Annotated in this window: 48 protein-coding genes and 3 tRNA genes (1 of these 51 running past the window's edge); 43 read left to right on the top strand and 8 right to left on the bottom strand. The window is 43.8% G+C overall.

The annotated features are described in order from the left end of the window. On the bottom strand, window positions 1-44 hold the 5' end (the start) of the coding sequence (locus tag ACPK8D_RS08180; RefSeq protein ID WP_424717364.1) for an HAD family hydrolase. The gene continues 619 nt to the left of window position 1, outside the view; only the first 44 of its 663 coding nucleotides appear in the window; it begins with the start codon at window positions 42-44; the stop codon falls past the left edge of the window. Between the two features lie 1,166 nt (window positions 45-1,210). Here ACPK8D_RS08180 and ftsZ point away from each other — a divergent pair. The 3 genes from ftsZ to ACPK8D_RS08165 all read left to right on the top strand — a co-directional run bounded on the left by ftsZ (window position 1,211) and on the right by ACPK8D_RS08165 (window position 4,494). Continuing rightward, on the top strand, window positions 1,211-2,392 hold the full coding sequence (ftsZ, locus tag ACPK8D_RS08175; RefSeq protein ID WP_424717363.1) for a cell division protein FtsZ: 1,182 nt from the start codon (window positions 1,211-1,213) through the stop codon (window positions 2,390-2,392). A gap of 125 nt (window positions 2,393-2,517) precedes the next feature. Continuing rightward, a complete protein-coding gene (locus tag ACPK8D_RS08170; RefSeq protein ID WP_424717362.1) occupies window positions 2,518-3,999 on the top strand; it encodes a dihydropteroate synthase-like protein in 1,482 nt (493 codons plus the stop codon). A gap of 36 nt (window positions 4,000-4,035) precedes the next feature. Then, window positions 4,036-4,494: a hypothetical protein gene (locus ACPK8D_RS08165; RefSeq protein WP_424717361.1), complete on the top strand. Its 459-nt coding sequence runs from the start codon at window positions 4,036-4,038 to the stop codon at window positions 4,492-4,494. Between the two features lie 371 nt (window positions 4,495-4,865). Here the strand turns inward: ACPK8D_RS08165 and ACPK8D_RS08160 are convergent, their stop codons facing one another. Continuing rightward, window positions 4,866-6,899, bottom strand: coding sequence for a sodium-translocating pyrophosphatase (locus ACPK8D_RS08160; protein WP_424717360.1), 2,034 nt, complete (start codon window positions 6,897-6,899; stop codon window positions 4,866-4,868). Window positions 6,900-8,274: 1,375 nt separating this feature from the next. On the opposite strand from ACPK8D_RS08160, the gene ACPK8D_RS08155 reads away from it, so the two are divergent. The 9 genes from ACPK8D_RS08155 to cobT all read left to right on the top strand — a co-directional run bounded on the left by ACPK8D_RS08155 (window position 8,275) and on the right by cobT (window position 22,251). Then, entirely contained in the window at window positions 8,275-10,755 is a 2,481-nt protein-coding gene (locus ACPK8D_RS08155; RefSeq protein WP_424717359.1) for a sodium-translocating pyrophosphatase, read from the top strand. A gap of 583 nt (window positions 10,756-11,338) precedes the next feature. Continuing rightward, on the top strand, window positions 11,339-13,354 hold the full coding sequence (locus tag ACPK8D_RS08150; protein ID WP_424717358.1) for a sodium-translocating pyrophosphatase: 2,016 nt from the start codon (window positions 11,339-11,341) through the stop codon (window positions 13,352-13,354). 775 nt (window positions 13,355-14,129) lie between these two features. Further along, window positions 14,130-15,248, top strand: coding sequence for an MFS transporter (locus ACPK8D_RS08145; RefSeq protein ID WP_424717357.1), 1,119 nt, complete (start codon window positions 14,130-14,132; stop codon window positions 15,246-15,248). A gap of 311 nt (window positions 15,249-15,559) precedes the next feature. Next, on the top strand, window positions 15,560-16,714 hold the full coding sequence (locus tag ACPK8D_RS08140; RefSeq protein WP_424717356.1) for an MFS transporter: 1,155 nt from the start codon (window positions 15,560-15,562) through the stop codon (window positions 16,712-16,714). Between the two features lie 202 nt (window positions 16,715-16,916). Beyond that, a complete protein-coding gene (locus ACPK8D_RS08135; RefSeq protein ID WP_424717355.1) occupies window positions 16,917-17,402 on the top strand; it encodes an RNA-binding protein in 486 nt (161 codons plus the stop codon). A 177-nt stretch (window positions 17,403-17,579) separates the two neighbouring features. Further along, complete coding sequence (locus ACPK8D_RS08130; RefSeq protein ID WP_424717354.1) at window positions 17,580-17,960, top strand: cell division protein SepF; 381 nt, start codon at window positions 17,580-17,582, stop codon at window positions 17,958-17,960. Continuing rightward, complete coding sequence (locus ACPK8D_RS08125; RefSeq protein ID WP_424717353.1) at window positions 17,957-18,601, top strand: ZPR1 zinc finger domain-containing protein; 645 nt, start codon at window positions 17,957-17,959, stop codon at window positions 18,599-18,601. The genes ACPK8D_RS08130 and ACPK8D_RS08125 overlap by 4 nt, the downstream gene beginning before the upstream one ends. A 537-nt stretch (window positions 18,602-19,138) precedes the next feature. Next, window positions 19,139-20,581 (top strand): proline--tRNA ligase, encoded by a 1,443-nt coding sequence (gene proS, locus ACPK8D_RS08120; RefSeq protein ID WP_424717352.1) that lies wholly within the window; start codon window positions 19,139-19,141, stop codon window positions 20,579-20,581. A 620-nt stretch (window positions 20,582-21,201) separates the two neighbouring features. After that, entirely contained in the window at window positions 21,202-22,251 is a 1,050-nt protein-coding gene (gene cobT / locus ACPK8D_RS08115) for a nicotinate mononucleotide-dependent phosphoribosyltransferase CobT (protein WP_424717351.1), read from the top strand. 383 nt (window positions 22,252-22,634) lie between these two features. Here the strand turns inward: cobT and ACPK8D_RS08110 are convergent, their stop codons facing one another. Beyond that, window positions 22,635-22,856, bottom strand: a complete 222-nt coding sequence (locus ACPK8D_RS08110; protein ID WP_424717350.1) for a hypothetical protein — start codon at window positions 22,854-22,856, stop codon at window positions 22,635-22,637. Window positions 22,857-23,827: 971 nt separating this feature from the next. Here ACPK8D_RS08110 and ACPK8D_RS08105 point away from each other — a divergent pair. The 7 genes from ACPK8D_RS08105 to ACPK8D_RS08075 all read left to right on the top strand — a co-directional run bounded on the left by ACPK8D_RS08105 (window position 23,828) and on the right by ACPK8D_RS08075 (window position 28,905). Further along, window positions 23,828-23,900, top strand: a tRNA-Asn gene (locus tag ACPK8D_RS08105). A 111-nt stretch (window positions 23,901-24,011) separates the two neighbouring features. Then, window positions 24,012-24,086: transfer RNA gene (locus tag ACPK8D_RS08100), tRNA-Ile, on the top strand. A gap of 75 nt (window positions 24,087-24,161) precedes the next feature. Beyond that, a tRNA-Asn gene (locus ACPK8D_RS08095) sits at window positions 24,162-24,234 on the top strand. 442 nt (window positions 24,235-24,676) lie between these two features. Continuing rightward, window positions 24,677-25,600, top strand: a complete 924-nt coding sequence (locus ACPK8D_RS08090) for an aldolase (protein ID WP_424717349.1) — start codon at window positions 24,677-24,679, stop codon at window positions 25,598-25,600. Between the two features lie 76 nt (window positions 25,601-25,676). Continuing rightward, window positions 25,677-27,110, top strand: coding sequence for a pyruvate kinase (gene pyk, locus ACPK8D_RS08085; RefSeq protein WP_424717348.1), 1,434 nt, complete (start codon window positions 25,677-25,679; stop codon window positions 27,108-27,110). Window positions 27,111-27,356: 246 nt separating this feature from the next. Further along, entirely contained in the window at window positions 27,357-28,262 is a 906-nt protein-coding gene (locus ACPK8D_RS08080) for a hypothetical protein (RefSeq protein ID WP_424717347.1), read from the top strand. Window positions 28,263-28,539: 277 nt separating this feature from the next. Continuing rightward, complete coding sequence (locus tag ACPK8D_RS08075; protein ID WP_424717346.1) at window positions 28,540-28,905, top strand: tetratricopeptide repeat protein; 366 nt, start codon at window positions 28,540-28,542, stop codon at window positions 28,903-28,905. 130 nt (window positions 28,906-29,035) lie between these two features. Here the strand turns inward: ACPK8D_RS08075 and ACPK8D_RS08070 are convergent, their stop codons facing one another. After that, on the bottom strand, window positions 29,036-30,226 hold the full coding sequence (locus ACPK8D_RS08070) for a geranylgeranyl reductase family protein (RefSeq protein ID WP_424717345.1): 1,191 nt from the start codon (window positions 30,224-30,226) through the stop codon (window positions 29,036-29,038). 201 nt (window positions 30,227-30,427) lie between these two features. Here ACPK8D_RS08070 and nifH point away from each other — a divergent pair, with 201 nt between their 5' ends. The 10 genes from nifH to ACPK8D_RS08020 all read left to right on the top strand — a co-directional run bounded on the left by nifH (window position 30,428) and on the right by ACPK8D_RS08020 (window position 41,064). After that, a complete protein-coding gene (nifH, locus tag ACPK8D_RS08065; RefSeq protein WP_424717344.1) occupies window positions 30,428-31,249 on the top strand; it encodes a nitrogenase iron protein in 822 nt (273 codons plus the stop codon). A gap of 28 nt (window positions 31,250-31,277) precedes the next feature. Next, on the top strand, window positions 31,278-31,595 hold the full coding sequence (locus tag ACPK8D_RS08060; protein ID WP_424717343.1) for a P-II family nitrogen regulator: 318 nt from the start codon (window positions 31,278-31,280) through the stop codon (window positions 31,593-31,595). A 25-nt stretch (window positions 31,596-31,620) separates the two neighbouring features. Continuing rightward, entirely contained in the window at window positions 31,621-32,001 is a 381-nt protein-coding gene (locus ACPK8D_RS08055) for a P-II family nitrogen regulator (RefSeq protein ID WP_424717342.1), read from the top strand. Further along, window positions 32,002-33,600 carry a nitrogenase molybdenum-iron protein alpha chain gene (nifD, locus tag ACPK8D_RS08050; RefSeq protein ID WP_424717341.1) on the top strand — a complete coding sequence of 533 codons (1,599 nt, stop codon included), beginning with the start codon at window positions 32,002-32,004 and terminating at the stop codon, window positions 33,598-33,600. Between the two features lie 13 nt (window positions 33,601-33,613). Continuing rightward, the gene (nifK, locus tag ACPK8D_RS08045; RefSeq protein WP_424717340.1) at window positions 33,614-34,984 is read left to right on the top strand and encodes a nitrogenase molybdenum-iron protein subunit beta; all 1,371 of its coding nucleotides are present in this window, start codon (window positions 33,614-33,616) and stop codon (window positions 34,982-34,984) included. A gap of 184 nt (window positions 34,985-35,168) precedes the next feature. After that, entirely contained in the window at window positions 35,169-36,749 is a 1,581-nt protein-coding gene (gene nifE / locus ACPK8D_RS08040; RefSeq protein WP_424717339.1) for a nitrogenase iron-molybdenum cofactor biosynthesis protein NifE, read from the top strand. Window positions 36,750-36,765: 16 nt separating this feature from the next. Continuing rightward, window positions 36,766-38,313, top strand: coding sequence for a nitrogenase component 1 (locus ACPK8D_RS08035; RefSeq protein WP_424717338.1), 1,548 nt, complete (start codon window positions 36,766-36,768; stop codon window positions 38,311-38,313). After that, the gene (modA, locus tag ACPK8D_RS08030) at window positions 38,313-39,104 is read left to right on the top strand and encodes a molybdate ABC transporter substrate-binding protein (RefSeq protein WP_424717337.1); all 792 of its coding nucleotides are present in this window, start codon (window positions 38,313-38,315) and stop codon (window positions 39,102-39,104) included. The genes ACPK8D_RS08035 and modA overlap by 1 nt, the downstream gene beginning before the upstream one ends. Window positions 39,105-39,239: 135 nt before the next feature. Beyond that, complete coding sequence (gene modB / locus ACPK8D_RS08025; protein ID WP_424717336.1) at window positions 39,240-39,905, top strand: molybdate ABC transporter permease subunit; 666 nt, start codon at window positions 39,240-39,242, stop codon at window positions 39,903-39,905. Window positions 39,906-39,933: 28 nt separating this feature from the next. Then, a complete protein-coding gene (locus ACPK8D_RS08020) occupies window positions 39,934-41,064 on the top strand; it encodes an ABC transporter ATP-binding protein (protein ID WP_424717335.1) in 1,131 nt (376 codons plus the stop codon). Window positions 41,065-41,170: 106 nt separating this feature from the next. Here ACPK8D_RS08020 and ACPK8D_RS08015 read toward each other — a convergent pair whose 3' ends face one another. Beyond that, window positions 41,171-42,130: a class I SAM-dependent methyltransferase gene (locus ACPK8D_RS08015; protein WP_424717334.1), complete on the bottom strand. Its 960-nt coding sequence runs from the start codon at window positions 42,128-42,130 to the stop codon at window positions 41,171-41,173. Between the two features lie 189 nt (window positions 42,131-42,319). On the opposite strand from ACPK8D_RS08015, the gene ACPK8D_RS08010 reads away from it, so the two are divergent. The 3 genes from ACPK8D_RS08010 (at window position 42,320) to ACPK8D_RS08000 (ending at window position 45,613) form a co-directional block, all read left to right on the top strand. Further along, a complete protein-coding gene (locus tag ACPK8D_RS08010; RefSeq protein WP_424717333.1) occupies window positions 42,320-42,664 on the top strand; it encodes a P-II family nitrogen regulator in 345 nt (114 codons plus the stop codon). Window positions 42,665-42,674: 10 nt separating this feature from the next. Further along, a complete protein-coding gene (locus ACPK8D_RS08005; RefSeq protein WP_424717332.1) occupies window positions 42,675-43,871 on the top strand; it encodes an ammonium transporter in 1,197 nt (398 codons plus the stop codon). A gap of 527 nt (window positions 43,872-44,398) precedes the next feature. After that, window positions 44,399-45,613, top strand: coding sequence for an ammonium transporter (locus ACPK8D_RS08000; protein ID WP_424717331.1), 1,215 nt, complete (start codon window positions 44,399-44,401; stop codon window positions 45,611-45,613). 101 nt (window positions 45,614-45,714) lie between these two features. Here ACPK8D_RS08000 and ACPK8D_RS07995 read toward each other — a convergent pair whose 3' ends face one another. Both ACPK8D_RS07995 and ACPK8D_RS07990 read right to left on the bottom strand, forming a co-directional pair. Then, window positions 45,715-46,044: a YnfA family protein gene (locus tag ACPK8D_RS07995; protein WP_424717330.1), complete on the bottom strand. Its 330-nt coding sequence runs from the start codon at window positions 46,042-46,044 to the stop codon at window positions 45,715-45,717. Next, window positions 46,041-46,418, bottom strand: coding sequence for a YnfA family protein (locus tag ACPK8D_RS07990; protein ID WP_424717329.1), 378 nt, complete (start codon window positions 46,416-46,418; stop codon window positions 46,041-46,043). Before ACPK8D_RS07990 ends, ACPK8D_RS07995 begins: the two co-directional genes overlap by 4 nt. A 289-nt stretch (window positions 46,419-46,707) precedes the next feature. Here ACPK8D_RS07990 and ACPK8D_RS07985 point away from each other — a divergent pair, with 289 nt between their 5' ends. The 3 genes from ACPK8D_RS07985 to ACPK8D_RS07975 all read left to right on the top strand — a co-directional run bounded on the left by ACPK8D_RS07985 (window position 46,708) and on the right by ACPK8D_RS07975 (window position 48,562). Then, window positions 46,708-47,760: a permease gene (locus ACPK8D_RS07985; RefSeq protein WP_424717328.1), complete on the top strand. Its 1,053-nt coding sequence runs from the start codon at window positions 46,708-46,710 to the stop codon at window positions 47,758-47,760. 115 nt (window positions 47,761-47,875) lie between these two features. Next, the gene (locus ACPK8D_RS07980) at window positions 47,876-48,109 is read left to right on the top strand and encodes a thioredoxin family protein (protein WP_424717327.1); all 234 of its coding nucleotides are present in this window, start codon (window positions 47,876-47,878) and stop codon (window positions 48,107-48,109) included. A gap of 69 nt (window positions 48,110-48,178) precedes the next feature. Further along, entirely contained in the window at window positions 48,179-48,562 is a 384-nt protein-coding gene (locus tag ACPK8D_RS07975) for a putative zinc-binding protein (protein ID WP_424717326.1), read from the top strand. 285 nt (window positions 48,563-48,847) lie between these two features. Here the strand turns inward: ACPK8D_RS07975 and ACPK8D_RS07970 are convergent, their stop codons facing one another. After that, complete coding sequence (locus ACPK8D_RS07970; protein WP_424717325.1) at window positions 48,848-49,006, bottom strand: hypothetical protein; 159 nt, start codon at window positions 49,004-49,006, stop codon at window positions 48,848-48,850. Window positions 49,007-49,432: 426 nt separating this feature from the next. On the opposite strand from ACPK8D_RS07970, the gene ACPK8D_RS07965 reads away from it, so the two are divergent. The 8 genes from ACPK8D_RS07965 (at window position 49,433) to ACPK8D_RS07930 (ending at window position 57,317) form a co-directional block, all read left to right on the top strand. Beyond that, window positions 49,433-50,287, top strand: coding sequence for a universal stress protein (locus ACPK8D_RS07965; RefSeq protein WP_424717324.1), 855 nt, complete (start codon window positions 49,433-49,435; stop codon window positions 50,285-50,287). A 21-nt stretch (window positions 50,288-50,308) separates the two neighbouring features. Beyond that, window positions 50,309-51,379, top strand: coding sequence for an ACR3 family arsenite efflux transporter (arsB, locus tag ACPK8D_RS07960; RefSeq protein ID WP_424717323.1), 1,071 nt, complete (start codon window positions 50,309-50,311; stop codon window positions 51,377-51,379). Window positions 51,380-52,228: 849 nt separating this feature from the next. Beyond that, window positions 52,229-54,142 (top strand): NADH-quinone oxidoreductase subunit L, encoded by a 1,914-nt coding sequence (locus ACPK8D_RS07955; protein WP_424717322.1) that lies wholly within the window; start codon window positions 52,229-52,231, stop codon window positions 54,140-54,142. Further along, window positions 54,139-55,008, top strand: coding sequence for a respiratory chain complex I subunit 1 family protein (locus ACPK8D_RS07950; protein WP_424717321.1), 870 nt, complete (start codon window positions 54,139-54,141; stop codon window positions 55,006-55,008). The genes ACPK8D_RS07955 and ACPK8D_RS07950 overlap by 4 nt, the downstream gene beginning before the upstream one ends. Before the next feature lie 14 nt (window positions 55,009-55,022). After that, entirely contained in the window at window positions 55,023-55,493 is a 471-nt protein-coding gene (locus tag ACPK8D_RS07945) for an NADH-quinone oxidoreductase subunit B family protein (protein WP_424717320.1), read from the top strand. Next, complete coding sequence (locus tag ACPK8D_RS07940) at window positions 55,486-55,836, top strand: NADH-quinone oxidoreductase subunit C (protein WP_424717319.1); 351 nt, start codon at window positions 55,486-55,488, stop codon at window positions 55,834-55,836. The genes ACPK8D_RS07945 and ACPK8D_RS07940 overlap by 8 nt, the downstream gene beginning before the upstream one ends. 22 nt (window positions 55,837-55,858) lie before the next feature. After that, window positions 55,859-56,935 (top strand): nickel-dependent hydrogenase large subunit, encoded by a 1,077-nt coding sequence (locus tag ACPK8D_RS07935; RefSeq protein WP_424717318.1) that lies wholly within the window; start codon window positions 55,859-55,861, stop codon window positions 56,933-56,935. A 16-nt stretch (window positions 56,936-56,951) separates the two neighbouring features. After that, window positions 56,952-57,317, top strand: coding sequence for a 4Fe-4S binding protein (locus tag ACPK8D_RS07930; RefSeq protein WP_424717317.1), 366 nt, complete (start codon window positions 56,952-56,954; stop codon window positions 57,315-57,317). Window positions 57,318-57,671: the final 354 nt, after the last annotated feature.

The raw sequence follows: 57,671 nt of genomic DNA, 5'->3' as shown, positions 1-57,671 counted from the left end.
TCCACGAGAACGCCATCCATATCGAAAATTAATGCCTTTAACACGGTTCTGACTCCAAAATTAAAAACTTAGTATTTTGAATTAAAATTCATAAAATTAAGATAACTCAGATTCCTGAGGATTAAGGGAATTGGGGTTCCTGGGAATTAAGGTAACTAAGATTCCTGAGGATTAAAGTAAAAAATGGCTTTGAAGCCTTAAAGCTTTCCCGCAAAATCCCGGGTAGAATTATAGCTTTAACATCTCCTTATGAATTTAATGCACTTTTTATTCGGTTATACACAACCAGGATTTAACAGGTTTACTATGAATTTGATTCGTTTTTTGTAGCTTAAAGCGCCTTTTACGGCTGTATCATACTTTTTATGGGGGATAACACATATTTCAGGATTTAAATGACCTTTAAGGGTTTAACAAATTTCTATTAATTTAGTAATATTTTCCAGGTTTTAGCATGTTATTCATTACACATGTGCGTTCAAGGCAAGTACACTGAAGAAATTAATTCTAAGATTTCTGAGCAAATAAAGTTTAGGAGACTTCCTGGAGTTTACTGCCTGTAATTCACAAATATAGAAACACTTATATTAATTTAGAAGACATTACTCAAAAAAATCAAACAAGCGCCTCGAAATCTTGGAATAATACCGAAACAGTTTTTAAGAGGAGAATTCTACTTAAAAGTAATAATATAAACAGTCTCATTAAATTGAAAGAATTCCGGGTCGAAAGTTATATCAAAAACAAATTAAAGGCTTGCAGTGTTAGCCCCTGAAGTCAGGCATGGCATCAAAAGAATAGAGAAAATGAGATATGAAAATTGCCCTGACTTGCATAATCAGGAGAGCTTTGCTGAGGAAATCAGAACTTTCGATAAAAAATTAAGTTAATATATATAAACATTTTGGCAGTCCCTCACCCTTCATCTTTGAGAATCAAATGTTAAACGAAGTAAAAGAGTGAATATATGAGATTTATGGGTGACATATTTAAACTTGATAAACAATTTAAGAATGTTGTTTAAATATGTACGAAATAGTTAAGTTCGGCAGAGTGCCAACTTATTAAAGATAACGGATGAAAATCTTTAGTAGGTTTTGAAAGTTATCTCATAACTCCACTCAGAGTATTGAAAGGTATGTGACCCCCGATGTAAAGGGTGGGGAGTCAAACGTAACTATTAGACATAGATCCAGTCGAGGGGATAGAATTGCAATCTATAGTACAGGAAGCAATGAAATTCAGCGAAAAAGAGAAGGAATATCGGAAGAATTCCTCCTCTGATGACGACTTCGAAGAATTCGGGCAACCGCGAATCATGATTGTCGGATGCGGGGGGGCCGGGAATAACACAGTAAACCGTCTTTATAACATAGGAATCGAAGGCGCAGAAACGGTCTGTATCAATACCGACAAGCAGCACCTTGACAATGTGAGAGCTGACAAGAAGATCCTCGTGGGAAAAACTCTCACGCGGGGACTTGGAGCAGGCGGTTACCCCGAGACAGGAAAGAAGGCTGCGGAACTTGCAAGGGGTACCCTTGAAGAAGTGTTAAAGGACGTTGACCTTGTCTTCATTACTGCAGGTTTAGGCGGAGGTACCGGGACAGGGGTTGCCCCTGTAGTTGCCGAAGTGGCAAAGGAGCAGGGAGCAATCGTCGTAGGAATGGTTTCCAGCCCCTTCAGAGTTGAGAGAGCCAGGATTTTCAAAGCCGAAGAAGGCCTTGAAGACCTGCGCAGGGCAGCCGACACCGTAATTGTCCTGGACAATAACAGGCTGCTTAATTACGTGCCGAATCTTCCTATCGACCAGGCTTTTTCCGTAATGGACCAGCTGATTGCCGAGACCGTAAAAGGGATTACGGAGACGATCACAGTACCCTCCCTGATAAACCTTGACTACGCCGACATCAGGACTATTATGAGCTGCGGCGGGGTTGCAGTTATGCTCGTAGGTGAGTCGAAAAACCAGGACAAGAGCACTGAAGTAGTGCGGACCGCCTTAAACCACCCCCTGCTTGATGTTGACTACAAGGGTGCAACCGGAAGCCTCGTGCATGTAACCGGCGGGCCTGACCTGAGCCTCAAGGAAGCCGAGGAGATTGCATCCATGCTTACCTACGAACTCTCCCCAAGCGCAAACGTCATCTGGGGTGCGAGGATCAGGGAGGATTATGAAGGTAAGGTCAGGGTAATGGCCATCATGACAGGTGTGCAGTCTGCCCAGATTCTGGGCCCTCAGGCAGGAGCCGGAATTCTGGAATCAAGAGCCGAAACTGACCCCATGCAGGAGAGAAGGTTCGGAAAAATGACGCCTGCAGACCGATTAAGGACTGGGACAGGGGCCCTTAGAAAGAAACATGATGAGTCAATAATTGACTTTATAAATTAAATCAGGCTCAGGTAAAAGCCCGGGTTCTCAAAGCTGAAAATTTCGGGCTTTTCATTTCCTGATAATTTTTAACCGATGCGTTTCAAACAGATACTCTTTTTTATTAGCGCTTCTATCTAAAAAACATGAAGATTTTGATTGCAACAGGGCGGCTTGCGGAAAATACCGTCAGGAAAGCAATCGGGGAAAAAGCCGACATCCTCGTAGCCGATATTGATATTGCCGCCTTTATTACCCCTAAAAAACTGATTAAAACATTTCAGGAAGCCGGTTTTTCGAAATATTATGACCTTATTCTGCTTCCAGGGCTTGTAGCAGGAGATTTTTCAAAAGCTTCTGAAGAACTGGGGTGTAAAATCCGGCTTGGACCAAAGCATGCCTATGATCTTGGTTTTGTACTCCCGTTTGCCGGAAAAATCGAGTTTTCCAAAAAAATCCCTGCCTGTGAACTTCTTGCTGATGTTCGGAAGGAGATGGCCCTCGAGTTAATAAGTAAAACCGAAGAAGAAGCCTCCTCACCCCTTACACTCAGAGGTGTAAAAATCGGGGGAAAGGCTCGTATGAAGGTTATGGGAGAAATTGTAGGAGCCCTGGAAATGGATGCTCCGATACTCCAGGTAAAAATCGAAGCTTTTATCGCCCGGGGAGCAGATATAATCGATCTAGGGGCTACCCTGAATACCCTCCCGGAGCATGCTAAAAGGGCTGTATCCCTTGCAAAAGCCTTTACAGAAGCTCCGATAAGCATAGATACCCTTGACCCTGAACTGATAAAAGAAGGAGTAGAAGCAGGAGCTGACCTTGTCCTGAGCCTCAATAGCACGAATCTTGAGACTGCAGGCCCTACAATTGCCAGGGCAGGGATTGCTGCCGTTATAATCCCGGATGAGGAAAGAAGCCTGGAGAGCCTTATCAGGAACGTCAAAGCTGCCCGCAGGCTTGGAATTGAAAAAATTATAGCTGATCCTGTTCTTGATCCTGTGGGACACGACATTACCGAATCCATCGTACGCTACCATCAGTTTCACAGGATGTACCCCGAGATTCCAGTATTCCTCGGAGCTGGCAATGTCACTGAACTTATGGATGTGGATACCATAGGAGTCAATGCCACACTCTGTGGAATCGGAGCAGAAGCCGGAGCAAGCATCCTTTTCACCCCCGAGTTCAGTGACAAGGCACAGGGTTCTATCAGGGAGCTTAAAAGGGCTTCCGAGATGATGATGCTTTCCAGCATAAGGGAAAGTTCTCCAAAAGACCTGGGGCTTGACCTTCTCTGCATTAAAGAAAAACGCAGGCGGCCTGATTTTCCGCTCCCGGAAAATGCGATTCAGGCCAGACCTTCGAAAGGCTGGCGTGTAGACCCTGCAGGCCCAATCCGCATCCGTACAGTACCGGACCGCATAAGTGGAAATGGCGGATTGATTGTTGCCGAACACGAGAAAGCCTCAATTGTGGGAAAAAGTGCCAGGGAGGTTATGGACACACTGCTTGAACTGGAACTGGTCTCCCGCCTGGATCATGCCGCATATCTGGGAAGGGAACTGGAAAAAGCCGAACTTGCCCTGCAGTTTAATAGAAGCTATGCCCAGGACGATGTGTTCTGAGCATAAGAAACGCAGACAAAATAAAGACGTGGAAAAATGAGACTCGAAAATGAAGATAAGCAGGCTATCTTTGAGATAGTGGCAGCCCGTTATTTCACAACGCAGAGCTGGAAATGGATAAACTTGAGGAAGGATATTAACAAAATCCTCAAAGCTCACGATGAACTGAATGAACAGTATGCGTCCTACTCTTACGTGAGCAGGGACTGGTACGTGGAAAACATGGGATCCAAGAACATTCACATGTGCAGTACCTGGGAAGAACTTAAAAATCTGGTTGCGTTCCTGAATACTCACGGAAGTGTATTTAATTTCCTTGTCAACACAGGAAACCGGAAATCATTCTGCATCGTAAGCGACTCAAGGGATTTGACCGAAGCTCAGGCAAGTGCGATTAAAGAAGTCCAGAAACTCGGGTACAACACATTTATATTCCTGGCTACAGTCCCGGACGAAATCGAGTTCCAGCTACTGCAGGTAAGGGGAGTTAACTAATCTCTCCTGACCTGTTCAAGCTTTAACCTGTGATCTCCCGCTTTGATCGGAAAGCACAGACAGTAATCTTTGACCTTTTAATTCATCCATTCTTGCTGTTTTCCCCTTAAACAGATCTGAGCATCCGCTTCGGACCGCTGCAAAACGAAAAGTTTTTAATTGATTTCCCTCAAATAGGAAAGCGTGTTCCTTTCAGAGATCAGTAGATTAAAACTCTTATCTGTGAAAACTACAGTAAATAATTTATCGCAGTTATAAACAGGAGGTTTATTTAAGGACTGGAGTGCCTGCTGCAGAGATTAAACAATGATTATAGAAAATATAGGAACACCGGCACCATTATAAAAAATAAAAAAAGGAAAAGACGGATATCAGACGATAAACAGAGGTGCAAACACAACCGCTACAATACTCATAAGCTTTATGAGAATGTTGATTGCCGGACCTGCTGTATCCTTGAAAGGATCTCCCACAGTATCGCCAGTCACACCTGCTTTATGTGCGTCCGAACCTTTTCCGCCGAAATTTCCGGCTTCAATAAATTTCTTCGCATTGTCCCACGACCCGCCTGCGTTAGACATTGTAATTGCGAGCATAAAACCCGAAACTACAGAGCCTGCGAGCAGTCCTCCAAGTGCGCCAGGCCCGAGTATAAGCCCGACGGCAAGGGGCGAAACAACTGCGAGTACACCGGGTCCGATCATCTCTTTCAGGGCAGAGTGCGTTGAGATTGCAATACACTTGCCGTAGTCAGGATCAGCTTTGCCTTCCATGAGGCCTTTTATCTCTTTAAACTGTCTCCTCACTTCCATAACGACTTCACCTGCGGCTTTTCCGACGGCCAGGATGGTCATTGATGAGAAGAGGAAAGGCAGCATTGCACCGATGATAAGCCCTATGAACACGTTAGGGTTCATAACATCGATAGCAGTGAGATTTACTGCAATGCCATATGAAGAGAAGAGGGCAAGTGCGGTGAGCGCTGCCGAACCGATTGCAAAACCTTTACCCATAGCAGCAGTCGTGTTTCCTACCGCATCAAGAGTATCGGTAATCTCACGTACCTCTTTCTTCTGGTGAGACATTTCTGCAATGCCGCCTGCATTGTCAGCTACAGGACCATATGCATCGACAGACAGTGATATCCCCAGCGTTGCAAGCATTCCCACGGCTGCAATAGCAATGCCGTAGAGGCCGGAAAGCAGGTAGGAAATATAGATTGTAGCGCTGATGATAATAACCGGCCAGAGGGTGGATTCCATTCCCTTTGCAAAACCTGTGATAATATTTGTAGCCGAACCGGTTAAGCACGAATCTGCAACTGTACGGGTCGGTTTTCTATCATACGATGTGTAGTACTCTGTGATCTGTCCTATAAGGAAACCGGAGATAAGCCCCGCAACACTTGCAAAGAAGACCTTCAATCCATATTCTCCGAGAAGCTGAGATGTAATGAAATATGAGGCAATGACTGTAAGAACGATTGCAGCAATCAACCCCAGATTAAAAGCCATATGGATTGCCGAGGCCTCGGTCTTCTTTGTACGGACAAAAAATGTACCTGCAACGGATGCAAGAATTCCAACCGCTGAAATCAGCAGTGGAACCAGAATAGCGTTCTCAACTGAAATGCCAGGAAAGGTCATTGCTGCTGTTGATGCTGCAAGAAGCATTGTAGCGACGATAGAACCGACATAAGATTCGTAGAGATCGGCTCCCATGCCTGCAATATCTCCGACGTTATCACCTACATTGTCGGCAATTACAGCAGGATTTCTCGGGTCGTCTTCAGGAATCCCGGCTTCTACCTTGCCTACAAGGTCAGCCCCGACATCTGCAGCTTTTGTGAAAATTCCGCCACCTACTCTGGCAAAAAGAGCAATAGACGAGGCTCCAAGTGAAAAGCCTGCAACGATATTCATAACTGTAGTAAAATCGAGACTTGTATAATAATTTGTAATAATTATAAATGAAGCCGATAAACCAAGCAGACCGAGACCTACAACGCTCATCCCCATAACCGTGCCTGACGCAAACGAAACCCTGAATGCAGGGCCAATCCCCCTGGTGGCAGCATTTGTTGTTCTGCCGTTTGCAATGGTAGCTGTGAGCATCCCTGCATACCCGGCTGTTGCGGAGAACACTGCGCCGAAGACAAAGCATAATGCCGTAAGAATCCCATTTGGAAGGATTGATGCGATTATAATTGAAAATAAAATTACGAAAACAGCGATTGCACGGTATTGCCTGTTAAGGTAAACCATGGCGCCATGGTGAATTGATGCAGTAATTTTTTTGATAACGTCATTACCTTCGCCTTCTTTTTGGACATTTTTATAGGATATACCTGCAAAAATCAGACCAATAAGGGCACATATTGGTGCAAGGTAGATTAACACATCCATAAATTTAACCGTCCTCCGGAAAATATCACACAAGTTATTTTGATGCTGAGTACTGGAAGTATTCATTATAATAAATTCGTTTATAATAATTTAATTTACAATAACTTAATTTTAATAGTTTAATGTATAATAGTTTAATTTATAATAATCCACTTTATGATAATTAATTTATAGTAATTTAGTGTTTCTAAACTGATAAAGATATTTTAAGTTGGAGTCTACAGAAACTGCCCAATTCAATTTCTGAATGAACCTGTTTTTCAATAGGAGCATACACGTAGTATGGCTATCTTATATAAATCTACTTTCACCGTATTATGCAGCTAGTTTTATAAATAACGTTTCTTTAGCCTTTTTTTACCAACATGCTCTTTGAAAATTTATTATTATGGAATCTGAATAAAAAACTTCGTTTTCTTACATTCCCGTTTAGGAAGCCGGAAACTTATTACCTTATTGATTTAGTATATAAATAACTGAAAAATACAAATTACAAATAGAATTACTTTTTTCCATCAGAATTTTACCGATATCTTTATAATTTATAGCAATTTAATTGAAAAAACCTAGAACGAACCCGTTAAAAGATAGAATGTCCGGGGTTTGCCTCTCAGCAAACTTTTTATTACAGTTCTTTCTTTTTATATTGCCTGATCAGCAGATCATAATTGTGGCTGTAGTTTGGGTTCTTCGATAGGAAAACAGATACTATTAGTAGAAAGAGAGGAATTATCGTAAAAATAACTTAGAGGTTGTCGATCAGACAAAGGTGCAAAAAAGCTTATATAAAAAATAACTGTTTACGCCTTGTCGAAAATGACACTTTAACGGCTCAAATTTAGTTACATTAAAATATATTTCGACGAAACCGCATCCAGACTAAAAATAGATTCGAGACTCATGAACATCGAGAAGTTAGCTATAGAGCTGACTCTGCTGATCGTGACCAATTATCACTACTAATAACACTAATCAACGTGACGTACACTGTAACAAAATAGATATATTACTCTTAGAGTGCAACAGGGACTACGTCACAAATAGCCTCATGCTACCCTTTCCGTTAGGGGAATCCTGTTATAAGGCGCATAATTACTAATGCAGATATCTAAGCTCATAAACAAAATGGGAAAAACCTGAAAGTCTAATTTGGGTTATCTTCCAGGATAAAAATATATTTTAAATTTGAAGTTTGCTGGGGAAGGGCAATTATAGAGGCTCGATCCTACTCAAAAGACCCTAATTCCCCGCAAACTGCACAAAAACATAAAAATAATTGCTTACATTTCGTCGAAAAGTGTCTTTAATAATAGAGAATCCCAATTTATCTTTCAAAAATGTGATGAGAGAAGTGATCGGCTAAATGGAGATCGTAATGAAAAATAGGGTGGTCAAGGCAACGCTCGAAGGCCTGTTTAGCCTGGCCATACTGTCGTTAACACCGGCAATAGCAGCTGCCAGTGAAGCGAATCTTAAAATTCCGAATTTAAGCCAGGGGCAAAATAACTTGCTGCTCTGGGGTATCGTGGTCTGTGTATTAGGCATGCTGTTCGGTTATTACCAGTTTACGAGGGTGAGAAGAATCAGGGCCCATCAGTCCATGCTGGATGTGGCCAACATAATTTACGAGACCTGTAAAACCTATCTTATCCAGCAGGGTAAGCTGCTGTGCATATTATTTGTTTTTATCGGCTTCTGTATAGCCTTTTACTTTGGCTTCCTTCAGAAAATGCCTCTTAGCGGGGTATTGCTCATCCTGGCCTGGACTATATTAGGGATACTGGGTTCTTACAGCGTCGCGTGGTATGGAATTCGTATGAATACCCTGGCTAACAGCAGGACAGCATTCGCATCCCTGGAAAAGAAACCCCTGAAACTGTTAAATATCGCTCTCGATGCGGGGATGAGCATAGGCGTGCTTCTGGTCTGCGTTGAGTTAATAATGATGTTAATTATATTGCTGTTTGTTCCCAGAGAATTGGCCGGAGCAAGCTTTATAGGCTTTGCAATAGGAGAATCCCTTGGAGCCAGCGCCTTACGTATTGCAGGCGGGATATTCACCAAGATCGCCGATATAGGCTCCGATCTGATGAAAATCGTTTTTGGAATAAAAGAAGACGACCCGAGAAATCCAGGTGTTATTGCCGACTGCACCGGAGATAATGCAGGTGACAGTGTAGGACCGACCGCAGACGGATTTGAAACCTATGGTGTAACCGGAGTCGCCCTCGTCTCCTTTATAGTTCTGGCTGTGCAGCCTGCCCTGACCGGAACCCTGCTTACCTGGATCTTTGTCATGCGTGTACTCATGATCATTACCTCCGTAACATCTTTCTATATCAACAGGGCACTCAGCCAGGCAAGATTCGGCAGCAAAGATGATTTTGATTTTGAGCAGCCTCTTACCAGCCTGGTATGGATCACTTCCATTCTCTCCATTGCAGTAACTTTTGCCGTAAGCTATTACCTGCTGGGCCCGGGTTCCGCCGACGTACCTGCCCAGTTGCAGAAGCTCTGGCTGGTGCTTTCAGTGATAATCAGCTGTGGAACCCTGGGAGCGGCTTTAATTCCCGAATTTACCAAGGTATTTACCAGCCCGAATTCCCTGCATGTAGCCGAGGTCGTCAAAGCTTCCCGCGAAGGAGGCCCATCTCTTAACATCCTGTCCGGACTGGTTGCAGGTAACTTCAGCGCGTTCTGGATCGGTATGGTATTCTTCGCACTCATGTTCGTTGCCTATTATGCCAGCGGGTATGGTTTGAGCGAGATAATGATATATCCCTCCATATTTGCATTCGGCCTTGTGGCCTTCGGGATGCTGGGCATGGGCCCTGTTACCATAGCAGTTGACAGTTACGGACCGGTAACGGATAATGCCCAATCCATTTACGAACTGTCGCTTATAGAAACCATTCCGAAAATAAAGGAGGAGATCCAGAGAGAATTCAATTTCAAACCGGATTTCGATAAAGCCAAACACTATCTGGAAGCAAACGACGGAGCAGGAAATACTTTTAAGGCCACAGCCAAACCGGTCTTAATAGGCACAGCTGTAGTTGGCGCCACAACCATGATCTTCTCTTTGATTCTAGTCATTAAGGACGTTCTCGGAGTACAACCGGAAGAAATTTTGACCCTGCTCAATCCCTATACTATCTTCGGGTTTTTAGCAGGCGGTTCTGTAATTTACTGGTTTACCGGGGCATCAACCCAGGCCGTAACTACCGGAGCCTACCGGGCAGTTGAATATATCAAGATGAACATACAGCTTGATGAAAAAGCCAGCCAGAAAGCAGCCACTGAAAAGTCAAAAGAAGTGGTAAAAATCTGCACTCAGTATGCGCAACAGGGCATGTTCAATATATTTATCGCCATATTCTCCTTTACTCTGGCGTTTTCCTGCCTCTCTGCTCCCACAGCCGGGAAAGACTCCGTGGCGTTCTTTGTCTCCTATCTGATCTCCATTGCAGTATTCGGACTGTTCCAGGCCGTGTTCATGGCAAATGCCGGTGGTTGCTGGGACAATGCCAAAAAGGTAGTGGAAGTAGACCTTCAGGAAAAAGGCACAGCTTTACACGAAGCAACAGTGGTAGGTGATACCGTAGGGGATCCATTTAAAGATACTTCATCAGTTGCCCTGAATCCGATCATCAAATTCACTACCCTGTTTGGCCTCTTAGCCATGGAAATAGCTATCTCCGAGTCATTCCGAAATATAGCTCCGTATGTAGGCGGCATATTCCTTTTGATTGCGCTATTCTTTGTCTGGCGTTCATTCTACGGAATGAGAATCCCTCTACGAAATGAGAATCCCAGCAGAGAAGTAATGAAGGAATCGGCTGCTGATCAAGAATAATATGAGATCAAGCCTTACAACACCAGATGTTGTAAGGCTTCCTCTACTAAAGGATACAGATTTAGAACTCGTTTTTCGGTCTTCCGGATATTTTTTTATTTTAATATCCGGAAATTTTTTAGATCTTTTTTTATTTTATTTTATTTTATTTTATTTTAGATGTATAACTCATTTTATCATTCTATTCTACTGTTCATCCCTACTTTTACCCCTACTTTTACCCCTACTGTCCATCCCTATCTTCCGCGAATTTATTTAGAATCTTCTGGCAAAGAAAAGTGTATTCTGCGATAAAAAGTTGGAGTTTCTCGTAAAAACAATTAAAGAAACAACGTAACAGGTAGAAGAGTTCAAAAGTTTATATAAAAAATAATTATCTGCACTTTCGTAGAATCGAGGCTTAAAAACTCAGAATAATACTTCAGAACAACACCAAGTTATTGCGTACACATCATTATAATATCAAATAAATATAAATTATACTGGAGAAACGAGAGGAAAGTTAAGCTAAAGGACAGGGATTATTTGAAGAATGAAAAAATAAAAATCTGAGTGGATATCAGAACCAGAGGACAGGAAATTTATGGAAGGTTTAATATTCGTCGCCCCTTTAGCAGGCATCATAAGTCTGGCCTTCGCTGCGTTTTTTGCAAACAGTGTCCTCAAAGAAGAGACCGGAAACGAAAGGATGCAGGAAATTGCCGGCGCAATTCAGGAGGGGGCGAGGGCTTACTTAAACCGTCAATACAGAACGATCACAATAGTTTCGATCATTCTTGCGCTCTTAATTTTCTTTTTGCTTGATGACGGACTTAAAATTGCAGCAGGTTTTCTGGCAGGAGCTATCAGTTCTGCCGCTGCCGGCTATATTGGGATGAGTGTTTCAGTTCGAGCAAATGTCAGGACTGCTCACGCGGCCTCAAGCGGACTTGAAAAAGCCTTAGCGGTTGCATTTCAAGGGGGAGCGGTCACAGGGCTTGCCGTAGTAGGGCTTGCACTGCTCGGGACAAGCGGATTTTATATTCTCTATAAGGATGTGAATCTGGTTGTAGGGTTCGGTTTTGGCGCCAGCCTGATAAGCCTTTTTGCCAGAGTAGGCGGAGGAATTTTCACAAAGGCTGCGGATGTTGGCGCGGATCTTGTAGGTAAGATCGAGGCAGGAATTCCTGAAGACGACCCGAGAAATCCTGCCGTAATCGCCGACAACGTAGGCGATAACGTCGGAGACTGCGCAGGTATGGGAGCCGACCTTTTCGAAACCTATGTTGTAACTTCTCTGGCTGCAATGCTGCTCGGCTCCCTTATAACCGGCATTTACGAAAACGCAATCCTTTATCCCCTAATACTGGGTTCAGCCGCGATCTTTGCATCCATCATATCCATATTTTTTGTTAAATTAGGAAAAGAAGGAAGCATTATACGGGCTCTTTATAAGGGTGTAGCCGGTTCGGCGACAATCAGCCTGGTTGCATTTTACTTTATTACCGATGCCCTGATGGGGAGCCTGAGATTTTATTATGCGACACTCATAGGCATTATTATCATGGTGCTCATGGTTATTATCACCGAGTACTATACTTCTACAAAATACAGGCCTGTGAAAAACATTGCATCCTCCTCCGAAACCGGGGCTGCAACCAATATCATCTCAGGGCTGTCTATAGGTTTTGAAAGTACGCTTATGCCTACCGTAGTAATCGTAGTCGGAATTCTTGCATCGTATTATGTAGTGGGCGGAGCAGCCGATCCCGAAACCGGTCTCTATGGGATTGCTATTGCCGCCGTTGCAATGCTCTCAACTACAGGCATGATAGTTGCTCTGGATTCTTACGGCCCGATTACCGACAACGCCGGAGGAATCGCCCAGATGGCAAAACTTCCAGCCGAGGTCAGGAAAGTTACGGATGCCCTGGATGCTGTGGGGAACACTACAAAAGCCGTTACCAAAGGATATGCCATAAGCTCGGCTGCTCTTGGTGCACTTGCTCTTTTTGCGGACTACCGGAATAAGGTAAACCTTGGAGACCAGGCCCTGAACCTTGATGATCCGGTGGTGCTTGCAGGACTGCTGCTTGGAGCACTGCTGCCTTTTGTATTCAGCGCAGTAACCATGAGCGCAGTGGGAAAGGCTGCGTTCGAAATCGTAAATGAGGTCCGAAGGCAGTTCAGAGAAATCCCCGGAATCATGGAAGGGACTGCAAAGCCGGAATACGGGCGCTGTGTTGACATAGTCACAAAAGCTGCACTTCATGAAATGGCAATGCCAGGTTTTCTTGCCATACTTGTGCCTTTGCTGGTAGGCTTCCTCCTGGGGCCGAAGGCACTTGCAGGACTCCTGATAGGCCTCATAGTGGTAGGGTTTATGGTTGCCCTCCTGATGGATAACGGCGGAGGGGCATGGGATAATGCAAAAAAACTGATTGAAGACGGAGCGCACGGAGGAAAAGGCTCTGAAGCTCATAAAGCTGCAATAATCGGGGATACCGTAGGTGATCCTTTCAAGGACACTGCCGGACCTGCCCTTAACGCCCTGATTAAAGTGGTAAATATGGTAGCAATCCTCTTCTCTTCCCTTATGATAGGCAGAGGCCTCTTCTGATAAAAGGGAAATCCAAAAATCTCATGAGGAGCCCTGAGCCTTTCTCAAATTTCATCTAATTTTCTATTTTTAAATCATTACTTTTTAAATTGTCACTCCGAACTCAAAACAGCGTGAGCTGGTTAGTTTTCTCTGGATGAAGGAGAGTTTCTGTGAAAGTAAGTTCCTGTAAAAAAGGATCTTCGTCAAAACAAGCTCTTCTTGATCTTTTTGCTTCATCTCTTCTTTCTTCATCAGCAGTGAAGTAAAAAGGGAGTTGAGAGTCTAAAAAGTGAACTAAAAGTCTAAAAAAATCGAGCGAATCTCTAAAGAAATAAAAAGAAAATTATAAAGAAACAGCGAGCTAAGAGCCTAAAAAAGTAAAAAAACGAATTCGATTGTTAAATATTAGATTGTTAAGTAGAAGTAGTGTGAGCGGGTTGGGGAGTGGGGGGTCATATGGGGAGTGGGGGGTATGGTATGTGAAAAAAGTTTCCCGCTCACATTACTCACATTACCCCTATTCAAACTAATTATATAAATAGCTATGCATTCTATCCGATTTATTATAATAAAAGCGTCATGATATAGTAAGAATCCAGGCATGGCAGCCAGATTCAATTTTCTTAGTACGCATTATATAACTGTGCAATAGATAAAAATCCTGCGAACGGCTGAAGAAGCCTTTAAAGGTTCGTTTCAGGCATTTTAGCCTTCCGAAGGCGAGTTTCAGAATGCTGCTGCGACAAGAAATGGCGACAAGAAACTATATACTTAATTAAGGGTTTTTAGTGCTATGAACCTTCACAGGCTTTTGATTTACGGAGCAGCTTTTACGATAATGGGGCTCTCTAACGCTGTTATCCCTATCCTTCCGGAGCTTGCGAGCCTGAGTAACAGCTCTTCTGGAGGATTTGCCTCAAGCCTGCTCTTTTCAGCCTATTTCCTCGGAGCCCTGGGAACAATGCTCCCCTTTGGGATTCTCGCGGACAGGTTCGGAAATTTGAAGTTCATAGGGCTGGGTATCGTTCTGACGGCCATTTCAGGGTTGACTATCCTGTTCTTCGAAAACCTCTGGATTCTTTTGATTGCGAGGTTTATAGAAGGTTCTGCCTGTGGAGCTTTTTTCCCGGCTGCCTTTACCATATTATCAAAACTCAGTAATCCAGGGCGCTATATAGGGGAATTTACTTTTCTTTTCAATGCCGGCCTGGCAGCAGGAGCCTTTCTCTCAGGGTTGCTGGCAGACACCTACCTGAAAGGAGCAATCCTTATCTTTACAGTCATCGCTTTCCTTTTGACCGTGTACCTGCTTTCCAGGTACAGAGGACTGGTTCATCCTGAGTGCGAAGGAAGACCGGGTTCATTAAAAGGCTCTGGCCTTTTCAGAAAGCCTTACAGAGAAATTAAAGAGCTCCTGAGCGGTGACAACTCAGGGCTCTGGCTCAGTTCTTTCCTGCTTAACGGAGCCATTGGAGTGCTTGTAGCCTACTATCCTGACTACAGCCTGGGCACTATAACAAAAGCCCAGCTTGGAATCTCGATTTCCAGCCTTTATGTCTGTGCAATGGTTACCTCTCTGCTTGCAGGGCACTTCAAAGTAAAGGAGAAAACCTTAATTCGAATAGGGATAGGATTTTCGGTCCTTGGTGCCCTCTCTGCAATAAAATATCCTTTGTTGGGATTCTCAAGCCTTGGTGGAGGGTCCGGGGTCGCAACTGTAGGTTTTGCCCTGGCTGTTGCCAGAATGAATGCTGACAGGGGTCTTGTAATGGGGCTTTTTAACACGACTATCTATGCAGGGCTTTCTCTTGCCCCGATTATTGCAGGGATTTTTACAGATTTTATGGATTTTGAAAAACTGTTTATAGCAAATGGCTGTATCCTAGCAGGTGCCCTTATACTGAGAGAGTGAAAGACCCTTCAAAAAGGTACTTAGCCAGGTTTTATGCCAGTAAGTTCCCTTCAACTGGATAGCACGGGATATTGCGTAAGATATTTATTCCACGAAATTTCCTGATATTCAGGAAGAATTTTTAGAAATAAGAATAAGTTTTAAAAATCGGAGTGTTCTTAGAAGTAAGAGCAAAGCTTAGAAGTAAGAGCAAAGAGCAGTTTTCAGAAATAGAGTAATTTTTTGAAATAAGAGTAGTTTCCAGAATCCAGGGAAAATAAGCACTGAGTACAAAATCCGTATAGGGCTGAACACATAAAATCGAAAAGCCTATGAACCTCAAAAAACTAGCACTCTATTCGTCAGTTTTTGCGCTCCAGGGCCTCTCAAACGCAATAATCCCTGTTCTTCCAGAACTTGCTGGAGGAGACAGCGGAGGTTCTGCGATTTCAGCCCTTCTATTTTCCGGATATTTTATAGGAGCCCTGCTTGCCCTCGTGCCCCTCGGAATCCTGGCAGACAGGATCGGAAACCTGAAGGTGATAAGATTCGGAATGCTACTGACTGTCTTTTCAGGTTTATTTATCGCATTTTCGGACAGCCCGTGGATTCTTGGAATTTCCAGGTTTCTAGAAGGAGTGGGATGCGGTGCTTTTTTTCCTGCAGCTTTCTCTGTAATTGCAGAATGGGAGGACAGCCAGCAAAGTCTTGGGGAATTTAACTTTTTGCTAAATGCCGGGCTGGCTGCAGGTGTGTTCTTCTCTGGAATGCTTGCCGAGTTTGGGATTAAAACCGCAATAATCAGCTTTACATTTCTGGCAGGCCTTTCCTGCATTCTCCTTCTATCGGAAGCCGGAGAATTGCTTTCTCCGAACAGAAGAGAGAAGAAGCTTACGCTTCCAGAGAGTGAAAAGCCTGTAAGAAATCAGCAGGACACCTCTTTACTTCCCGAACTGAAAAATTACATGGGAAAAGCCAGGGAAATCCTGTTTAAAACCGATTTCGGGAAGATCTGGGGAATTACAGCGCTTCTTTATGGAGCCACAGGCCTGTTAACTGCAAACTACACTGATTACAGTGCTGGCTTCCTGACAAAACCCGAAATCGGACTGGCAATTTCAGCTTCCTATCTGGCTGCAATGCTGAGTTCCCTGATTGCAGGCAGGGCAAACATCAATTCTAAAAAGATAATAAGGACAGGAGTAATTCTCGCAGCAGCAGGGATCTTTCTCTCGGTAAAGTTGCCCTTACTGGCTTTCTTCCTGATAGGGGCAGGAGGAGGAACCGCAGTCATAGGACTAATTACAGCCGTTTCCAGGATCAGCTCCAGCGGCTTTGCGATGGGGCTTTTTAATACTGGAATTTATGCGGGGCTTGGGCTGGGCCCGATTTTTGGAAGCTTCTTCCTGGAGCCCTTCGGTTATGAGGCCGTATTTTTTGGAAGTGCCCTTGTGTTACTTGCAGTGCTCTTTGTAGAACTTGAGTAAAATACCTGAGTAAAAATACCCAAGTTACTCATCCCAGGTAAATACTCCGAACAAATACCCGAGCAAAACCCTGAGTAAAATGCGAAAATAAAGCAGAAAAGAGAAATCTGTTTCAGGAAACCCCATATCCCCACATAAGCTTTAAAAGGCACAAAAACCCTATGCTATAAACAACACATAACATTTGAAATCCGGTGATTAATTGAAAGTAAAGTCAAGAGTTCAGCTGAGAAAGAATATCAGGAATAAAATGTTGAAAGACCTTGTGTCCACTTTCGGCGAAGAGATGTCAGCGCTGGAAAATAAAACTCTGGAAAAAATCACCCTTGAGGAATACTCCGTTATCCTTGTGGATGGCAAGCCTTTGCTTTTCGAAATCGAAGGACATCTTTTCCCTACCGTCCGCGGAGCTCTTGAGATGGGACTTCAAAAGCGTGTTGTAACCGTTGATAAAGGAGCTATCCGTTTTGTTTCAAACGGCGCGGACATAATGGCTCCGGGAGTCGTGGCTGCAGACTCCGAAATAAAAGAAGGGGACCTTGTAATCATAGTGGAAGAGACTCATCAAAAACCTCTTGCAATCGGGAAAGCCCTTATGGGAGGGACGGAGATGGTCGAAGCTACTTCAGGTAAAGCCATAAAGTCAATAACCCATGTAGGGGATAAACTCTGGAACACGGAATTCTGAAAACTCCATGAAGTAAAATATATTTTCATTAAACGAAACCTGCAGGCAGGGAATGAAAACTTTCTGAAACCGAAAGCAAATCAGGATCAGCTATATAATAGCAAAATTAATTAATATAGATTTCAATATAGGACAGTGCTATTCGAATTTGAAAAAAATATAAAAGGTGTGCACAAAATGGCAAAACTCATAGACAAGCTCCTTGGCAGCAACGTAAAAAGTCCAACTAGCCCCGAGGATTATACTGAAATTGATCTCAGCAAATATGAGGAAGTTCTCGAGGACGAGCCTGCAGAAACTTATGTAAAGATCGCAGAAGTCTCGAACATCAACCAAGTATCCCAGCTTAAGCAGGAGATTTATAACGGAAATATCCTGATGATAGACATTTCGAATATCAGGGGCGATGACCTGCTAAGAGACAGGGTTTTAAAAGAGCTGAAAGACGTTATTATCGATGTTCATGGGGATATCGCAGGTGTCAAAGGAAATACTGTGGTCGTAACCCCAACAGGCATTAAAATTGATAGATCCAAAATAACTGGTGGAAAATATTGAATCCGGATTTTTTTAAACAGGAAAGGTTTGAAACAAGAATCTGCTGTCCTCTGTGCCAGAGAGATCTGGTGATGAACTGGCAGAGAGATAACATTCCCTACTTTGGGGAGATCATGTACATCAGTGCAAGATGCGAATGCAGTTTCCGTTTTGCAGATACCATGATCCTCTCGAGTAAAGAACCCATGCGCTATGAGATGCCAGTCGAAACCCTGGAAGACCTGGATGCGAGAGTTATCCGTTCAACCTCAGGAACAATCCGCATCCCGGAAATGGGGATTACTATCGAGCCCGGATCGGTTTCGGAATCGTACGTGACAAATATCGAAGGTGTACTGCATCGGGTCCGGGATGTCCTTATGACCGCGAGCAGGTGGGTACAGGGGGATGAAGAGAAATCCTCCCGCAGCCAGGAACTCCTGTCCATGCTCGAAGAAGTAATCCAGGGCAAGAGAAAAATTACAATCATAATCGAAGATCCCCTTGGAAACAGCGCGATCATTTCAAAGAAAGCCAAAGCTGTCGAACTCTCCAAAGAAGAAACCGAGAAGCTAAATACCGGCATGATCGTTTTCGATGTTGACAAATCCGAACTTGTACATGATGTCTCAGACAATGTTAAGCCCCTCGGAGGAGATTAATTCTTTTTTCCGATTTTTCACAGCCTGAGAATTCCAGGGGCATACTTCCAATATAGTTATTAACTTTTATTCCAATAAAGGCAGACATATTGCAGGTTATTCGGGCAATTTCACTTCAGGATGCCATATACCTCAGGAGCCGTATATTTCAAGATATGACAGCCCGGAAAACCTTTTTATAGAATCTCCGGAGAAAAAGAGCGGTTTCAGGATAACGTGCCTGTCTGAGAGCAAGCCCTTAATTACCCCGTGAACTGTGCGTTTAATCAGGAAGATTAAAATCAGGACTCAGGTGTGATGCCGGAATAAGTTCCCCTAAAAACTCGGTTAATTTAAGATTTATTTAACTATTTCAGGAATTCAGTTCACTAATTTAAGAATTCATTAAATTAATTTAAGAATTTATGAACTTAATAATTTATTAGATAAGTTTAAGATTTATTTGATAAATTTAATATTTATTTGATAAATTTAATATTTATTTGACCAATTAAGCTATTTAAGAGTTATTTCAGATTGCGATAATACGGTGAAGGTATGGCAGAAAGCGAAAAAGAAGCAGCACTCCCTCCAAAAGAGGAATTCAGCGAATGGTACAACGACCTCCTGTGGATGGCCGAAATAATGGATGTCCGTTATCCTGTGAAAGGACTCTATGTCTGGTACCCTTTCGGCTTTTCGATCCGCAGGAGTACTTACAATATTATAAGGGAAATCCTTGACAATAGCGGGCACCAGGAAACTCTCTTTCCGCTGCTTATCCCGGAAAATGAGTTTATGAAAGAAGCCGAACATATCAAAGGCTTTGAGAACGAGGTTTACTGGGTAACCCACGGAGGAAGAGATCCGCTTGATATCCCTCTGGCCCTTCGCCCAACAAGTGAGACTGCCATTTACCCGATGTACAAAATGTGGGTCAGGTCCCATGCGGATTTCCCTGTCAAACTCTATCAGATAGTCAACACTTTCCGTTACGAGACAAAACATACGCGTCCTCTGATAAGGCTCAGAGAGATTACTTCCTTTAAAGAAGCCCATACCGTGCACGCTACCTGGGAAGATGCAGAGGCTCAGGTTAAGGAAGCTGTCAGGCTCTATACCGAGATATACCGCAGGCTTGCAGTCCCTGTGCTCAGGTCAAGAAGACCTGACTGGGATAAATTCCCGGGCGCAGATTACACCGATGCTATTGATGCTATTATGCCTGACGGAAAGACCCTTCAGATAGGTACGGCCCACCATCTGGGGGATAATTTTGCAAAGACTTTTGACATTAAGTATGAAGCCCCTGATGGAGAACAGCGTTATGCCCACCAGACCTGCTACGGGATTTCAGAGAGATCGATTGCAGCTACAATTTCCATCCACGGAGACGACAAAGGGCTGGTTTTGCCTCCGGAGATCGCACCTGTACAGGTTGTAATTATCCCGATTATCTTTAAGAAAGGAGCAGAAGAGGTGCTTACAGCCTGCAGGGATGTGCAGGAACGCCTGAAGAAAGCCGGCATCAGAGTCGAAATAGATGCAAGTGATCTCCGCCCCGGAGCAAAGTATTACAAATGGGAAATGAAAGGCGTACCCCTGAGGCTTGAAATCGGGCCCAGAGACCTGCAAAATAATGTTGCTGTGGCTGTCAGAAGAGATAACGGAGAAAAAGAACAGATCCCGCTCCCTGAGATCGAGACCGGCGTGAGCTCAAGGTTTGAAGCAATCCATGAGAACCTCTATCAAAAAGCGAAAACCGAACTTGAAAACCACATATTTGAATGCATGGAACTTGAAGAGGTAAAGGAAAAAATCCAGGAAGGTGTTGCGACAATCCCCTGGTGCGGAAACAAGGAATGCGGACTTGCTATGGAAGAGGTAATAGGTGCAGGAATCCTTGGAATTCCTCTGGAGCAGAAAAAGGACAGGAAAGAAAAATGCCCGATCTGCGGCGGAGAAACCGAAACTCGCGTCTACGTGGCAAGAACATATTAAAACTAAAAACTACTCAGCACAAACCGGAAAGCCGATTACTCCAAACCTGCTCCGGCTTTCATTCTTTTCTTTTTTATCCTATGCAGGTCACTATACAGTCCCTTACAGCCTGAACGAACCTGAAAACAAAATTATCAGGAATTTAGTTGGGATGCAGTTGGAGACAGTTGGATGCAGATATATCCAAGCGTTGCTCAACTGATCTTTATTAAAAGCTCATTCACAGTTGTGCGGCTGAGTCCGAAAAGGAGCATAAATAAAGTAAAGTTAACTTGATTAATGTTAAATTATATTTGTTTGTGGATAAATATTAAATAGTAAGTTGAAGAATTCTCATTGGATTTCAGAAAGAATTCTATTCATTTATTACAAGCCTTTTCAAAAAAGGCTTGATCGCAAACCTTTTCAAAAAAGGCTTGATCGCAAACCTTTTCAAAAAAGGTTTGATCGAAAACGGCGTGACGGCGTGATCAACCGGTGCAACGCAAACTTTTTGCGAAAAGGTTTGATCGAAAACGGCGAACGCCTGTAATTGAGAAATGCTTATAATCCCCAACCCTAACGGCGTGATCAACCGGCGAAACGGTTGCGGCTCAACGCTTGCATGAAGGAGATACGATATGGCCTGGATCGAACCGGAAGTAACCAGAAAACCCAGAAGACCAATGTTTTTATGCGTGCTTTCCAATACCAAAACCGCACATATCCCGAAACTTTCAGCCGCAGGAAAAACGGCTGAACTTACGGACTATACGCCTGCAGGAGATGCGGAACTTATGGAGACAGGAAATATTATCAGCGTGCCCGTTCTCCCCATGACACCTCCATATGACACTCCAACTCCTGCAATTATGACCCGTTCGGCACTGAAGCTCACGGACGCTCCCTATCACTTCATTAATTCCGGCCTTATCGTAACTCCGGAAGTCCCGTGCATCGACCTGAAGGCCAGGCCCGGAGAAGATATCAGGGAACCGATTGCAGTCAGGGATGTACAGGGAATCTACGAACGGGCGAAGTTTCTCGCCAGAAGGCTCAGGAACCATGTAGACCACGTGGTTATCGGAGAGAGTATTCCAGGCGGCACAACAACCGCGATGGGGGTTTTAATGGCCCTTGGATATAACGGAAATGTTAGCAGTAGTGCCGATGAAAATCCCCTTGAACTGAAGAAACAGGTTGTCGAAGAAGGCATGAAAGCCTCAGGCCTGACCTTTGGCTGCCTGAAGGATGACCCTATGAAGGCTATTGCCTGCATGGGAGACCCGATGATGCCTGCTGTTGTAGGCCTTGTTGCAGGCTTCCAGGATACCGATGTCAATGTCGTGCTTGCAGGCGGAACCCAGATGGCAGCAGTGTATGCCCTGATCAAACACCTGGGTTTCGATACGGAAAAGCTGGCAATTGCCACTACCCGGTATGTTGTGGAAGATAAGTCCGCAAACTTTACCGAACTTACCAGAGCGCTTGGTGTACCTGTGGTTTATGTTGCAGATCCCGGATTTGGAAAGTCCGAGCTCAAAGGGCTTCACAGGTACGAAACAGGCACAATCAAGGAAGGCGCAGGAGCTGGCGGCGCCATGTACCTTGCAGGCCTTTATGGCATCACCCAGGACAATTTCAGGGCAGAAGTAGAAAATGTATGCAAACTGCTCAAAGCAGGGCACTGAAAAAGCTGCTTTCCGAATGGTCTTGCAGGAATTATACACAGAAACTATATTTATTTAGCAAAACCGGTTTATTCTTACCTTTCCTTTTTCAAATAAAGGGTTTTTTAAACATACTTTTTATCTCTTTTTTAGCTGAGAAAGTCACATGCAGCATATAGAATTTTTAATCAACAAAAAAGGTAGCTATTCTACATAAGTAAACAGAATGAAAATAGAATAAAACATAACAAACAGACAACCATATCATAAAAATAAAAACATAATAAGTAAATAAAAAAGTATTAAAAATTAAAAACCGAATTAATGAGCCATTGTCGCTCTTTAAAAAGCTAATTTTTCCTACTTTTCTAACACTAGACTCCTTTTTCCAGGTCAGGTCTCAATTAAAGCGATTCGGGCGTATTCATAAGGCTTAAAGCCGAAGGTGCCCTGTTTACAGATGTCGGTTTCTGGGATTGGAGGACGTCTACCCCCCCTGATAAATATGCTTCCGAACTCACACATCCACAGTTCCGGCAGTAGTAGAAAACATTAGAACCCAGGACCTGGCGTTTCAACTTTGTCTGGCATACACTGCAAAACATAGAAATACTTGCATTCCCCATTCAGAATCCTCATCCGTAAATCATGATCGAATCGAGTCTTGCAGTACCCACTTTTGTCCAGTACTTGCAAATGCTGCAGTACTGGGTCTCTCCATCTGAGCTCACTTTCAGTTTAGCATGGCATTTTGGACATATTTTTAGCCGTTTCGTAAATAAACCCCCTTGGTTTCCATTTTTAAACTGCAAGATTCAGGCGGTCAAACCCCATGGACCGAAAAGATACCCTGACAATATACAAAGAATCTTAAAGGATACCCATCAGTACGGGAAAGAACTGACCCTAACCTTGAAGTTACATTTAAAAGCCGTTTTTGACCTTTAACTGGTAATATACTAATTCCCCCGGACAGGGCCTCAGATAAAGGCATTTTAAGCTAAACGAGCGTACTGCTTAAAAATCAGACCTGTCCGACCTCGCTGCATAATGTTACAACAAGCTAATCAAATATATTATTCCTGAAAGGATATAAGTTTTGGCTCGAAAAGAATTATTTTTTATATGAGTAAGAGGCAAAAGGCTACCTTCTGGTGGAACAGGGACGCCTCACAGTGAGATACTTTAAAAAAGCAGTAGAAGTAGTTGGCAGTTTAATCAGTATCGAGATAATTAGTGTCGACAATCAGTTTAATTAATATCGATATAATCAATGTCAACATAATATATATTAAGTTAATTATATTAATTCAATAGAAACTGAAGAATATTAGTCGAATAAATAACAAATTGAATAGGAATCAAATAAAGATATTTGTTGAATGGACTATAAGTGAGTGAAAAATAAAATGAGCAAGCTGGAAGAAACCGACGCTGGCCATGCCGGTATTGTCCCTGATTAAAGACCCTCACGTTATCAGATTCTTCAGCGCATATATGGTTGTGAAAACCGTTCCAAGCGAAATATATAAATAACATTATCGCTTTAGGAGTGTTCGCGATAGGGTGGGCAAAACGGGCACATCCGATAACGTAAGCCGCTTTAACTCAGTTGGTAGAGTGTCTGGCTGTTAACCAGAATGTCGTAGGTTCGAGCCCTGCAAGCGGCGTAAAAATTTTGCATTTTTTTACTACTCTTTCCGGAATAGAAAAATACATGTGCAAAAACTTTATTATTAAAGCCATACTAAAAGCTATTAATAGCTTTATAAAATCAATAAGGGCCTGTAGCTCAGTCAGGTTAGAGCGCTCGGCTCATAACCGAGCGGTCACCGGTTCAAATCCGGTCAGGCCCATAAACTTTATATCCAAAGAATCTCTTGTATAAGAAGATTCGAGGGTAAGACCAAGAACCGCTTTCCCGTCAGAGAGCCGCTTTAACTCAGTTGGTAGAGTGTCTGGCTGTTAACCAGAATGTCGTAGGTTCGAGCCCTGCAAGCGGCGTAAATTCTTCTATTTTGTGATTCTCTACACCAATCATATTATTTTCGGGCTGTTTTTGCTTTCTGCCCCCTGGAAAAGGAATTTTAGAGCTTATTTGACTGAACCTGCTTCAGGTTCTATTTAACCTGTCCGCTTCAGGTTTATTTGGCCTGAACTTGTTTTTATGTTGATTTTACCGTAACCTGCCTATTGATTAAATTTTTAAGTTTTCGGAACATACCAGTTTTTAATTGTATAGTTTTTATAAACATACAAGGGGAGTCAGAAGTTTCAGGAGAGTATTAAAAAATGCGATTCCTGAACAAACCTGTCAATACTGGGTGGAAAAATTATAAATGTTCAGAGAAGGATAAGGTAGTAAGAAGGATTATAGATAAATACAGTTTCACAGTATTACTACCATCCAACTAATTGCCATCGAATAAAACTGAGGTTTATACATATGGTTTCAATTAATAAAGAGGACGTGATTGTACCTCTAGATGTCCCGAAAACAATGCGTGAGACGTATGTGAATAATTATATGGAAATTACCCGCGGAACCGGCAGGCTAATGCTCTTTGCAGGCGACCAGAAGGTAGAGCATCTCAATGACGATTTTTACGGAGAAGGAGTGCCTGAAGACGATGCTGATCCCGAACACCTTTTCAGGATAGCGGCCCAGGCAAAAATCGGAGTTTTTGCAACTCAGCTCGGGCTTATTGCACGCTACGGCATGGACTATAGGGATGTGCCCTACCTTGTAAAGGTAAACTCCAAAACAAACCTTGTTGAGACAGAACAGGCTGATCCTTTCAGCAACCTCTGGTACGATGTTGACCAGGTCGTTGAATTTAAAGAAAATAGCGGGCTTAAGATTCTTGGGGTAGGATATACAATCTATCTTGGCAGTGAGTTCGAAGCCGAAATGCTTGTGCAGGCCGCTCAAATAATTTACGATGCTCACCAGCACGGCATGTTGTCCGTACTCTGGATCTATCCACGTGGTAAAGCTGTAAAAGATGAAAAGGACCCGCACCTTATTGCAGGAGCAACAGGAGTCGGAGCCTGCCTTGGCACGGATTTTGTAAAGGTCAATTACCCGAAGAAGGAAGGGGCAAAATCTGCCGAGATCTTCAAGGAAGCCATCAAAGCCGCAGGGCGTACCAGAGTGGTTTGCGCAGGCGGCACAAGTGACGAAGCTGAAACTTTCCTGAAAAAGCTCTATGACCAGATCCACATCTCCGGAGCCCAGGGGAATGCAACCGGAAGAAATATTCACCAGAAGCCTCTGGATGAGGCTGTCCGCATGTGCAACGCTGTCTATGCAGTAACTGTTGAGGACTCAAGCGTCGACGCTGCCCTTAAAATATACAAAGACAAATAAAAAAGCCTGCAGAAGACCTGATTAGGGGTATGAAGGCGGCATTGATCAAAAGTTGAGCGTTAAAGGCTGTGTAAATATGCAAATTCCGGACCATAAGACAAAGATTGTCTGTACCATAGGCCCGGCTTCCTCTTCCGAGGAAGTGATCAGGGAACTTATGCTTACTGGCATGAATGTTGCAAGGATCAATTTTTCCCACGGGGACTTCGAAAGCCATAGAGAAGTAATCCGGAGAGTCCGCAAGGTCGCAGCGGATCTTGACAGGACAGTTGCGATTCTTGCAGACCTGCCAGGCCCAAAGATCCGCATCGGGAAGCTGGAAAAAGAACCGATCATGCTTCACAAAGGAAACTTTGTGACCCTTACGGTTGACGAGACTCCCGGAAATGAGAAACGAATTCCCGTAAACTACAGGCAGCTTCCGGAAAGCGTGGTTCCGGGGAGCATTATTTACTTAAGTGACGGATTTATACAGCTTCGCTGCCTGGAGGTTTCGGGAAAAGATGTGCTTTGCGAGGTTATTATCGGAGGACAGCTTTATTCTCAAAAAGGGTTGAACCTGCCAGGGGCAAAGATTTTCCTTGACCCTGTGACGGAAAAGGACTTCAAGATCCTTGAGTTTGCCCTGAGTGAGGAGATTGATACTGTCAGCATTTCTTTCATAGAGAGTGCAGAGGACATTCGTAAGGTCCGGAGTTTTGCTGCAGCCAGAGGAAAGTCAGTATATATCGTTGCTAAAATCGAGCGCAGGCAGGCTGTAGAGAATATTCAGGAGATTCTAAAAGAAACCGATGCCCTCATGGTCGCCAGAGGAGACCTAGGAGTCGAAATTCCTATTCAGGAAGTTCCCTCAGTCCAGAAAGAACTTATCCAGAGCGCGAAACTTCTTGGAATTCCGGTAATTACAGCCACTCAAATGCTGGCTTCAATGACTGACAATATAAGGCCTACCCGAGCAGAGGCGACCGATGTTGCCAATGCAATCCTTGATGGCACGGATGCGGTCATGCTTTCGGAAGAGACAGCGGTTGGCAATTATCCTGTGGAAGCCGTTGAGATGATGTCAAAAATTGCAAAAACCACAGAAAACTGGCGCTCCCGGACAAAATGGGGCCTTGATACTATTATCAAGGGTATAACGGCAAGGGAGATGTCAGTGGATGAGGTAATAACTCTCCAGGTGCATGAAGCCCTGCAGAAGTTGCCGGTTGCAGCCGTACTGACCCCCACAAGAAGCGGAGCAACCCCCCGCAGGATTTCACGCTTCAAGCCCGATACCTGGATTCTTGCTTTCAGCCGCGTCCCGAGAACCTGCGGGTTCCTTTCTCTATCCTATGGTGTTTATCCTGTTGTTGTAAAAGAAACAATTGAGAGCTGGGAAAAAGAGACTACGGAAAAAGCCAAAGCACTGGGATTTGTAAAAAGCGGAGATATCGTTATTTTCACCCAGGGTCCTTCTTTAGGAAAACCCGGCGGCACAAACATGCTTAAGATTCTCACCCTTGAATGAAAAAGGCGGCAGATGTGCTAAGGGCAAACGATTTTAGTTTAAACCCGATTACCGGTCTGAGATTCAGTACCCGGTTTCAGGAGAAAACATTAGAAAAGCTTCTTATCAAACCAATATATTTAGACAATATATTTAAACGAGATATTTAAACGAGATATTTAAACAATATATTTAGACAATATTTAGATATCAAGTGCATGATCTCTACTATCAGAAAAACTAACTTTACGCTATGAGGTTTCATTGATGAAACGAAAGGACCCAGCAACAAAAAACCAGAAATATCTGGCTATTTTTTTGGCATTAACAATGTTTCTGTCAGTCTTCATGATCTTCTTTACAGACGACTCTAATACAGATAGCAACAATGATGTTTCCGCTACAGAGAACGGAGAGGAAAATCTTACAATCTCTTTTTCTCAAATTCCTGGCAAGCAGGTTCGCCATGAATTCAATTCCATTGCCGACGGGTTGAACATGTCCCCTGAAGGGGTAATAAGTGCAACATACGTAGACCTGCAAAGAACTACAGGAACACCATTTGAACAAGTCCTTGGGAATGTAAAAACAATGGACTCCCTATATGGGGCAGATGTAACGAAACGCTACGGTGCAGGTTATGCTGACGGAAACGGGTTCGAACTCCACCAGATTCCGGAACAGAAAATCCTTATGCCCTGGGGAACAGTCCCGTACAATGGATACTACCTCCTTGCAAGGACAAACAATACCTATGATGTCTGGAATGTAGTCGGAAGCCCTGTAATCCTTGGTCCCCGCCAGAGCGTGGAAGATGTAATTGATGTGCTGGAAGGAAACGCAACTGCTACAACCGAGTACGATAGCCTCCTGACCCAGGCGAATCCGGAAGGAAGCATTTACCAGGAAGTAGTCACCAGGACAAATTCCACTGACATCCCGGCCGATCAGCTCTACAGGGAACTTAAAAAAATGGATGACGGCAGTTACAGTCAGACATCCCTTTACCTCAGTCCGGAACCCGAATTCACTGAAAAGATCCAGACTTTGCAGGCGAACTCCACCGAGCGCGGAGTAACCTATAACGTAACTACCGCAGGAGATACTACCAAACTGATAATAACCTCCGACTTCGGAAGCTTACTTAATGAAACACAGTTGCTTTCACAGTAAGCTTTCAAACTTTTCTTTTTTTAAATACTCTTAAATTTTTACTATCTCACGCATTTGATTTTAGTTTTCATCCGGAGTTTCAATTTATTTTCGATTTATCCAGAGTTCTGATTATATTTTCGATTTGCGTCATGGTTTTATTTTCTATCTCATGTTCCGATTTTTTGCATTTTGATTTTATTTTTTCCACATTCTGATTTTATTTTCTTTTTGTCGTTCTGGCTAAAAGAATAATTATCTATTTCTACCTGCCAGACAATCTTCTAAATAGGAAGTGATGCCATTGGGATTTCTGGACAGCTTATTCAAAAAGAAAGTGGAAGGCAAAACTGCAGAGGAATGGTATGGGCTTGCGGTCGGTGAAACCGATCCCGAAAAAAAGATCGAGTACTTTGATAAGGTTCTGAAGCTGAAACCTGATTTTGCAGGAGTCTGGAACCTCAGGGGGCTTGAATACGTCGTCCTCAAACGGTACGAAGAAGCTATTGCCTCCTTTGACAAAGCCCTTGAGATCCGGCCTGTCTACCCGGAAGCAAGGTATAATAAAGAAGATGCAGAAACCGAATTAAGAAAAATAAGGGCATCCAGAGTAAAAGCCGGAGAGAAGGAAGAAGAAACAACTGCGAAAAAGAAAGAAGAGTAAATATGGAGACCCGAGCTACAGATCTTTTCTCCCTTGCCTTTTATTAGACCTTGCCTTTTATTAGATAAAATTAACTTCTATCCTTTTCCTCCAGACACAGGTTATTCTTCTTTCCGGTTTTCCATACCGACTATTTCTTTCCCCGGTTCAGGGCCTGGAGCCCGAGTTTTACGGGAGCAGGGAGTTTCCCGCATTGCATGACTTTCATCTGCTCAGGGGAAATAAGTTTGAAAGCTGCGTTCATGAGAGTATCGGATTTCATAACCCCATCCATGAGTTGCCTTGCCTGCACTGAGGTTTCAAGTGCAGATCCGAATTGAGCTCGCCAGCGGCGGTCATACTCTTCAAGCCTGCACTTCCCGGCTGCAAATTCGGCTGCAGTTTCTCCTGCTATCTTTCCGGCGATCATTGCAGGAGGGATTCCACCTCCGTTTGTTGCAAAAATCTGGCCGGCTGCATCCCCTACAATCAGAGTGTTTTCGGTTGCGGTTCTTTCCGGAGCGCCGTTTACAGGGATAACGCCTGCAACCACATTCATGATTATGCTGTGTTTCAATTTCGGCCCTGCAAGAGGATGATCCCGCATAAAGCGGTGGAGGTATTCTTTTGCAGAGATCTTTTTCTCAGCCATTCCGCTCCGGATTCCGATTCCCACGTTTGCCCTGCCCCTGCCTTCGGGAAAAATCCAGGCATAGCCGCCGGGCACGAAATCCTTTCCGAAATACATCTCCAGAGCAGAAGGATCGATATCCACATTCCTGACCTGGTATTCAATAGCAACCGAGATTTCCCTTGATTCGGGCTTAAGCACAAGCCCTTTTGATTTTGCGACCAGGGAATTGGGGCCGTCGGCTCCTATGATAGCTTTTGCTTTTACTCTGTGCTTTCCAAAGACTCCTGAAGTCTCAACAGTCGTGCCCTCAATTTTTGTTGCGCGGGTTTTGACCATGAGTTCAGCCCCTGCTCTTGCTGCCTGCTCGGCAAGGAACTGGTCATATCTGCGCCGGTCAAGGACTGCACCCCTGACAGCGAACTCTTTTATATTGCAGTTTGGAGGGACAATGCGCTGAGTATCAATTCGCTGCAGTACGCAGGAATCAGGATAATTTTTCAGCGTATCCGGCAGCCTGGCATCACGGAGCAGGGCCTGGACTTCCGAAGCATCGGGAAGAAAGCCGGCACACTGAATAGGGCTGCCAATTTCTCTTTTTCTGTCAAGAAGAAGCACCGAGGCGCCGTTCTTTGCAGCATACAGGGCGGATGTAGAACCTGCAGGACCTGCGCCCACGACAATTACATCATAAGAGGCTTCGGGGATCATGAAAGGGTCTTCCTGTCATTCATTTTGCTTTGCAGTTTACAGGGAACTATTTATTAAATCCTTTCCCGAAGTTCAGAAAATAAAGGCAATTAATGATAACAGATTTTTCAATGATTGCAAAGTTATAAATAGTATAGCATAGTACAACGGTTACCGGCTTCCTAGAGCTGGTGGAAAGCAAATTAAAAGAAAGGTAAAAAGATGAGACAGATAGCAATCTATGGAAAAGGTGGCATTGGAAAATCCACGACCACGCAAAATCTGACCGCAGCCCTTTCTACCATGGGCAATAAAATTTTGCTTGTAGGATGCGACCCGAAAGCAGACTCCACCAGAATGCTGCTTGGCGGCCTGAACCAGAAGACCGTACTTGATACTCTGCGAAGCGAAGGAGATGAAGGGGTTCATCTTGATACTGTCGTGCAACCAGGCTTTGGCAACATAAAATGTGTGGAATCCGGAGGGCCTGAACCGGGTGTAGGATGTGCAGGCCGGGGAATTATCACTTCAATAGGACTGCTTGAAAACCTGGGAGCATATACCGATGACCTTGACTATGTATTCTATGATGTGCTTGGTGACGTCGTATGCGGCGGATTTGCAATGCCTATCCGCGAAGGGAAAGCCAAAGAAATTTACATAGTGGCCAGTGGAGAACTGATGGCTATCTATGCAGCAAACAATATCTGTAAAGGGCTTGCCAAGTTTGCCAAAGGTGGAGCCCGTCTGGGAGGCATTATCTGTAACAGCAGGAATGTCGATGGGGAACGTGAACTCCTTGAGGCTTTCGCAAAGAAACTGGGAAGCCAGCTGATCCACTTCGTGCCCAGGGATAACATTGTCCAGAGAGCAGAGATTAACAGAAAGACCGTAATTCACTTTGACCCCGAATGCAACCAGGCCAAGGAGTATCTGACCCTTGCCAACAACGTCCAGAACAACACCAACCTAGTTGTCCCGACTCCGCTTCCCATGGAAGAGTTAGAAGCCATGATGGTGGAATTCGGAATTGTCGAGCTATAATTGTTGAGATGCAGAGGAGCTGAAAACGATGCAGATGATACGTGCAATTATCAGGCCAGGCATGGAAACTAAAGTTGTCGAGAGCCTTGAAAAAGAGGGCTGTATTTCCCTTACGAAAATGGAAGTTTTCGGAAGAGGAAAACAGAAAGGGATCCATATAGCAGACATTCACTATGACGAACTTCAGAAAACCATGCTTCTGATAGTAGTCGAAGACGAACATAAGGACAAGGTTGTAGAAACCATAGTGGAATCCGCCAGAACCGGAAAATACGGAGATGGGAGAATCTTCGTAAGCCCTGTGGAAGAAGCCTATACCATAAGGACTGGAAAGCCAGGACTTTAAAGCCGGATTTTCAGAGGAGAATCCCATGAAAGAAATTACTGCGATAATCAGGATGAATAAAGTCCAGAAAACCAAAGACGTCCTGCTGGAGTGCGGCTTTCCTTCATTTACCGTAAGAAGGGTAATGGGCCGGGGGAAACAAAAAGGGCTTTGCTTCGAGTTTGATCCTCCCCTGCCTGATTCCGAAAATAAGGAATCTGAAACCTGTATCCGCTTCATTCCAAAAAGGATGTTCACGGTTGTCGTGGACGATGACAATGTGAGCGAAATCGTTCAGAAAATCGTCGAGGTAAATCAGACAGGGCATCTTGGAGACGGAAAGATTTTCGTGTCAAATATTAGTGAAGCGCTCCGCATCCGGACTGGAGAGAGCGGAGAATCAACCGTTAACAGGGAGCTGGTATAAATGGGAGCGGAAATTGGTTCGGGAATTGAAGACAAACAAAAACTTGTCGATAACATGCTGAAGGTGCTCCCGGAAAAAGCTGCAAGGAACAGGAGAAAACACATAGTTGTCAGGGACTGTTCCACCGAACAGCACATAGAAGCTGACGATAAGGTAATTCCCGGCATCCTCACAAATCGCGGTTGTGCCTTTGCAGGTACCAAGGGTGTGGTCTTCGGGCCGATCAAGGACATGGTCCACCTGGTTCACGGCCCCATAGGCTGTGCTTACTTCACCTGGGGAACCAGGCGGAACCTTGCAAAGGCAGAGGAAGGTGGAGACAACTTCATGAATTACTGCGTATGCACTGACATGAAGGAAACCGATATCGTCTTTGGGGGAGAGAAGAAGCTCAAAAAAGCTATTGACGAGATTGTGAAAATCTTCAACCCAGAAGCTATCACCATCTGCGCAACCTGCCCCGTAGGGCTTATCGGAGACGACATTGAAGCCGTTTCAAGGGAAGCTGAAAAAGAGCATGGGATAAAGATAATCCCCGCCCGCTGCGAAGGATACAGAGGAGTCAGCCAGTCGGCAGGCCACCACATTGCCAGCAACGCCCTGATGGAAAACCTGATAGGAACCGAAGAACTGGAAAACCCCACCCCCTTTGACATTAATATCTTCGGAGAATACAACATAGGAGGGGACCTTTGGGAAATCCAGCCGATCTTTGAAAAAATCGGGTACAGAATAGTTTCAAGCCTGACCGGAGACGGCTCGTTCCACAAAATTGCACAGGCCCACAGGGCAAAGCTCAGTATCCTGCTCTGCCACCGTTCCATCAACTACACAAACCAGATGATGGAAGAAAAATATGGGATTCCCTGGTTGAAGGTCAATTATGTAGGCACGAAGATGACAGCCAAATCCCTCCGGAAAATGGCACAGTTCTTTGAGAACCCGGAACTTACCCGGAAGACTGAAGAAATAATTGCCGAAGAAACCGCAAAGTACGCGGATGAAATCCAGAGGTACAGAAAGAAACTCCAGGGAAAAACCGCCTTCATCTACTCCGGAGGTTCCAGGAGTCATCACTATACGAACCTCTTCGAAGAGCTTGGCATGAAAGTAATTGTTGCAGGCTACCAGTTCGCCCACAGGGACGACTACGAAGGCAGGCAGATCATCCCCCAGATGAAGGGAAACGCTCTTGGATCAATTCTGGAGGATGTGCACTACGAAAGAGATGAAAACGTCAAACCCGCAGTCAGCAAGGAGCGGATTGAAGAGCTGAAAACGAAAATCGGACTCATGGAATATGAGGGACTTTTCCCTGAAATGCAAGACGGAACCATTGTCATTGACGACCTCAACCACCACGAAACCGAAGCCCTCTTAAGGACCCTTAAACCCGACATCTTCTGTTCGGGAATCAAGGACAAGTACTGGGCCCAGAAACTCGGGATCCCCTCAAGGCAGATCCATTCGTATGACTACAGCGGTCGCTACACTGGCTTTTCCGGGGTTCTGAATTTCGCACGGGACATAGATATGGCTATGCACAGCCCCACCTGGAGATTCATACGCCCGCCATGGAAAGGAGAAGGAGCAGAGTAAGGAGGGACAAAAAATGTTAGACTATACCCCATGTGAAGAAGTAACCAGAGAAGCAGTAACCATCAACCCTGCAAAAATCTGCCAGCCAATAGGCGCAGTCTATGCTGCGCTTGGTGTACACAACTGCATGCCACATAGCCACGGATCACAGGGCTGCCTCTCATACCTGCGCATGTGCCTGAGCAGGCACTACCGTGAAAACCCCATTGGAACGACCAGCAGTTTCTCTGAAGGAACCGCCGTCTTCGGAGGTGCAGCAAACCTCAAGGAAGCCCTCGAAAACCTCACCACAACCTACAGGCCCGACGTGATCGCCATTCACACTACCTGCGTAGCCGAGACCATAGGAGACGACGTAAATACTATCGTAGAAGATGTCCGGATGGAAGAGCTTATAGACCCATCCATAAAGATCTGTGCAGCCTCCACTCCAAGCTATGTGGGCACCCACATTACCGGCTATGACAATATGGTAAAATCCTTCGTGACCACCTTTGCCAGAAAAAGCAAGCCAAACGGGAAACTCAACATCATCCCTGGTTTCGTGGAACCTGCCGATATTCGGGAAATGAAACGCATACTCTCAATAATGGGAATCTCAATCATCGTCTTCCCGGACACGACTGATGTCTTTGACGCTCCTCTCACCGGAGAGCAGGGCATGTACCCGAAAGGTGGGACTCCGATAGGGGATATAGAAGATTCCGCAAACTCCGTGGGAACAATCGCTCCCTGCAGGATGGCAGGAGGGGCTGCCGCAAAGATCCTGGAAAGCCGCTATAAAGTCCCGGCAAAAATAGGGCCTACCCCCATAGGGATCAGAAACACTGACCGTTTTATCATGAATGCAGCAAAACTTGCCAGTGTGGCGATTCCCCCGGAAATTGAAGATGAGAGGGGAAGGCTTGTTGACATGATGACTGACGCCCACCCCCATTACCATGGAAAAAAGGTAGCCATTTACGGGGACCCGGACATAATCTCAGGGCTTACGAGCCTTGTACTGGAAATGGGCATGGAACCGGGTGTTGTCCTCACCGGAACCCAGAACTCAGAGTTTGAAAAAGAAGTCGAAGGACTAATAGGTTCCGAGTACCCGGACGCCGATATTATTTCGGGAGGGGACCTCTTCATGCTCCACCAGATCATCAAGCGAAAGCCCGTGGACCTCCTAATCGGCAACACATATGGGAAATTCATATCAAGGGCAGAGGATGTGCCCCTGGTCAGGGTAGGTTTTCCGATCATGGACCGGGCAAACCTGCATTATTTCCCGATCATGGGGTACGCCGGAGCTGCACGACTGGTGGAGCGCATAGGAAATACCCTGCTTGACAGGAAAGACAGAGATGCGCCAGACTGGCTGCTCGAGACCATTCAGTAAGGAGCCTGGCCTTAAGATAACTGATTCCCGGAAGAATGCAGAGGTTGAAAAATACGGAGTTTTAAACCTAAAAGCAAAACCGGGAAGTTAAAACCGAGAACTTAAAAACTGATAACATAAAAACGGGAGAAATGGAAAACCGCCGCTGCAAACCTGGAAACAGAAGCAGAGGGGAGTGAAAGAGATGATTGAGAAAACCGGGATAGTGGATACTCTCGAAGAAAGGCAACCATACATCACCAGAAAGCAGGAAAAGGGGCAGGTAGTTCCTCTTGCCTGCGATAACAACTCCCTTGCAGGAGCCATCAGCCAGCGGGCATGCGTCTATTCGGGAGCCCGGGTTGTCTTAAACCCCGTAACAGATGCCGTCCATCTGGTTCACGGCCCTATCGGCTGTGCAGGCTATACCTGGGATATTCGGGGTGCAAAATCCAGCGGGCTTGAAACGAACCGCAGCAGTTTCAGCACGGATATGAAAGAGATCGATGTCGTATTCGGAGGAGAGAAAAAACTCTCAAACGCAATCGACGAACTGGTGGGCATTTACCATCCCCCGGTGGTCTTCGTGTATTCCACATGCATTGTAGGAATTATCGGAGACGACCTTGATTCCGTATGCAAAACAGCAAGCAAGACGCACAATATCCCGGTACTTCCCGTAAAGTCCGAAGGTTTCAAAGGAAACAAGTCCGACGGGTACAAGGCTGCCTGTGACGCCTTAAAAAAGCTGATCAAAAGACCTCAGGAGGACGGAACTGCAAAAAAAAGCCTGAGGCCTACTGAAACCATAAAGCCGAAGATTAACATTTTAGGGGATTTCAACGTGGCCGGAGACGTCTGGCTCATAAAGCCTCTCTTTGAGCAAATGGGAATCGAGGTTATAGTCTCAATGACAGGGGACTCGACTGCAAAATCCATCTCAAGAGCCGCCGAAGCCGACCTTAATCTTGTCCAGTGCAGCGGGTCCATGATGTATCTTGCAAAATGGATGCAGGAAGAGTTTGAGGTCCCGTATTTAAACGTAAGTTTCTTCGGAATCGAAGATATCTCTCTGGCCCTGCGAAAAACTGCGGATTACTTTGGCTCTGAAGCTATGAAAGAAAAAGCCGAAAAAATCCTGGAAACCGAAACAAACCGCATAATGCCTGAAATCGTCGGGGTTCGGGAAAGGGTCAGGGGAAAAAAGGCCGCCATCTACATGGGAGGGCCTGCAAAAGCTCTCACGCTTATCAAAGGCTTTTCGGAACTGGAAATGGAAGTAGTCATTATCGGGACCCAGACCGGGAAAAAAGAGGATTACGAGCAGATCAGTTATTCGGTAAGGGACGGCACAGTTATTGTGGATGATGCAAATCCTCTTGAGCTTGCCGAATTGCTCGTGAAACAGAAAGCCGACCTCATGGTTGCAGGGGTAAAAGAGAGATTTATCGCATACAAGCTGGGTGTTGCTTTCTGTGATTTCAACCACGACAGGGTGGTGGAGTTCGAAGGTTTTGACGGCTTTGTAAACTTCGCGAAGGAGGTGGACGCCTCTATCAACAGCCCTGTCTGGAAAGCTGTCAGGCAACGGATTCTGAAACCCGAAGCAATAGAATCAAAGAAAAAGTTAGAGAAAAAATCAGAGAGAACAGAAAAAGCAGCAGTAAAAGAAATGGCTCCAGGCGAACCGTACGCCGAAGAGTATGAAGATATAACCATTGAACCAGGCATCGAACCGGGCTTCCTGAACCCGGAACCGGATAGTGCAGTTGAGAGCCAGGCGTAAGGAAGAGGTAATCGAGATGACGAAAAGAAACTATGCTACTGTGAACCCCTGTATCATGTGCCAGCCCATGGGAAGTGCCCTCGCTTTCAAGGGAATTGAAAATACCATGGTCCTCTACCACGGCTCCCAGGGCTGCAGCACCTACATGCGCCTGCACCTTGCCCACCACTTCAGGGAACCTGTGGACATTGCATCAAGTTCTCTCAGTGAAAAAGGAGCGGTCTACGGAGGCAGGGAAAACCTGAAAAAAGGGTTGAGAAACGTGATCAACAGGTACAACCCGAAAGTGATCGGAGTTGCCACCACCTGCCTTGCCGAAACAATAGGAGACGATGTGCCTTCGATTATCCGGGAATTCAAAGAGGAGGAAGGGCTTGGAGATGACCCTGAAAAAGATATCATAATCATTCAGGTTTCCACCCCCAGCTACGGGGAAAGCCATGTAAGCGGGTATATAAAAGCCCTGGACGCAGTTGTCAGGAAGTTTACTGAAAACCCGGAAAAACCGAAAATTCCGGAAGATATCGAGATCATGGATTACATGGAAAATATGGAAATTCTGGAATATACGGAAATTCTGGAAAAAGAAAAGGCAAAGGAAAACTCCCAGGAAGCAAAAAGTCCTGATATGAAAGAAGCCGCAAATGGCAAACTCAACCTTATCCCGGTCGAGAGTCTCTCCCCAGCCGACGTGAGGGAACTGAATGAAATCCTTGCAGAGACTGCAGGAGATTACATATTCCTGCCTGATATCTCCGAGACCTTTGATGCACCCCTGAAGGAGGGACTTCCAAAAATAGCCTCCGGAGGTACTCCGCTTTCCGAGATTGCCGATATGCCAAACAGCCGGGCAAGCCTCGGCCTGGGTGTTGTCAGTGCAAACCTGGCTGTGGAATATCTTGAAGCTTCCCATGGAGTTCCGGGACATAATGTCCCAATACCTATCGGACTTTCAAACACCGACCTCTTCTTTACGGAACTGGTCAACATCATCGGCTGCCCTGTCCCTGAAAAATACCAGAAAGAAAGGGGCAGGCTCCTCGATGCCATGGTAGATGTCCACAAATACCTTTATGGTGTAAAAGCCGCGGTCTACGGGGATCCTGATCTGGTATTCAGCCTGACGACTTTTATGCTGGAACTCGGAATGCATCCCGTGCTGGTAGCCACAGGGAGCAAAAGCCGGTACTTTGGGAAGAAAATCGGGCAAATTTTCGAAGAGATAAGGCCGGAACTGAAATATTCGGTTCTGGATGGAATTGACTTTGACAGTCTCAATGATGCGGTCACTGAACGCAGCCCTGATATCCTGATAGGGAACTCAAACGGCAGATACATCGCAAAAGCAAGGGACATTCCTCTTGTAAGGGTCGGCCTGCCAATACATGACAGGGTAGGCGCACAGCGTATTCTTACTGTCGGATACAGGGGAGCGATGGAACTGCTGGACAGGCTCACCAATACGATCCTTGAAGCGACGGATACTTTTACCGCACCCATGCAGGTAGAGCCGGCAGCATATACCAGTAAAGGAACTGAAGAAGAACGCACGGAAGGAATATGATGAACGGAAGAAGATTGATACTTCCGATTTTTGCAGCAGTTCTCTGCCTTGGAATAGTCGCCTTCCTTGCAGTTTCCCCCGGGGCAGAAGAAAAGCCGACAACAATTACGGTTTCAGCCGCTGCAAGCCTTACCGAGGCGTTTACTGATATTGCAAAAGAGTTTGAAAATGCCCATCCCGGCACAGGGGTAAAACTGAATCTGGCAGGTTCAGGTACTCTTCGGACACAGATTGAATCCGGGGCACCTGTTGATGTATTCGCATCGGCTTCCGAGAGCGATATGGACCTTCTTTCCGAGAAGAACCTGATTGAAAAGGATTCAAGAAAAGACTTTGCAGCAAACACCATCGTTATGGTAGTGCCTGAAAAAAAAGACTTTGAGACCCCAGAGACCTTAGAAGACCTGACTGCAGATAGTGTAGAGAAAATAGCAATTGGAAACCCCGAAACTACACCTATAGGAAAATATACAAAACATGCACTGGAAAAAGCCGGGATCTGGGAAGAACTTGAAGGCAAAGTCATCCTTGGAGAAAATGTGAAGCAGGTACTCACTTATGTGGAAACCGGAGAAGTCGATGCAGGTTTTGTGTTCATTACAGATGCCGAAAGCGGGCAGAAAGACCTGTACGAAATAGCATTTACAGTCCCTGTTAACGAGTCTATAACTTACCCCATAGCAGTGGTAAGTGCATCAGCAGATAAGGAAGAAGCTCAGGAATTCGTCGCTTTCGTAACCGGAACCAGAGGACAGGAAATCCTGGCAGAATACGGCTTCAAATCAGCATAATATTTCCCTTAACTAGGGAACTCCGAACCAGAAACAAAGCATAAAATGAAAAACAGAAACCGAAAAGAGCTTTAATTGATAAAAAAGCTCTAAAATTCTCAGGACCAAAAAAATAGCATAAAAAAGAGGGATTTAATGGAAAACTTTCAATTAATCGCGACCCCACTTTTACTGACCCTCAAGATTTCAGCCATTGCAACCCTCTTTGTGGCGGTGCTGGGAATTTTAATTGCTTATATGCTGGCAAAAAGGGAGTTCCCCGGAAAATGGGCAGCTGACGTTATGATTACTCTGCCTATGGTTCTTCCCCCGACTGTAACCGGGTATATCCTTGTTATCCTGCTGGGAAAAAACGGAATGCTGGGAAGCATCTTCACCAGAATTACCGGAAACGGGATACTCTTTACCTGGCAGGCAGCAGCCATTGCAGCTTTTGTAGTCTCTTTGCCTCTGATGGTAAAGACCACCACCTCGGCCATCGGGGCAGTGGACAGGAGTGTTGAGGAAGCAGCCCGTATTCTTGGGAGAAATGAATTCGAAACTGCGCTCTTCATAACGCTTCCCCTTGCAAAAAAAGGCATTATTGCAGGCTGCGTCCTGAGCTTTGCAAGGGCTGTCGGAGAGTTCGGAGCGACCCTGATGGTCGCAGGAAATATCCAGGGAAAAACCAGTACCATGCCTCTTTCCATTTACGGGGCATACCAGACAGGAAATAACGAACTTGCAAACATGCTTGTGCTTGTCCTGGTTGTCATCTCCCTCATAACTATTGCAGCTACCAGCAAACTGGGAGAACGATAAAAAAGAAACTTTAAGGTGAGAGTAAGGAATGCCTGTTGAAGTTGACATTGAAAAGGAATTTTACGGAAGAAAACACACAAAAAAGAAAGGGAAAAATCCCAGCTTTTCAGTGCACTGTAGCTTTGATGCCGGTTCCGATTTTGTGGTCCTGTTCGGCTGTTCAGGTTCAGGAAAAACCACATCTCTCCGCTGCATTGCAGGGCTTGAAAACCCGGATGCAGGGACTATAAAAGTAAACAATACTGTATACTTTGACAGTAGAAAGAAAATAAACCTCCCTGCCCAGAAACGGAAAATAGGGTACATGTTCCAGGAAAATGCCCTTTTTCCGCATATGAATGTTCGGCAGAATATAGAGTTCGGGCTCAAAGGTCTGAATTATTCTACAAAAGTCGAAAGAGTAAACGAGATGCTTGACCTTGTGGGAATAGAAGAACTTGAGTTTGCATATCCCGATGAACTTTCCGGCGGCCAGAAGCAGAAAGTTGCACTTGCAAGAGCCCTTGCTCCCGATCCGGAAGTCCTGCTCCTTGACGAGCCTTTTTCAGCTCTCGACACAGTCGTCCGTCTGAAATTGAGAAAAGAGCTTCAAGCAATCCAGAATAAACTGGGAATTCCAGTAATCTTCATTACCCATGACCCTGTCGAAGCCTTTACTATGGCAGACAGGATGGTAGTTTTCGATAATGGCAGGGTACAGCAACTTGGCTCACCTGAGGATATATTCTACCACCCGAAAACCCGTTATGTAGCCGAACTTGTGGGTTTCTCAAACCTCTTTGACGATGCCGTGGTAGAAGGGCACGGGCACGGAGGCGAGTGTACTTTCCTCTGGTCCCTGGGTACGGAAATTACCGCTCCCTATATCAGGCGCATGGCAGGAGATAAAGTTAGCTGGGGAATCAGGCCTGAAAATATCGAACTTGTAGACAGTTCCGTTGCCCATACAATCCGGAAGGAAGACCAAAAGAACCTGCTTGGCGGCGTGATAAGGAATGTGGTGAACAAGGGCGCAAGCAGGATAATGTCCCTGAAATTAAAAGGCAGCGAGTCCGTCCTGAATATTGAGATTGCAAACCATATCTTCGACTCGTTAAAAATAGGAAAAGGAGACGAATGCATGGTAAGGATCAGGACTTCGGATATGATTGTATTCTAATTCGCTTATGATCCTGTTTTATGTGAGATGTTGTTTTAAGCAAGGGAAGTTTCCTTTCCGACAAAAAGGAAGCTTCTACCCTGATTTTCTATATTACATTTCCAGATTACTCTCTTTTTACAGCTTTCAGGATCGCTGCCCCTTCCACACTCTCAACCTCTACTGCGAAGCCCACATCTTCAAAAAGCCCTCGCCATCCGGCTTCCGAGAGTTGAGGCCCGTGATGGTGTTGTTGGGCAAGCGGTTCGACTGCGATCAACAGGCCGCCGTTTTTAAGCACTCTTTTTATCTCAAAAAGGGCAAATTTAATGTCTTCAAGGTGATGAAGCATGAAAAAGCAGGTAGCTATATCCGCCGAACCGGCTTCAAAAGGCAGGGCATAGGCACTTCCTGTCCTGAACTCAACATTCGGCGCGCCAAGGATATCGGCATTCATCTGCGCCTGGCCTGTAAGAGAATCATGAAGATCTATCCCGTAAACTTTTGAATCCGGATTGTTCCTTGCAAGCTCCAGGGTAAGGCTTCCGAAACCGCTGCCAATATCCAGGATCGTTTCCCCTTTTATGTCAGGAAGCACGGCAGGAAGCACCTGTGCCCGCACACGGGCCATGCGGTCTTCAGGAAATGTTGCTTGCTTCGCTTTTTCCGCATCGATTGTCATAAAAGGAAGGATAGCATAGACCTTTGACCCGTTAACTGCAATAAGCCCTCTTACGTAAATCCTGCCTGTTTCAGCTACTATAGATTCCACAACCGAAACTCCGACATTCCCGCAAAAACGCATATTCCATTCTTCCCTTTTCTCAGGAAACCGGATATCCAGGGGCGTATGTACCACAATATAATGAGAATATTCCGGCTTGAAATAATCCGACACGGATTCAGGCTCATTCAGGTGGATCTCACTGACACTCTCCCTGAAAAGAGCAAGAATTTGCAGGGAAACCTCGTCAGCCTCGTTTCTTATGCTTCCAATTTCTCCGAACATAACTCTAAGTTTGTTTTTGGGGGATAAAAGCTCTCTTGCAGGAACGCGGAAAACAGAAAGAGAAGTCACACCAGTCATTTCGGATTTCCTTTTTTACATATCCATATTAACCACATTGGGAACGGAAGAACCTATTTCAGACTCTGTAACAAAAGAAAAGGCTCCGTTTACTTTAGCAGTTTTTATTAACTAGACAAATATTCAATGCCCCGGTAGAAATCTTTAAGTAGTATAAAGTAGGATACTGGATACCGATTGGTGGTCACGATGAAGTACATAATTGCAATGATAAGACCAGAAAGGCTTGATGCGGTTAAACAGGAACTTCAAAGGATCGAAGTAAATGGATTAACAGTGTCATCAGTTGCCGGTTATGGTGCACAAAAAGGGCATCTGGAAGCCCGCAAATCAGCGGGGCGTGAAGCAAATCTTCTTGAGAAAATCAAGCTTGAGATCGTAGTTAACGATAACTTCTTGCAGCCTACAATTGAAGCAATAAAAAAAGGGGCAAGAGATAATGACGGTTACGTAGGAAGCGGCAAGATATTCGTGCTGCCAATTGAGGATGTAATACGAATCCGGACAAACGAAGCCGGACCTGATGCTATTTGAGGGGATAAATATGGCTATTGAAGCAGCAGATACAGTATGGGTACTGATTTCATCTGCACTTGTATTATTAATGGTTCCCGGACTTGCCCTCTTTTACGGCGGGCTGGTCCAGCGTAAAAACGTCCTGAGCAGCATGATGCATTCCTTTGTTGCAATGGGAGTAATGGCTCTGGTATGGGTGATAGTAGGTTACTCGCTTGCTTTTGGAGAAGGCAACTGGTTTGTGGGTGGTCTTGAATATGCGTTCCTGAACGGGATTGACGCGTACTCGGTAACTGGCACAATTCCGACCTATGCATTTGTTGCATTCCAGGGAATGTTTGCGATAATTACACCTGCCCTGATTTCAGGTGCAATTGTAGGACGTGTAAAGTTTAAATCTTACATCGCGTTCATTGCCCTGTGGGGGCTTCTTGTATACGCACCTGTCTGCCACTGGGTCTGGGGCGGAGGGTTCCTGACAGGAGAAGCTCTGGACTTTGCAGGCGGCACGGTTGTCCATATAACTTCAGGTATCTCCTCGCTTGCAATCTTAACCTACCTTGGCAAGAGAAGGGGCTATGGAGTAGATGCAATAAAACCGCATAACGTTACTCTGACGCTCCTTGGAACCGGGCTGCTCTGGTTTGGATGGTTCGGATTCAACGCAGGGTCTTCCCTTGCTGCAAATGAGATCGCAGCTCTTGCATTCATTACAACGCTTATAGCTCCTGCAGCCGCAGGGTTTGTCTGGATGGCACTTGAATGGCACCACCTGGGGCACCCGACTGCTCTTGGATTTGCAACGGGAGTCCTGGCAGGGCTTGTTGCAATAACCCCGGGTGCGGGTTTTGTCACGCCAATGGCAGCAATTCCTATAGGTATTATCACAAGTTTCGTATGTTATAAAGCTGTAGAACTCAAAGGAAGGTTCGGATATGACGACTCTCTGGACGCATTTGGGGTCCACGGAGTAGGCGGAATAACAGGTGCGCTTTTAACGGGCGTATATGCAAGCGTGGGATCGGCTACCGGACTCCTTACCGGAAACGCCGGCCAGATGTGGATCCAGTTTGAGGGTGTTGTCTTCACAATGACTTATGCCGCTCTCCTTACCCTGGTGATCGGGTTTGTACTCAACAGGACGATAGGGCTTAAGGTCAGTGAGAGTGAAGAAAACATCGGACTTGACAAAACACAGCATGGTGAGGTTGCATATAACATTTGAGTACAGGCAAGCTTTACCTGTACTTTTCTAGTTTTTACCGTAATATGGAACAATAGAGGCAAAAGTTCTCTAAGTTCCCTATGCACCCAGTAAAACGTACACGCTTTCGGGCCGAACTCCAATTAATCGAGTCTGCTGGCTTGTCTGGCATCTTGACTTCGCAATCGCGGGTATGCAACCGCATGTTTCACAATCCTGCCGTTCTCCTGTGCAGGAAGATAGAGGACTTAAAGCGTAAATTTAAAAAACGTAATTTTTGCAGAATGCTCAGTTTTGTGAATAGCAAAAGATCGTTTCCATGAAACCAGGGTTTTCTGCCGTTAATTATCTCATGCCTCTTTTATTCGGCGTTTTCTACTTTTCCGCATTGGGAAACCCCATCTCTAATTGTTTCTTCCCGTAGAGTTATCTGGAAATTATATTTCGAGTAATATGAGGGGTGGAAATAGTTAAGTACGATAAGATAGGAAAAAGGTAAGATATTTGAGATTTCCTAGTTATCATATAAAAGTAGATGGGATGAAAAGATGTTAAATACTGGTTCAACAGGCTTTATGCTGCTTGCGACAAGTCTTGTAATGCTCATGACTCCTGGTCTGGCATTCTTTTACGGGGGGCTCTCCTGTAAGCGAAACATTCTAGGAATTATGATGCAGAGTTTTGTTTCTATGGGCTTGACAACCGTTCTGTGGTTTATTGTCGGGTATTCTCTATGCTTCAGCGGCGGGGAAGGTGCAATCATAGGAAACCTGGACAAGATGTTTTTGAATGGAATTACCCCAATTGCCATGTTTAAAGATACGGGATTCCCGGAACTCGTATTCGTGGCTTACCAGATGATGTTTGCAATTATCACGCCGGCCCTGATTACGGGAGCCTTTGCAAACCGGGTTACGTTTAAGGCTTACATAATTTTCCTTGTTCTCTGGCAGCTTTTTGTTTACTATCCTTTTGTACATATGGTCTGGGGAGGCGGCCTGCTTGCAGAAATGGGAATTATTGACTTTGCAGGTGGAATCGTAGTCCATGCGACAGCCGGATTTGCAGCCCTTGCTTCGGTTTTTTATGTAGGCTCAAGAAGGTACAGAAGAACGAAACCGAACAGTATTCCTTTAATGGCCATTGGTACTGCTCTTCTCTGGTTCGGATGGTACGGCTTTAACGCCGGAAGTGAACTGAATGTGGACGGAATTACCGCACTCGCATTCCTGAACAGCGACATTGCAGCTTCTTTTGCAGCCATTACCTGGATGATAATAGAATGGTCCAGGGAGAGAAAACCGAAATTTGTCGGGCTTATGACAGGAGCAGTTGCAGGCCTTGCAACAATTACTCCTGCAGCTGGCCTTGTTTCTTTGCCTGTAGCTGCACTGATGGGCATCCTCGGATCGATTGTCTGTTACTTTGCAGTACACCTTAAAAACAAGATGGAATGGGATGATGCCCTTGATGTATGGGGTGTACACGGAGTTGGAGGCGTTACCGGGACCATTCTCCTTGGAGTCTTTGCTTCAACTGTCGTAAACCCGGCAGGAACTGACGGGCTGCTTTATGGCGGCACTGCATTCTTTATCAAAGAAGTCGTGGTTGTTGCAGCTACTTCTGTCTATGCATTCGTGTTTACCTACATTATGCTGATGTTGATAAATGCAGTAACTCCGGTGAAAGTTACAGAGGAAGAACAGCTTGTAGGCCTGGATATTTCTCTTCATGGCGAATGTGCCTACGACACAATTCATTGAGAAAAAAGGTTTATTCAGTTAAGTAAAAAGAGTTAGGGGTAAACCCTGGACCTCCTACCTTTTTCTCTTTTCCTTCTTGCCCTTTCCCGTACACTGACCCGTTAGCGAGGCATATAGAACATTATCAGCACACCTGCAAGTGCGATCAATGCCCCTATTATCTCATATTTGTCGGGGTTTTTCTTATCGACAAGGGCTCCCCAGATCAGGGATGAAACAATAAAGATTCCTCCGTAGGCAGCATAAACCCTGCCGAAATGTGCGGGCTGGAAGGTGGGGATTATCCCGTAGACCGCCAGTATCAGTCCTCCGAGCAGCCCGAAGACTGCCCCTTTATTTTCCCTTAACCAGAGCCAGACAAGGTAGCCTCCTCCGATTTCAAAAAGGGCAGCCAGAAAAAACAGAGCAAGAGAAATAGCAGGATCAATCACTTATTATCATCCTCTCTCGGCCAGTAGTAAATAATTGACACTCCGATGAGAATAATCAGGGCGCCTATGAGATCGTAGGTATCTGGAGGGATTTTATCGAAGATCCAGCCCCATAAAAGGGACATAACAACAAAAATGCCACCATAAGTTGCATATATCCTGTGGAAGTAAGACGGCTGGAAAGTGGGCACGATTCCGTATAAAAACAGGATAATTGCCCCTGAAAATGCAAAAATAAGTTCCCTGCCTTCACGTAGCCACAGCCACAGAAGGTAGCCTCCCCCTATCTCAAAAATGCCTGCAAGGATAAACAGGAGAATGGTATACAGAAAGCACCTCTTTCTGGAAATGCATTCGGATTCGATTTTAACCATATTCTTCAAACATTGCTAGAAATATATATATAAATACACTGATGGGAGGAATACTCCTGACTAAAATTAACGATCGATCCTTTTGAAGTATATATAATATATAGCCTTGAACATTATTCCTGAATTTCAGTCCCGGACTTTAGCCTGGATCTGGATATTATAAAATTGAACGATTTATGATGGGATATGATCCAGAAAATTATTTCAAATACGTTTGAAACAGGAATTTATATATATGTTGAAGAGTTATTTCAAATATATTTGAAATAGGAATTCCGGATCTGGAAAAATGACCCTGGACTACATTGTATATCTAATATCGATTGGGTTTCAGTCGCTGCAGGAATATCTGGCCCTTCATGTACTGATGTGCCTCCTACCTGCCTTTCTTCTAGCTGGAGCAATAGCCTCCCTCTTTTCTAAAGAATCCGTATTGAAGTTCTTTGGCGCAGATACCCCAAAATATATTTCATATACCGTAGCTGCGGCTTCAGGCTGTCTTCTTGCAGTCTGCAGTTGTACGGCTCTTCCTCTTTTTGCGGGAATATACAAAAGAGGAGCAGGTATAGGCCCTGCAACCACTTTTCTTTTCTCTGCTCCTGCAATCAATATTCTTGCAGTTGTTTATACCGCAAAAATCCTGGGATATGACCTTGGAGCTGCAAGGGCCTTTTCGGCTGTGCTTCTTTCAGTGTTTATAGGCCTGACAATGTCTCTGATTTACGAAAGGAAAGGAGCGGAACACAGTTCCATAAAAACCTTTGGAGAAGAAGAGCACAAACATACTGTTCAGCTTTTTATTTTGCTAATTGCAGTTCTTGTAGCGCCGGAATTCATGTCCTCCTGGGGCTGGAAATACACAAATCAGATAATTGCCTGGACACCACTGATAGCGCTTACTGCATATCTGTCTATTAAGTGGTTCTCAAAAGAGGAACTTGAAAGCTGGATGGGAGAGACCTGGTTCCTGATCAAACAAATTACCCCTCTGCTCCTCATAGGTGTATTTTTCGCAGGCATTATAGTTGAAGTGCTCCCAAAAGAGATTGTAGCATATTTTGTAGGAGGAAATTCCCTTGCTTCCAACTTTGTCGCATCTATTACAGGAGCGCTGATGTACTTCTCAACTCTTACAGAAGTGCCTATCATCAAAGCGCTTACCCTGCTTGGAATGGGAAGAGGCCCTTCTCTTGCCATGCTTCTTGCAGGCCCTGCACTCAGCCTCCCGAGTATGATTGTAATCAACAGGGTAATGGGAATAAAAAAAGGAATGACTTATATTTTCCTGGTGATATTGATTGCAACCATTTCAGGTTATACATTCGGACTTAGGATTGCATAAAAAATAATACTGAAACAAACAAGATCTAAATAACCCTACGAAGAAATGAAGGTATAGAAATCAAATAAATGATGTAGAGAATGAATAAAGTTAATAAAATTTTCAGGTGAAAAATATGAAAATCGAAATACTGGGTACTGGATGTGCAAAATGCAAAAAAACAAAGGAACTGGCAGAAAAAGCAGTTAAAGAACTGGGCGTTGATGCTGAAATCGTCAAGGTAGAGGATTTCGATAAAATTCTGGGATATGGAGTTATGGTCACGCCTGCTCTTGTAATTGACGGGGATGTTAAAGTCGCAGGAAAAGTCCCAAGCGTGAATGATATCAAAAAATGGATTAAAAAATAAAAAGCTTAAGGTTATCCAGCTACAAACTTCAATAAGGTCCAGAATCAAAAAATAGGAGAGAATGAAATTATGGCAGAAAATACAAAATGTGCGTGCGGAGCAGCCAATGTTGCAATTTTTCCCTGTGCAGGAGCTTCAAACACGGGACAGATCTCAAACAAAATTGCAATCGAACTTGTCAGGCAGGAAGTCGGAAATATGATGTGTACAGTGGGAATTGGGGCTCGAGCACCGGGCCTTATGAAATCAGCAGAATCCTCCGAAAAGATCATTGCTATTGACGGTTGTCCCGTAAACTGCGCCAGAAAAACTCTTGAACTGGCTGGCTTTAATGTAGACCGTCATATAATAATTTCCGAGCTGGGGATCAAGAAGACAAAGGATATGGATCTGAAAGAAGAAGAAGTCGCCCTTGCCCTTGAAAAAGTTGGGGAAATACTCCAGTCCAAGTGATCTCCAATTTACTTCTTTTTTTACCTACTCCTGATTCTCAGTAATCTGATCCAAACTCAGGTTTTTCACTTATTCACCAGCTTTTGATTTCAAAGGCTGGATAAGCAGAAATTGAGAATATATCAATATATGTTTATGTTAAGTCCTTGAAAAATAGACTTATTTTCTGAACAATAACTTATTTTCTGAACAATAACTTATTTTCTATCTGTGCAGGCAAACTCCTGTACAGAAATCAGCAGAGCACTGAGCGAAGAAAAGTGAAAAATTCACCTGAGAGCAGAATCATCTGCAGCAATCACATCCACCACATGAAGGAAGAAGATTTTTATTGCTATCTTCTACTTCCCAGCATTCAAAGCAGAGCTTTATTGTGCCAAGCTTCCTGTGCTTTACTCTAAGCAGTGAATTTTCATCTTTCCCACAAATAGAACATTTAACCATACTTGAACCCTCAATTAGTAATTTCATAATGCAATTTTAACCACATTTGAACTCTAAATCAATATTCTCATGCCAGTATACTCATGAAAATTCCCTTAACGTTTAGTAGATATACATTGAACTTTAAACCATACCGGTTTTGAAAGCCGTTGCAGTAAGATGTTCACTGTAACTCAGGTGTTATTATAAAAAGATTTATTTAAAGCGACAAGCTCCATTCCATTATCCTTTTTCAGGTATCTTTTCCTTTTATCTTCCTACTTTTTACTTTATTCTTTAGCTATAACCTTTATTTACCCACTTCCGAGCTTCGGCAGAAGCATTATAGTACTTATTTATGCTGCAAAAATATACTATAAAATGGAGCCTTAAAGGGATAGTGAAATAAAAAAGCTGTTGGAGTACTCTGTAACCGGGGGCGCTGGATTGATTGAAACCGTACTTGTTCCCACTGATTTCACCATAGAAACGGAAGATTTGCTCGGCTGCATAGGGGAACTAAGAAATGCCGGACTAAAGAGAGTTATTCTGCTGCATGTAGTGGATATCCATAAAGCTCAGGGGCTTGCCCCGATGTTTGAACGGCATGCAAAAGAAGAGATCGAATATCACGCGAACTTTGTCAGGGACCTTGAGCTTGAAGCCGAAACCCTGGTTGTAGTAGGAGAAGTTGCGAAAGTTATTATAGAGATTGCCAATCAAAAGAACGTTGACTGTATTATTATAGGAGCTACTACTAAAGGGCTTATAAAGGGCAGGTTCCTGGGGAGAACTACGGAATATATAGCTCACAGGTCCGAAAGGATGCTTCTTGTTGAAAAGTACAATGTCCTGAAAGAAGGAAAGGAAGTTTATGGGAAGGCGTGCCGAACAACCTTCTCCAGAATTCTTGTACCCCTGGATTTCTCAGAAGAAGCCATGAGGGCAGTTGAGCAGCTTCACGAGTTTACTGAAATTCTGAAGGAGATCGTGTTTGTCTATGTTATAGATAATATAAAAGATCTCGATCTGCTGGATGAGCAAAAAGCAGAAACAATCGGCCGGCTTCAGGAAATAGGGAAACGCTTTTCAGGAGTTACTGTCAGGTACAGCGTGCCTGAAGGCGTTCCGTCTGAAGAAATCGTTAAGCTTGCCGATATTGAAGATGTTACCCTGATCATAATGACTGCCCGGGGGAGAGGTGAAGTTAAGGAACTGTTGCTTGGAAGTACGGTAGAGAGGGTGCTCCGGCAAACCATAAAACCTGTACTTTTAATTTCGGCAAACAGAAGAAAAGAGTAAGAAGCGGGGAAGGGAGAATAAATGTCCGGGGAAAGAGAGAAAATCGAATTTGAAGAAGAAAGAGAACTCGACTTTTTCAGTAAATACCTTTCTATCTGGGTTGCAGTTTGTATAGTATTGGGAACCGTAATCGGCTATGCCTTTCCAGGCTTTGCGAATACCCTGGGAAGAATCGAGATTGCAAATGTCTCCGTACCTGTAGCTGCTGTGCTTCTTGTTATGATGTATCCCATCATGCTAAAGATAAATTTTGAGGAAATCCTCAATGTTGAAGCAAACCTTAAACCCCTTCTTCTGACCCTTGTCGTAAACTGGGTAATCAAGCCCTTTACCATGGCTTTTATTGCATGGCTTTTCATGCACGTGATCTTTGCATCATTCATTCCTGCTGACCTACAGGCTCAGTACACTGCAGGTATGATTCTCCTCGGGCTTGCTCCCTGTACGGCAATGGTACTTGTCTGGACTTATCTCGCAAAAGCTAATATTAATTATGCCCTTATTCAGGTTTCAGTGAACGATCTTGTAATCCTGATTCTCTTTGCCCCGCTAGGAAAATTCCTCCTTGGAGTTACAACCGATTTTCCTGTGCCCCTTATGACCATTTTCGCCTCGGTCGTTTTTTATGTAGCACTTCCTCTTGGTCTCGCTGTGCTGACAAGGCAGGTAGTCATAAGGAAAAAAGGAATTACCTGGTTTGAAAACAGGCTAATAAAGAGAATTGAATGGGTAACCCCTCTTGGCCTCTTAGTTACCCTTATCCTCATTTTTGTATTTCAGGGGAAAAATATCATAAATTATCCGTTGCATATTCTTCTGATTGCATTTCCTCTTGTTCTGCAGACCTATCTTATCTTCTGGATCGGGTATGCAGGCGCAAAATACCTGAAAATTCCTTACAGGGAAGCCGCTCCCTCTACATTCATTGGAGCGAGCAATTTCTTTGAACTGGCTGTAGCAGTGGCCCTTATTCTTTTCGGGATGAATTCAGGAGCAGCCCTTGCTACCGTAGTAGGTGTTCTTGTGGAAGTTCCCGTAATGCTCTCCCTGGTTAAAATTATGGATAAAAATAAAGATAAGTTCAGGTTTTGAAGAACTTATAAAATATGTTGCCATAAGTATTCACCAGGTATCTATAATATAGGCTGTCAGAAAATAGACTGTCAGGAATGCTCCATTATTATATTACACCTGTTTTTACAGTAGATAGCAAGATTAATATAAGATACAATAGAAGTAATACAGAATAATAACAAGATTATTATAAAAATAAAGTTAAAATCACTTTCTTTAAATATCCCTTTGTTATATTAATTATTGTAGTAATTTGATATTATTATTTATTGTTTATTTTAGTCTTTAAATTTAAAAAACTGTGATATTCGCAGGCTAGTCAATAAATGAATCTCAGGAGCAATATAAAAATAAACTAAAACCATTATGTTTAAATAGGGCTTTGTGTATGCTAATTTATACCACTTTGGTAGTATATTGGAACCAGTTGGTAGTATGAATTAGCATTCAGTAGTATTTATAACTATAAAATATAAAACAAGAAGAAAACAATATCTGGGGGCTATTTTGTCCATTATTCTTGTGAGTAATATAAAAGTAAAAAGAAAATCACTATCTTTAAATATGCCTTTGCTATAATTAAGAATTGGCAACATGTCGAATTTATATCGACATTATTCGCATATTATTATTTCTTGTAATTTTGATATAAGAATATTATAATATTTGAGGATTATTAGTCCATATTCTTATATACTCAGGAATTGGGCAGTTGAACTGGGAAATCAATATAAAAACCTTTCGGGAATATGAAAAATGGGTTATAAAAACGTCTTATGTACTTGGTTTGTTTTTCAACTGTATAAATTCCACCAATACGTCAGAGAATGAACAGATCGGAGGATTATAGATCGGAGGATACGCTGTATGATAGAAAATACTGTTATGCTATTAATTGCAGTACCCGTACTGTTTTCGTTTTTATTCGTAGCCCTTCCCAAATCGCTATACAAGTACCTGGCTTGGGCTTTTTTCATACTTGGGGTAGCTTTATCAGTTAGTTTAGTACTGGATGGTACTGGAGTAGTTGAGATTGGCGAACCAAATTTCGCAATGCTAGAAAATATTGTCCTTATACTCGAAGTACTGGTGATATTATTTATTCTTGGTGTGTCAGCAAAATATAAAAACTGGCCTACACTCGGGCTAGGAATAATTTCAGCAGCTGTATTTGCTTACACTTTTACCAGTCTTCCACATGCCGAAGGTGCTTCTTTTAATATTGATCAATTTTCTCAGATCATGATATTAATTGTTAATATAGTCGGTACTGCGATTATATTATTCGCAACCGGTTATATGGATGAATATGAAGAACACAGGCATTTAAACAGACAAAAAACTTTCTACTTTACGATGAGTTTCTTCCTGGCAGCCATGAATGGTCTGGTAATGGCTGACACGCTGGGATGGCTGTTTCTTTTCTGGGAACTAACAACTCTTTGTTCGTTCGTGTTAATCTCATACAACATGGATGAAGAAGGAATAAATAACGGTTTCAGGGCTCTGGCTTTAAACCTGGTTGGTGGAATTGCTCTATCTATAGGCATAATTCTGCTCGCAACATATGATATAGGTACTCTTTCTGGAATCGGAACTTACGCTGGAACTGATGCAACAACAATGGCCGCTGTAGCCCTTCCTGTTGCTTTACTCTGTATAGGAGGCTTTGCGAAATCTGCTCAGATGCCTTTCCAGAGCTGGCTCTTAGGCGCAATGGTAGCTCCAACCCCGGTTTCGGCCTTACTGCACTCAAGCACAATGGTAAATGCAGGTGTGTTTTTAGTCGTCAAACTAGTACCGGCTTTTGCGGGCACGAGTCTCGGAACAGCTATTGCAGTTTACGGTAGCTTTACCTTCGTTATGTGCTCGGCTTTAGCCTTATCCCAGAGGAATGCCAAGAGAGTACTTGCTTACTCTACAATTGCAAATCTGGGTTTAATTATCGCAAGCGCTGGAATTGGTACGCCTCTGGCTGTAGCTGCTGCGATTATGCTTATTCTGTTCCACGCCATATCAAAAGCTCTTCTGTTCCTGTGCACAGGTGAAATTGAACACACAATAGGAAGCAGAGATATTGAGGACATGTCAGGATTAATAAATAAGGCTCCTCTTCTTACCAGTCTTGCAGCTCTGGGAATGGTATCCATGCTCTTACCTCCTTTTGGGGTATTGCTTACAAAATGGGTGTCAATGGAAGCTGCTTCAAGCAACCCTATTGTGATAGTATTCCTTATACTTGGAAGTGCACTCACTACAGTTTACTATGCTAAGTGGATGGGAACAATCTTATCATCCAGCATGGATAAGAATGCAGTTCACCACAAAAAACCGGAAACGTATTTCCCACTGTCATTCCTTGGACTGGCGATTATAGTTACAAGTATATTTGTATTTTCAATATACAATTACTTCATTAAACCTCAGGTTGAAATTCTGCTTCAAGCTGCTCCTGAGATCTCAGGACAGGCTGGACAATTTACCTCTGAAATAGGGGCATTTGCTTATGCAGCAATCTTCGGAGCGCTTGCTCTGGCTATTCTGATCTATTTCGCTACCAGAAACATGTTCACTCCTCGCAGAGTTAACTATTATATGTGTGGAGAAAACAACATGGAAAAAGACGGATTAATGTTCAGAAACGGAACTTGCAGTTACGATAAGAGCAGTGTCTCTAACATCTACCTTCAAAATACCTTTGGAGAAAGTAAACTTACAGTACTCGGATATGCAATTTCGATAATTCTCATTGTAATTGCATTAGCAGGAGGAGTATTATGAACATGAACGATATTTTATTAGCTGTTCTTGTTATATTTGTAGCTCCTGTGATTGGCTGCCTATACGCAGGAATTGACAGAAAAATTACTGCAAGATTGCAGGGAAGAGTCGGTCCTCCCCTTTTGCAGCCATACTATGATGTCAGGAAGCTCCTCAGTAAAGACAATCTGGTTGTAAACCCGTCTCAAAACTTCTACGTGGTAGTGTACGTAGCCTTCTTAATTTTGAGCCTCTTGATGTTAGTGCTTAAAGCAGATATTCTGATGATAATATTTGTATACACGGTATCTTCGATAGCTCTCATAGTAGGTGGAATGAGTACTGGTTCACCATACGCCAGGATAGGAAGTTCAAGGGAAATTATGGCTATACTGGCTTATGAACCAATTTTAATATTATATGCTCTTGCCATATACTTGCTTACCGGAACTTTCAAATTATCTGCGCTGGTAGACGCATCAACCCCTCTGCTGATGTACACGCCTCTTATATTCATAGCAATGATAGTTGTTCTGAATATAAAATTGAAGAAGTCACCCTTTGACTATTCAACCTCTCACCACGGTCATCAGGAACTGGTTAAAGGTATGACGACCGAATATTCAGGGCCAGGTATGGCCGGCATTGAGATTGGGCACTTCTATGAATACGTGTTTTTAACAGGACTAATATTCGTATTCTGGGCGGTAAACCCATTGATAGGTGTGCTTATATCTGCGGCTGCTTTCTTCTTTGTAACTCTTATAGACAACATTACTGCAAGAGTGTACTGGCAATGGATGCTCAAACTAAGCTGGACAGTTTTACTGATAATTTCCATTGTAAATATAGCATTCCTGTACTTTAGTGGAGTCAAATTAGTGTAAAAAGAGGGAGACTTATGAGTTTAGCAAAATCTCCATGGATTATACATGTAAATTGTAACAGCTGCAATGGCTGTGACATTGAGGTAGTAGCCTGTCTTACACCCTTATATGATGCTGAAAGGTTTGGGGTTTTAAACATCGGTACTCCTAAGCAAGCTGATATAATGGTGGTTACAGGCTCGCTAAATTATAAAAATGTAAATGTAATTAAGAACATTTATAACCAGATTCCTGACCCCAAAGTTGTTTTAGCAGTAGGCGCCTGTGCATCTACAGGCGGGATATTCCATAACTGCTATAATGTAATAGGCGGAGTGGACCAGGTTATACCGGTAGATGCATATGTCCCCGGATGCTGCCCAAGGCCTGAAGCCATACTTGACGGCGTAGTAGCAGCACTTTCAATACTTGAAAATAAGAAGAAAGGGAATATCAAAGGAAAAGAGGTAAAATTGAAAGGAAGCGAGGTGCCATCGAATGCTTGAGAATACCATAGACTCCACAGAAATTAAGAACAGTGGAGAGCTGCTAAAAACTGTTGAGGGTTTAAAAAGTGATGGCTATCGATATTCTACTATGATATGCCTGAAAGCTAACGAAGGTCACGATTTTATATATGTCTTTGAGAAAGACAATAAATTAAAAAATCTAAGGTACTTTGTGAAACCAGGAGAGAAACCCAAGAGTGTTTCAGGCATTTATCTATGTGCACTTTTAATTGAGAATGAGTACCAGGATCTCTTCGGCTTGACTTTCGAAGGTTTAGCAATAGACTACAAAGGCCACCTTTACCTGACACCAAACAGTCCAAAGGCTCCCTTAGCTTAAAGCAATTTGAGAGGAGAATCACATGACAACCGTAATACCGTTTGGTCCTCAACATCCCGTTTTACCTGAACCAGTATCGTTAAAACTTGAACTTGACAACGATGTTGTTGTTGGAGCACTTCCCTCACTGGGCTACGTGCACAGAGGGCTTGAGAAATTCATAGACACAAAGGACTATAATCAAACCACGTATATTTGCGAGAGAATATGCGGAATATGCAGTGCCCTCCATGGTATAACTTATACAAAGGCAGTTGAAAAACTATTCGATGCCGAGATTCCTGAAAGGGCGGAGTATATAAGAGTAATAGTCGGTGAACTCAACAGAGTTCACAGTCACCTCCTCTGGCTTGGCCTGTTTGCCGATGGTTTTGGATTTGAAAGCCTCTTCTATGAATGCTGGAAGTACAGAGAGACAGTATTAGATGTACTGGAGAGAATCACTGGAAACAGAGTTATACATTCAATATCCAAAGTCGGAGGAGTTACCAAAGATCTGACTAAAGAAAATATTGATATGATTCTGAAAATGCTTGATACAGTGGAATCTCAAGTTAAAGATATCGAAAAAGTGTTTGTAAATAATTACACTGTTAAGCAGAGACTTGTAGGATTAGCTACAATGTCAAAACAACTAGCATATGAGGCTGGAACAGCTGGTCCTACACTCAGAGGAAGTGGGAACGCTGTTGACGTAAGAGAAACAGCAGACTGGGACATTTATAGGGATCTCGGTTTTAAGCCAGCCGTTGAAAAAGATGGAGATTGTTACGCCAGAACTAAAGTAAGAATCATTGAATTATACGAATCTATTAAGCTGATAAGGAATGCGATCTCCAAGATGCCTAATGGTGAAATTGCAACACCCATAAAGGGCTTCCCTACTGGTGAAGCGATTATGAGAACAGAGCAGCCCAGAGGTGAAGTTGTATATTACGTAAAAGGTAATGGTACTAAAAACCTGGAAAGGCTTAAAATAAGAACTCCTACCTTTGCAAATATACCTTCACTGTTACTAATGCTCCCAGGTGTTAGACTCGCTGATGTGCCTATAGTTGTACTTACTATAGATCCCTGCATTAGCTGCACTGAAAGATAAAAAGAAGGGTGATATAATGGGTATGTTAAACCTTGTTCTAACAAACATTTCTCGTAAACCTGCTACCAGACTTTACCCCTTCGAAATAAGGGAACCTTTTAAAGAATTTAAAGGGAGGATTGTTTTCAATCCTGAAAACTGTATTCTCTGCGGGATATGTCAAAAGAAATGCCCCCCTGATGCAATAACAGTTACCAAAGCTGATAAAATGTGGGAAATTAATTTATTTCGATGCATTATGTGCACCGAATGCGTTGTTGGTTGCCCGAAAGATTGTCTAACGATATCTAATGAAAGGCCAAAAACCGGTGCGAAAGAAACTGTTAAAACACTGGTCCCGAAAGTAGACACTCCAAAAGCGCCAAAAGCAGCTTCAAAATAAGAATTTAAAATTTATTCTTTTTTTAATGCTGCTTTAATTAAAATAAATAACCTGAAAAACAATACGGAATTTTCTCCGGTCTAAATATGGCAGCTAAGGGAATCCTTCTCAAGGATTCCCTCAAAAGCCATTGAGGTAAAAAAGTATTTTGGATTTACGATTGCTGTTTTTAATAAGTACTGTTTTTCTAATGAATATGTTTTCTATGAGTACTGTATTCATTTAATACAGTTTTTTATTGATGAGCTCGTCCCAAAACCAGGTTTTTCCTAAATTAATGAAAGTTTCAGAATTATTTTCCATGAGGAAACCCTATTGATAGTTCAAAATTCGAGATTTAGAGATCCAATTTTG

The organism is Methanosarcina sp. (genome assembly GCF_049706645.1).
In the GTDB taxonomy this organism is placed as follows: domain Archaea; phylum Halobacteriota; class Methanosarcinia; order Methanosarcinales; family Methanosarcinaceae; genus Methanosarcina.
The sequence above is the reverse complement of the archived record's forward strand: the minus strand, read 5'-3'. Positions and strand labels throughout refer to the sequence as shown.

Bases quoted from the DNA above. Each gene is read 5' to 3' on its own strand.
- ACPK8D_RS07935 (WP_424717318.1), top strand. From the start codon at position 55,859: ATGACAACCGTAATACCGTTTGGTCCTCAACATCCCGTTTTACCTGAA.
- pyk (WP_424717348.1), top strand. From the start codon at position 25,677: ATGCAAATTCCGGACCATAAGACAAAGATTGTCTGTACCATAGGCCCG.
- ACPK8D_RS08130 (WP_424717354.1), top strand. From the start codon at position 17,580: ATGGCAAAACTCATAGACAAGCTCCTTGGCAGCAACGTAAAAAGTCCA.
- nifE (WP_424717339.1), top strand. From the start codon at position 35,169: ATGATTGAGAAAACCGGGATAGTGGATACTCTCGAAGAAAGGCAACCA.
- ACPK8D_RS08070 (WP_424717345.1), bottom strand. From the start codon at position 30,226: ATGATCCCCGAAGCCTCTTATGATGTAATTGTCGTGGGCGCAGGTCCT.
- ACPK8D_RS08075 (WP_424717346.1), top strand. From the start codon at position 28,540: ATGCCATTGGGATTTCTGGACAGCTTATTCAAAAAGAAAGTGGAAGGC.
- ACPK8D_RS08090 (WP_424717349.1), top strand. From the start codon at position 24,677: ATGGTTTCAATTAATAAAGAGGACGTGATTGTACCTCTAGATGTCCCG.
- nifD (WP_424717341.1), top strand. From the start codon at position 32,002: ATGGGAGCGGAAATTGGTTCGGGAATTGAAGACAAACAAAAACTTGTC.
- ACPK8D_RS07975 (WP_424717326.1), top strand. From the start codon at position 48,179: ATGGCAGAAAATACAAAATGTGCGTGCGGAGCAGCCAATGTTGCAATT.
- ACPK8D_RS07945 (WP_424717320.1), top strand. From the start codon at position 55,023: ATGAGTTTAGCAAAATCTCCATGGATTATACATGTAAATTGTAACAGC.
- ACPK8D_RS08140 (WP_424717356.1), top strand. From the start codon at position 15,560: ATGAACCTCAAAAAACTAGCACTCTATTCGTCAGTTTTTGCGCTCCAG.
- ACPK8D_RS08055 (WP_424717342.1), top strand. From the start codon at position 31,621: ATGAAAGAAATTACTGCGATAATCAGGATGAATAAAGTCCAGAAAACC.
- proS (WP_424717352.1), top strand. From the start codon at position 19,139: ATGGCAGAAAGCGAAAAAGAAGCAGCACTCCCTCCAAAAGAGGAATTC.
- ACPK8D_RS07985 (WP_424717328.1), top strand. From the start codon at position 46,708: ATGACCCTGGACTACATTGTATATCTAATATCGATTGGGTTTCAGTCG.
- ACPK8D_RS08035 (WP_424717338.1), top strand. From the start codon at position 36,766: ATGACGAAAAGAAACTATGCTACTGTGAACCCCTGTATCATGTGCCAG.
- ACPK8D_RS08110 (WP_424717350.1), bottom strand. From the start codon at position 22,856: ATGGGGAATGCAAGTATTTCTATGTTTTGCAGTGTATGCCAGACAAAG.
- ACPK8D_RS08005 (WP_424717332.1), top strand. From the start codon at position 42,675: ATGGCTATTGAAGCAGCAGATACAGTATGGGTACTGATTTCATCTGCA.
- ACPK8D_RS08170 (WP_424717362.1), top strand. From the start codon at position 2,518: ATGAAGATTTTGATTGCAACAGGGCGGCTTGCGGAAAATACCGTCAGG.
- ACPK8D_RS07970 (WP_424717325.1), bottom strand. From the start codon at position 49,006: ATGGTTAAATGTTCTATTTGTGGGAAAGATGAAAATTCACTGCTTAGA.
- modA (WP_424717337.1), top strand. From the start codon at position 38,313: ATGAACGGAAGAAGATTGATACTTCCGATTTTTGCAGCAGTTCTCTGC.
- ACPK8D_RS08165 (WP_424717361.1), top strand. From the start codon at position 4,036: ATGAGACTCGAAAATGAAGATAAGCAGGCTATCTTTGAGATAGTGGCA.
- ACPK8D_RS08010 (WP_424717333.1), top strand. From the start codon at position 42,320: ATGAAGTACATAATTGCAATGATAAGACCAGAAAGGCTTGATGCGGTT.
- nifK (WP_424717340.1), top strand. From the start codon at position 33,614: ATGTTAGACTATACCCCATGTGAAGAAGTAACCAGAGAAGCAGTAACC.
- arsB (WP_424717323.1), top strand. From the start codon at position 50,309: ATGTCCGGGGAAAGAGAGAAAATCGAATTTGAAGAAGAAAGAGAACTC.
- ACPK8D_RS08060 (WP_424717343.1), top strand. From the start codon at position 31,278: ATGCAGATGATACGTGCAATTATCAGGCCAGGCATGGAAACTAAAGTT.
- ACPK8D_RS07930 (WP_424717317.1), top strand. From the start codon at position 56,952: ATGGGTATGTTAAACCTTGTTCTAACAAACATTTCTCGTAAACCTGCT.
- ACPK8D_RS07950 (WP_424717321.1), top strand. From the start codon at position 54,139: ATGAACATGAACGATATTTTATTAGCTGTTCTTGTTATATTTGTAGCT.
- ACPK8D_RS08020 (WP_424717335.1), top strand. From the start codon at position 39,934: ATGCCTGTTGAAGTTGACATTGAAAAGGAATTTTACGGAAGAAAACAC.
- ACPK8D_RS08160 (WP_424717360.1), bottom strand. From the start codon at position 6,899: ATGGATGTGTTAATCTACCTTGCACCAATATGTGCCCTTATTGGTCTG.
- ACPK8D_RS08155 (WP_424717359.1), top strand. From the start codon at position 8,275: ATGAAAAATAGGGTGGTCAAGGCAACGCTCGAAGGCCTGTTTAGCCTG.
- ACPK8D_RS07940 (WP_424717319.1), top strand. From the start codon at position 55,486: ATGCTTGAGAATACCATAGACTCCACAGAAATTAAGAACAGTGGAGAG.
- ACPK8D_RS08150 (WP_424717358.1), top strand. From the start codon at position 11,339: ATGGAAGGTTTAATATTCGTCGCCCCTTTAGCAGGCATCATAAGTCTG.
- ACPK8D_RS08080 (WP_424717347.1), top strand. From the start codon at position 27,357: ATGAAACGAAAGGACCCAGCAACAAAAAACCAGAAATATCTGGCTATT.
- cobT (WP_424717351.1), top strand. From the start codon at position 21,202: ATGGCCTGGATCGAACCGGAAGTAACCAGAAAACCCAGAAGACCAATG.
- modB (WP_424717336.1), top strand. From the start codon at position 39,240: ATGGAAAACTTTCAATTAATCGCGACCCCACTTTTACTGACCCTCAAG.
- nifH (WP_424717344.1), top strand. From the start codon at position 30,428: ATGAGACAGATAGCAATCTATGGAAAAGGTGGCATTGGAAAATCCACG.
- ACPK8D_RS08000 (WP_424717331.1), top strand. From the start codon at position 44,399: ATGTTAAATACTGGTTCAACAGGCTTTATGCTGCTTGCGACAAGTCTT.
- ACPK8D_RS07955 (WP_424717322.1), top strand. From the start codon at position 52,229: ATGATAGAAAATACTGTTATGCTATTAATTGCAGTACCCGTACTGTTT.
- ACPK8D_RS07980 (WP_424717327.1), top strand. From the start codon at position 47,876: ATGAAAATCGAAATACTGGGTACTGGATGTGCAAAATGCAAAAAAACA.
- ACPK8D_RS08145 (WP_424717357.1), top strand. From the start codon at position 14,130: ATGAACCTTCACAGGCTTTTGATTTACGGAGCAGCTTTTACGATAATG.
- ACPK8D_RS08015 (WP_424717334.1), bottom strand. From the start codon at position 42,130: ATGACTGGTGTGACTTCTCTTTCTGTTTTCCGCGTTCCTGCAAGAGAG.
- ACPK8D_RS07990 (WP_424717329.1), bottom strand. From the start codon at position 46,418: ATGGTTAAAATCGAATCCGAATGCATTTCCAGAAAGAGGTGCTTTCTG.